The organism is Mesorhizobium sp. P171375, from assembly GCF_057786075.1.
The window spans coordinates 3343215-3399403 of record NZ_JBYNWF010000001.1 but is presented as its reverse complement, the minus strand read 5'-3'; the positions used below and the strand labels follow the sequence as shown (position 1 = coordinate 3399403).

Annotated in this window: 55 protein-coding genes and 1 pseudogene (2 of these 56 cut by a window edge); 25 read left to right on the top strand and 31 right to left on the bottom strand. The window is 63.4% G+C overall.

The features are described from left to right. Positions 1–284 carry the 3' portion of an AMP nucleosidase gene (locus ACYHH6_RS16220; RefSeq protein ID WP_352584917.1) on the top strand. The gene continues 1177 nt to the left of window position 1, outside the view, so only the last 284 of its 1461 coding nucleotides appear in the window; the start codon falls outside the window, past its left edge; the stop codon is at positions 282–284. A gap of 118 nt (positions 285–402) precedes the next feature. Beyond that, entirely contained in the window at positions 403–1434 is a 1032-nt protein-coding gene (locus ACYHH6_RS16215; protein WP_352584915.1) for an endonuclease/exonuclease/phosphatase family protein, read from the top strand. Positions 1435–1459: 25 nt separating this feature from the next. Here the strand turns inward: ACYHH6_RS16215 and ACYHH6_RS16210 are convergent, their stop codons facing one another. Continuing rightward, positions 1460–2059, bottom strand: coding sequence for a DUF922 domain-containing protein (locus tag ACYHH6_RS16210; protein ID WP_352584914.1), 600 nt, complete (start codon positions 2057–2059; stop codon positions 1460–1462). 77 nt (positions 2060–2136) lie between these two features. Further along, positions 2137–3816: an electron transfer flavoprotein-ubiquinone oxidoreductase gene (locus ACYHH6_RS16205; RefSeq protein WP_352584912.1), complete on the bottom strand. Its 1680-nt coding sequence runs from the start codon at positions 3814–3816 to the stop codon at positions 2137–2139. A 219-nt stretch (positions 3817–4035) separates the two neighbouring features. On the opposite strand from ACYHH6_RS16205, the gene ACYHH6_RS16200 reads away from it, so the two are divergent. From ACYHH6_RS16200 to ACYHH6_RS16190, 3 genes are all read left to right on the top strand, one after another. Further along, positions 4036–4674 carry a hypothetical protein gene (locus ACYHH6_RS16200; RefSeq protein WP_352584910.1) on the top strand — a complete coding sequence of 213 codons (639 nt, stop codon included), beginning with the start codon at positions 4036–4038 and terminating at the stop codon, positions 4672–4674. A gap of 207 nt (positions 4675–4881) precedes the next feature. Continuing rightward, positions 4882–5760 carry a uracil-DNA glycosylase gene (locus ACYHH6_RS16195; protein WP_488500444.1) on the top strand — a complete coding sequence of 293 codons (879 nt, stop codon included), beginning with the start codon at positions 4882–4884 and terminating at the stop codon, positions 5758–5760. A gap of 253 nt (positions 5761–6013) precedes the next feature. Continuing rightward, entirely contained in the window at positions 6014–6826 is an 813-nt protein-coding gene (locus tag ACYHH6_RS16190; RefSeq protein WP_352584906.1) for a helix-turn-helix domain-containing protein, read from the top strand. A 30-nt stretch (positions 6827–6856) separates the two neighbouring features. Here the strand turns inward: ACYHH6_RS16190 and ACYHH6_RS16185 are convergent, their stop codons facing one another. Beyond that, positions 6857–7831, bottom strand: a complete 975-nt coding sequence (locus ACYHH6_RS16185; RefSeq protein WP_435053261.1) for a DMT family transporter — start codon at positions 7829–7831, stop codon at positions 6857–6859. Positions 7832–8073: 242 nt separating this feature from the next. On the opposite strand from ACYHH6_RS16185, the gene pepN reads away from it, so the two are divergent. Together pepN and ACYHH6_RS16175 are read left to right on the top strand one after the other, a co-directional pair. Continuing rightward, a complete protein-coding gene (gene pepN / locus ACYHH6_RS16180; protein WP_352584904.1) occupies positions 8074–10713 on the top strand; it encodes an aminopeptidase N in 2640 nt (879 codons plus the stop codon). A 178-nt stretch (positions 10714–10891) separates the two neighbouring features. Next, entirely contained in the window at positions 10892–13213 is a 2322-nt protein-coding gene (locus tag ACYHH6_RS16175; RefSeq protein WP_352584902.1) for a PAS domain-containing sensor histidine kinase, read from the top strand. A 254-nt stretch (positions 13214–13467) separates the two neighbouring features. On the opposite strand, the gene ACYHH6_RS16170 is transcribed toward ACYHH6_RS16175, so the two are convergent. The 13 genes from ACYHH6_RS16170 to ACYHH6_RS16110 form a co-directional block, all read right to left on the bottom strand. Next, positions 13468–13941, bottom strand: coding sequence for an EF-hand domain-containing protein (locus tag ACYHH6_RS16170; RefSeq protein WP_352584900.1), 474 nt, complete (start codon positions 13939–13941; stop codon positions 13468–13470). Positions 13942–14005: 64 nt separating this feature from the next. After that, positions 14006–16972, bottom strand: coding sequence for a bifunctional [glutamine synthetase] adenylyltransferase/[glutamine synthetase]-adenylyl-L-tyrosine phosphorylase (locus ACYHH6_RS16165; protein ID WP_352584899.1), 2967 nt, complete (start codon positions 16970–16972; stop codon positions 14006–14008). After that, positions 16972–18447: a sensor histidine kinase gene (locus ACYHH6_RS16160; RefSeq protein WP_352584897.1), complete on the bottom strand. Its 1476-nt coding sequence runs from the start codon at positions 18445–18447 to the stop codon at positions 16972–16974. The genes ACYHH6_RS16165 and ACYHH6_RS16160 overlap by 1 nt, the downstream gene beginning before the upstream one ends. Before the next feature lie 107 nt (positions 18448–18554). Then, the gene (locus ACYHH6_RS16155) at positions 18555–19226 is read right to left on the bottom strand and encodes a response regulator transcription factor (RefSeq protein ID WP_112564197.1); all 672 of its coding nucleotides are present in this window, start codon (positions 19224–19226) and stop codon (positions 18555–18557) included. 256 nt (positions 19227–19482) lie between these two features. Then, positions 19483–21033 (bottom strand): Do family serine endopeptidase, encoded by a 1551-nt coding sequence (locus ACYHH6_RS16150; RefSeq protein WP_352584895.1) that lies wholly within the window; start codon positions 21031–21033, stop codon positions 19483–19485. Between the two features lie 123 nt (positions 21034–21156). Then, positions 21157–21624 carry a cytochrome c-type biogenesis protein gene (locus ACYHH6_RS16145; RefSeq protein ID WP_352584893.1) on the bottom strand — a complete coding sequence of 156 codons (468 nt, stop codon included), beginning with the start codon at positions 21622–21624 and terminating at the stop codon, positions 21157–21159. Further along, positions 21621–23612 carry a heme lyase CcmF/NrfE family subunit gene (locus ACYHH6_RS16140; RefSeq protein ID WP_352584891.1) on the bottom strand — a complete coding sequence of 664 codons (1992 nt, stop codon included), beginning with the start codon at positions 23610–23612 and terminating at the stop codon, positions 21621–21623. The genes ACYHH6_RS16145 and ACYHH6_RS16140 overlap by 4 nt, the downstream gene beginning before the upstream one ends. Beyond that, a complete protein-coding gene (gene ccmE / locus ACYHH6_RS16135; protein ID WP_352584889.1) occupies positions 23612–24055 on the bottom strand; it encodes a cytochrome c maturation protein CcmE in 444 nt (147 codons plus the stop codon). The genes ACYHH6_RS16140 and ccmE overlap by 1 nt, the downstream gene beginning before the upstream one ends. Before the next feature lie 3 nt (positions 24056–24058). Beyond that, positions 24059–25198 (bottom strand): c-type cytochrome biogenesis protein CcmI, encoded by a 1140-nt coding sequence (gene ccmI / locus ACYHH6_RS16130; RefSeq protein ID WP_352584887.1) that lies wholly within the window; start codon positions 25196–25198, stop codon positions 24059–24061. A gap of 94 nt (positions 25199–25292) precedes the next feature. Further along, positions 25293–25736 (bottom strand): RT0821/Lpp0805 family surface protein, encoded by a 444-nt coding sequence (locus ACYHH6_RS16125; protein WP_352584885.1) that lies wholly within the window; start codon positions 25734–25736, stop codon positions 25293–25295. 175 nt (positions 25737–25911) lie between these two features. Beyond that, on the bottom strand, positions 25912–27333 hold the full coding sequence (locus ACYHH6_RS16120; RefSeq protein ID WP_352584883.1) for an ATP-binding protein: 1422 nt from the start codon (positions 27331–27333) through the stop codon (positions 25912–25914). Then, positions 27317–27982 carry a response regulator transcription factor gene (locus ACYHH6_RS16115; RefSeq protein WP_352584881.1) on the bottom strand — a complete coding sequence of 222 codons (666 nt, stop codon included), beginning with the start codon at positions 27980–27982 and terminating at the stop codon, positions 27317–27319. Before ACYHH6_RS16115 ends, ACYHH6_RS16120 begins: the two co-directional genes overlap by 17 nt. A gap of 65 nt (positions 27983–28047) precedes the next feature. After that, entirely contained in the window at positions 28048–28308 is a 261-nt protein-coding gene (locus ACYHH6_RS16110; RefSeq protein WP_352584879.1) for a hypothetical protein, read from the bottom strand. A gap of 281 nt (positions 28309–28589) precedes the next feature. Here ACYHH6_RS16110 and ACYHH6_RS16105 point away from each other — a divergent pair. Beyond that, positions 28590–28975: pseudogene (locus ACYHH6_RS16105) on the top strand (ester cyclase). Here ACYHH6_RS16105 and ACYHH6_RS16100 read toward each other — a convergent pair. After that, positions 28972–29379: a DUF3168 domain-containing protein gene (locus ACYHH6_RS16100; protein WP_352584878.1), complete on the bottom strand. Its 408-nt coding sequence runs from the start codon at positions 29377–29379 to the stop codon at positions 28972–28974. The pseudogene ACYHH6_RS16105 and the gene ACYHH6_RS16100 sit on opposite strands and share 4 nt — an antisense overlap. Before the next feature lie 281 nt (positions 29380–29660). On the opposite strand from ACYHH6_RS16100, the gene ACYHH6_RS16095 reads away from it, so the two are divergent. Continuing rightward, the gene (locus ACYHH6_RS16095) at positions 29661–29876 is read left to right on the top strand and encodes a hypothetical protein (RefSeq protein ID WP_352584876.1); all 216 of its coding nucleotides are present in this window, start codon (positions 29661–29663) and stop codon (positions 29874–29876) included. Between the two features lie 7 nt (positions 29877–29883). After that, the gene (locus ACYHH6_RS16090; protein WP_352584875.1) at positions 29884–30075 is read left to right on the top strand and encodes a hypothetical protein; all 192 of its coding nucleotides are present in this window, start codon (positions 29884–29886) and stop codon (positions 30073–30075) included. 23 nt (positions 30076–30098) lie between these two features. On the opposite strand, the gene ACYHH6_RS16085 is transcribed toward ACYHH6_RS16090, so the two are convergent. Together ACYHH6_RS16085 and ACYHH6_RS16080 are read right to left on the bottom strand one after the other, a co-directional pair. Next, positions 30099–30365, bottom strand: a complete 267-nt coding sequence (locus ACYHH6_RS16085; RefSeq protein WP_352584873.1) for a DUF1488 family protein — start codon at positions 30363–30365, stop codon at positions 30099–30101. After that, a complete protein-coding gene (locus tag ACYHH6_RS16080; protein WP_112564162.1) occupies positions 30362–30625 on the bottom strand; it encodes a hypothetical protein in 264 nt (87 codons plus the stop codon). The genes ACYHH6_RS16085 and ACYHH6_RS16080 overlap by 4 nt, the downstream gene beginning before the upstream one ends. Before the next feature lie 248 nt (positions 30626–30873). On the opposite strand from ACYHH6_RS16080, the gene groES reads away from it, so the two are divergent. The 5 genes from groES (at position 30874) to ACYHH6_RS16055 (ending at position 34398) form a co-directional block, all read left to right on the top strand. Beyond that, a complete protein-coding gene (groES, locus tag ACYHH6_RS16075; protein ID WP_352584871.1) occupies positions 30874–31188 on the top strand; it encodes a co-chaperone GroES in 315 nt (104 codons plus the stop codon). Positions 31189–31248: 60 nt separating this feature from the next. Beyond that, complete coding sequence (gene groL, locus ACYHH6_RS16070; RefSeq protein ID WP_352584869.1) at positions 31249–32880, top strand: chaperonin GroEL; 1632 nt, start codon at positions 31249–31251, stop codon at positions 32878–32880. Between the two features lie 131 nt (positions 32881–33011). Beyond that, positions 33012–33176 (top strand): hypothetical protein, encoded by a 165-nt coding sequence (locus tag ACYHH6_RS16065; RefSeq protein ID WP_352584868.1) that lies wholly within the window; start codon positions 33012–33014, stop codon positions 33174–33176. A 57-nt stretch (positions 33177–33233) separates the two neighbouring features. Next, the gene (locus tag ACYHH6_RS16060) at positions 33234–33866 is read left to right on the top strand and encodes an NAD(P)-dependent oxidoreductase (RefSeq protein WP_352584867.1); all 633 of its coding nucleotides are present in this window, start codon (positions 33234–33236) and stop codon (positions 33864–33866) included. Between the two features lie 172 nt (positions 33867–34038). Further along, positions 34039–34398 (top strand): SPW repeat protein, encoded by a 360-nt coding sequence (locus tag ACYHH6_RS16055; RefSeq protein ID WP_112564283.1) that lies wholly within the window; start codon positions 34039–34041, stop codon positions 34396–34398. 169 nt (positions 34399–34567) lie between these two features. Here the strand turns inward: ACYHH6_RS16055 and ACYHH6_RS16050 are convergent, their stop codons facing one another. Then, positions 34568–36121 carry a trimethylamine methyltransferase family protein gene (locus tag ACYHH6_RS16050; protein ID WP_352584865.1) on the bottom strand — a complete coding sequence of 518 codons (1554 nt, stop codon included), beginning with the start codon at positions 36119–36121 and terminating at the stop codon, positions 34568–34570. A 12-nt stretch (positions 36122–36133) separates the two neighbouring features. Beyond that, positions 36134–38545: a GcvT family protein gene (locus tag ACYHH6_RS16045; protein ID WP_352584864.1), complete on the bottom strand. Its 2412-nt coding sequence runs from the start codon at positions 38543–38545 to the stop codon at positions 36134–36136. A gap of 111 nt (positions 38546–38656) precedes the next feature. Between ACYHH6_RS16045 and ACYHH6_RS16040 the strand changes: the two genes are divergently transcribed. From ACYHH6_RS16040 to ACYHH6_RS16025, 4 genes are all read left to right on the top strand, one after another. Further along, positions 38657–39295 (top strand): TetR/AcrR family transcriptional regulator, encoded by a 639-nt coding sequence (locus ACYHH6_RS16040; RefSeq protein WP_352584862.1) that lies wholly within the window; start codon positions 38657–38659, stop codon positions 39293–39295. A gap of 152 nt (positions 39296–39447) precedes the next feature. Then, positions 39448–41607, top strand: coding sequence for a transglycosylase domain-containing protein (locus ACYHH6_RS16035; protein ID WP_352584860.1), 2160 nt, complete (start codon positions 39448–39450; stop codon positions 41605–41607). Between the two features lie 80 nt (positions 41608–41687). After that, positions 41688–42272, top strand: coding sequence for a DUF1214 domain-containing protein (locus tag ACYHH6_RS16030; RefSeq protein WP_352584859.1), 585 nt, complete (start codon positions 41688–41690; stop codon positions 42270–42272). Next, positions 42265–42813 carry a DUF1254 domain-containing protein gene (locus tag ACYHH6_RS16025; RefSeq protein WP_352584857.1) on the top strand — a complete coding sequence of 183 codons (549 nt, stop codon included), beginning with the start codon at positions 42265–42267 and terminating at the stop codon, positions 42811–42813. Before ACYHH6_RS16030 ends, ACYHH6_RS16025 begins: the two co-directional genes overlap by 8 nt. A 25-nt stretch (positions 42814–42838) precedes the next feature. Here the strand turns inward: ACYHH6_RS16025 and ACYHH6_RS16020 are convergent, their stop codons facing one another. Next, positions 42839–43027: a hypothetical protein gene (locus ACYHH6_RS16020; RefSeq protein WP_352584855.1), complete on the bottom strand. Its 189-nt coding sequence runs from the start codon at positions 43025–43027 to the stop codon at positions 42839–42841. A 190-nt stretch (positions 43028–43217) separates the two neighbouring features. On the opposite strand from ACYHH6_RS16020, the gene ACYHH6_RS16015 reads away from it, so the two are divergent. Continuing rightward, complete coding sequence (locus ACYHH6_RS16015; RefSeq protein ID WP_352584853.1) at positions 43218–44216, top strand: hypothetical protein; 999 nt, start codon at positions 43218–43220, stop codon at positions 44214–44216. Here the strand turns inward: ACYHH6_RS16015 and ACYHH6_RS16010 are convergent. From ACYHH6_RS16010 to ACYHH6_RS16000, 3 genes are all read right to left on the bottom strand, one after another. Further along, the gene (locus ACYHH6_RS16010) at positions 44203–44550 is read right to left on the bottom strand and encodes a DUF1491 family protein (RefSeq protein ID WP_488500443.1); all 348 of its coding nucleotides are present in this window, start codon (positions 44548–44550) and stop codon (positions 44203–44205) included. The two genes, ACYHH6_RS16015 and ACYHH6_RS16010, sit on opposite strands and share 14 nt — an antisense overlap. A gap of 73 nt (positions 44551–44623) precedes the next feature. Continuing rightward, on the bottom strand, positions 44624–45412 hold the full coding sequence (locus ACYHH6_RS16005) for a peptidoglycan-binding domain-containing protein (protein WP_352584851.1): 789 nt from the start codon (positions 45410–45412) through the stop codon (positions 44624–44626). Further along, a complete protein-coding gene (locus ACYHH6_RS16000; protein WP_352585235.1) occupies positions 45387–47129 on the bottom strand; it encodes a sensor histidine kinase in 1743 nt (580 codons plus the stop codon). The genes ACYHH6_RS16005 and ACYHH6_RS16000 overlap by 26 nt, the downstream gene beginning before the upstream one ends. A gap of 537 nt (positions 47130–47666) precedes the next feature. On the opposite strand from ACYHH6_RS16000, the gene ACYHH6_RS15995 reads away from it, so the two are divergent. Both ACYHH6_RS15995 and ACYHH6_RS15990 read left to right on the top strand, forming a co-directional pair. Further along, positions 47667–48041 (top strand): DUF5330 domain-containing protein, encoded by a 375-nt coding sequence (locus tag ACYHH6_RS15995; RefSeq protein WP_142866640.1) that lies wholly within the window; start codon positions 47667–47669, stop codon positions 48039–48041. A gap of 115 nt (positions 48042–48156) precedes the next feature. Beyond that, the gene (locus ACYHH6_RS15990; RefSeq protein ID WP_352585234.1) at positions 48157–48585 is read left to right on the top strand and encodes a SufE family protein; all 429 of its coding nucleotides are present in this window, start codon (positions 48157–48159) and stop codon (positions 48583–48585) included. 60 nt (positions 48586–48645) lie between these two features. Here the strand turns inward: ACYHH6_RS15990 and ACYHH6_RS15985 are convergent, their stop codons facing one another. Continuing rightward, the gene (locus ACYHH6_RS15985; protein ID WP_352584849.1) at positions 48646–49071 is read right to left on the bottom strand and encodes a Ros/MucR family transcriptional regulator; all 426 of its coding nucleotides are present in this window, start codon (positions 49069–49071) and stop codon (positions 48646–48648) included. 414 nt (positions 49072–49485) lie between these two features. After that, complete coding sequence (locus ACYHH6_RS15980) at positions 49486–49857, bottom strand: SH3 domain-containing protein (protein WP_352584847.1); 372 nt, start codon at positions 49855–49857, stop codon at positions 49486–49488. Between the two features lie 128 nt (positions 49858–49985). Between ACYHH6_RS15980 and ACYHH6_RS15975 the strand changes: the two genes are divergently transcribed. The 3 genes from ACYHH6_RS15975 to ACYHH6_RS15965 all read left to right on the top strand — a co-directional run bounded on the left by ACYHH6_RS15975 (position 49986) and on the right by ACYHH6_RS15965 (position 53265). After that, on the top strand, positions 49986–52106 hold the full coding sequence (locus tag ACYHH6_RS15975) for a S9 family peptidase (RefSeq protein ID WP_352584846.1): 2121 nt from the start codon (positions 49986–49988) through the stop codon (positions 52104–52106). Beyond that, positions 52103–52729: a LysE family translocator gene (locus ACYHH6_RS15970; protein WP_352584844.1), complete on the top strand. Its 627-nt coding sequence runs from the start codon at positions 52103–52105 to the stop codon at positions 52727–52729. Before ACYHH6_RS15975 ends, ACYHH6_RS15970 begins: the two co-directional genes overlap by 4 nt. A 146-nt stretch (positions 52730–52875) precedes the next feature. Continuing rightward, positions 52876–53265, top strand: coding sequence for an SET domain-containing protein (locus tag ACYHH6_RS15965; RefSeq protein WP_352584843.1), 390 nt, complete (start codon positions 52876–52878; stop codon positions 53263–53265). Between the two features lie 5 nt (positions 53266–53270). Here ACYHH6_RS15965 and ACYHH6_RS15960 read toward each other — a convergent pair whose 3' ends face one another. The 4 genes from ACYHH6_RS15960 to ACYHH6_RS15945 form a co-directional block, all read right to left on the bottom strand. Then, on the bottom strand, positions 53271–54215 hold the full coding sequence (locus ACYHH6_RS15960) for a cytochrome c (protein WP_352584841.1): 945 nt from the start codon (positions 54213–54215) through the stop codon (positions 53271–53273). Between the two features lie 9 nt (positions 54216–54224). Then, positions 54225–54662, bottom strand: coding sequence for a c-type cytochrome (locus ACYHH6_RS15955; protein ID WP_352584840.1), 438 nt, complete (start codon positions 54660–54662; stop codon positions 54225–54227). A gap of 161 nt (positions 54663–54823) precedes the next feature. After that, complete coding sequence (locus tag ACYHH6_RS15950) at positions 54824–55426, bottom strand: superoxide dismutase (RefSeq protein ID WP_142866647.1); 603 nt, start codon at positions 55424–55426, stop codon at positions 54824–54826. Positions 55427–55611: 185 nt separating this feature from the next. Then, positions 55612–56189, bottom strand: partial view of a branched-chain amino acid aminotransferase gene (locus tag ACYHH6_RS15945; RefSeq protein ID WP_352584838.1) — the 3' portion only. It continues 301 nt past the right edge of the window; only the last 578 of its 879 coding nucleotides appear in the window; the start codon falls outside the window, past its right edge; the stop codon is at positions 55612–55614.

Genomic DNA, 56189 nt, shown 5'->3' with positions numbered 1-56189 from the left:
AACGGCTGTCGCAGTCACGCGCCATCGCGCTCGACATGGAATCGGCCACCATCGCCGCAAATGGCTTCCGCTTCCGCGTTCCCTACGGCACGCTGCTGTGTGTCTCGGACAAGCCGCTGCATGGCGAGCTGAAGCTGCCCGGCATGGCGACTGAATTCTACAAGCGGCAAGTGGCGCAGCATCTGACCATCGGCATCAAGGCGATGGAGAAGCTGGCGGAAATGCCGATGGAACGGCTGCATTCGCGCAAGCTGAGAAGCTTTTCGGAGACGGCCTTCCAGTAGACTGGCTCCCGTAAATGTTGGCCGCGAGGCGTTTCGTCATCTTGATTGGGCCGCATTTGCGCCGATAACAGGCCTGACACCCTCGGCCCGACACTTTGGGCAATGCAAACCCGGTCTGATGGCACGCGTGCGAAACATGATGGCTTCGATGGCGTTCCTGGCAATGCTCGGCCTCTCGGCCGCGCTTGTAGCCGGGTTCCTTGGCACACTGCATCCGGCCTTCGATTCCTTCGCCCATTTCCGCATCCATTTTGCCGTGCTGATGGCCCTGATTGCGCTGCCGCTGCTTGCCACGTCGTTTCGCCTGCAGGCGGGTGTGGGCCTGCTCTTGGCCATAGCCGCCTTCGCCAGCACGTTGAGCACCTTGCCGCGGCTGTGGCCGGTGCAGGCCGCCGGTGACGCCGAGCCCGGCAATGAGACGGTCTATAGGCTGCTGCAGATGAACCTGCGCTTCAACAATCCGACGCCCAAGAAGGTTCTTTCGCTGATCGGCCGGACCAACCCCGACGTGATCACGCTCGACGAAGTATCGGCGATGTGGGCAACCGAGCTCGGCTATATCAGCAGCGCCTATCCCTATCGCATCCTGTGCGCCTATCCCAACGGCGTGTTCGGCGTGGCGCTGTTGTCCAAGCGGCCGTTTGCCGTCGGTACCGAACCATACTGCGAACCGCGCGGCGCGATGGCCACCGCCACGGTCGACTTCGGCGGCATCGGCGTCGATGTCGCGGCGATCCATCTGAGCTGGCCGTGGCCGAAGGAGCAATACTGGCAGATTGGCGAGTTGACCAAGACGCTCACCTCGCTGGGCGAGACGGCGATCATGGCCGGCGACTGCAACGCCGTGCCGTGGAGCGCTGCGGTGCGGCGCGTCGCCTCGCTCGGCGGACTGACCGTGATGCCGTCGGCCGGGCCGAGCTGGATTCACCGGACGCTGCCCGACTTCCTGCGCCGCTACGCAGGTCTGCCGATCGACCAGGTATTCTCGAAGGGCAGGGTGACGATCCTGTCGTCAACCCGGCTGGAAGACACCGGCTCGGACCATCTGCCGGTGATGGTGGAATTTTCGCTGAAGCGCGACGAGAACAAGCCGGTCGACGAGAACGCCACCGCGACCGTGTCGCTGATCCGGCCCGGCGCGCGCGGCTAGATCAACACGTTACGGGCTTGAGGTTTCACAAGCCCACCAGGGCCTCGATGATGCGCTCGACATGGCCGCCTTCACTGTGCTCGCGCGCGTCGAAGGCGATCTGTTTCGCTTCATAGACCTTGGCGGTGGCTTCCAAGCGCCGCCGGGCTTCGGCGCGCGTCTTATTGCATTGCGGATCGTTGGCAAATTTCATGCCGCGAACCGACCGCTCCGCGGCCTGCATCATCTGCCCGGCGATACGGCCATGGGTTCCTTCATGAGCGAGGACGCCGGTGAAGAACCGGTTCCAGCGTTTGCGCAGCGCCGGCGTGACGGCCGAGACCACGCGCGGATAGGTGTAGGTGATGTTGAGCGTTCCATTGGCCTGGCGCAGGCGGCAGACGCCGTTGACCTGGCCGAGGTCCAGGCTCCAGTCCGCGGTGTAGCTTGTCTGCGCGATGGCGTGGGTCATGAAACCGTGCTTGGGCCCCCTGCGGTTCATGGCTACGACCAGACCGGCACCCGTGGCGCCGGTAATGTCGTAGGTTCGCGTCTTGACGGCAGTTTTCACGCCGGCAGACGCCGTCCCGACGATGCCGCAGGCCGCGCCTGTGACGGCGACGCAAAACAAGACCAACACCCGCATGCCATTCTCCCACATGGACACAGCAATGAGACCACAAGCGGATGACGGTTTCAACAATCAATGGCGCCGGGTGCGCCTTACATGCCCTGGTAGACCGGGCCTTCGCCGCCTTGTGGCGGCACCCAGTTGATGTTCTGGTTCGGATCCTTGATGTCGCAGGTTTTGCAGTGCACGCAGTTCTGCGCGTTGATGACGAAGCGCACATCCTTTGCGGCCGGATCGGCGGCGGCGTTGCCGTCCTTGTCGACCCATTCGTAGACACCGGCCGGGCAATAGCGGGTCGACGGCCCGGCAAAGACGTCGTGCTCGGAACGCTGCTGCAGCGCCATGTCGCCGACGATGAGATGCACCGGCTCGTTTTCCTCGTGATTGGTGTTGGACAGGAACACCGAGGACAGACGGTCGAAGGTCAGCACGCCATCCGGCTTGGGATAGGCTATCTTCGTGTGCTTGGCGGCCGGCTCGAGCGTGGCATAGTCGGCCTTGCCATGCTTCAGCGTGCCGAAGGGCGAGACGCCGAACAGCGTGTTCAGCCACATGTCGAGCCCGCCGAGGCCGACTCCGAGAACAGTGCCGAAGCGCGACCATAGCGGCTTGACGTTGCGCACCTTCTTCAGGTCCTTGCCGATGTCGGTCGCTCGCCAGGCCGCCTCGTAGGAGGCCAATTCGTCATTGGCGCGGCCGGCACTGATGGCTTGCGCGACATGGTCGGCCGCCAGCATGCCGGACAGCACCGCATTGTGCGAACCCTTGATGCGCGGCACGTTGACGAAGCCGGCAGCACAGCCCATCAGCACGCCGCCGGGGAAGGACAGTTTCGGCACCGACTGCCAGCCGCCCTCGGTGATGGCGCGCGCGCCATAGCCGATGCGCTTGGCGCCCGCGAAGGTGCCCGATATCGCTGGATGGGTCTTGAAGCGCTGGAATTCGTCGAACGGCGACAGCCAGGGGTTCTTGTAGTTGAGATGCAGGACGAACCCGACCGCAACCTGGTTGTCCTCCAGATGGTACAGGAAGGAGCCGCCGCCGGTCTTCAGATCGAGCGGCCAGCCGAAGGAATGCTGCACCAGGCCCGGCCGGTGGTTCTCCGGCTTGACCTGCCACAGCTCCTTGAGGCCGATGCCGTATTTGCCGGGCTCGCGACCGTCGGACAGCTTGTATTTGTCGATCAGCTGCTTGGCGAGCGAGCCGCGCGCGCCTTCGCCGATCAGCACATATTTGCCCATCAGCGCCATGCCCGGCGCAAAGCCCGGGCCGTGCGTGCCGTCCTTTTCGACGCCCATGTCGCCGGTGATGACGCCGGTGACGGCGCCGGCATCGTTGTAAACAAGGCTGGCGGCGGCAAAGCCCGGATAGATTTCGACGCCCAGCGCTTCGGCCTTGCCAGCCAGCCAGCGGCAGACATTGCCGAGCGAGACGATGTAGTTGCCATGATTGTTCATCAGCGGCGGCATCATGATGTTGGGCAGGCGGAACGAGCCGGCAGGGCCGAGCACCAGGAAATGGTCCTCGGTGACCGGCGTCTTGAAGGGATGGCCGTCTTCGTCGCGCCAGCCTGGCAACAGGCGGTCGATGCCGATGGGATCGACGACGGCGCCGGACAATATGTGGGCGCCGACCTCGCCGCCCTTTTCCAGCACGACGACGGAAAGCTCGGGATTGACCTGCTTGAGACGGATCGCTGCGGCAAGGCCCGCCGGGCCGGCCCCGACGATGACAACGTCGAATTCCATGCTCTCGCGTTCGATCTCGCTCATCAACCCCTCCGCACTGGCTAACCGTTTCCGGGCATTTTGCTGGCTCTTGCGCTGCATAGCGCATCAATCCGCGACAGGAAACCGGCGCTGACGTGACAATGCCGTTTTCGCCAAAAAGTCGCGGATAACGGTGACGCTGCACGCCTTTTGCGCTTAGCCGGACCGAGCTTCCCATATTTTAATTGTTCGACGGCTCGCTTATCGGCCATACTTCGGCCCATGCGCACGCCGTCCGGCTTTTCATTAACGCGCTTTCCCCTTCCGCCCGGCCGGACCCGCCGAGCGCTTCTTCTCGCCCTTTCGCTGCTGGCGCCGGTTGAGGCTCATGCCGATCCGGTGAAGGTGTGGGCGACCGGGGCCTACTCCTTTTCCGACGAGCTTGGCGGCTTCCACATCACCGGAGCCTCGGGCCTCGGCACCAAGGAAGACCCGCTGGTCATCTCCGAGGAGCTGAATTCGTCGACGCCGGTGACGCTCACCATCCGCACCACCAAACCGATCCAGCCGTTCAGCACCAATGGTGAATTCGCCAACGGCGTCCTGTACATGCGCATCGAGGTGCTCAACAACAGCGGCCAGGCCTGGGTCGAATTCCAGTTCGAGCTGCAGGAGATCCTCAACCAGCCGAGCGTGTTCGGCGACGGCCTGTCGTTCGACCAGCGCAACAAGACGCCCGACAATATCTTGTCGGGCGCCTATGCCGATTTCGACCGCGATTTCGAACCCTATGACCGGCTGCTGTTCAAAAACGGCAAGATCGACCCACTGAAGACGGGAAGCTTCGAATTTCTGATCACAGACTATACGCCGCGCTGGACGTTCTATCTGGTACAGGATCCGCGGATACCGACGGGCTGAGTAATCTCCCCCTTGAAGGGGAGATGTCGCCAAAGGCGACAGAGGGGGTCGGTACGTCTTGACGCGACACTCTCCCTCACAGACAGACGAGGCTAGCGCTCCACGCGTGGCGACCCCCTCTGGCCTGCCGGCCATCTCCCCTCAAGGGGGGAGATTACTAACCGCCCAACCTTGCAAATCGTCTCTCGGCGGACGAATGTGCCCGGCATGACTGCCGCCTCCCCCAACAACCGATCCGACCTTGCCGACCTTCTGGCATTCTACGCCAGCGCAGGCGTCGACGAGGCGCTGGAAGACGCGCCGGTGAACCGGTTTGCCGAGGCCGCACCAAGGCCTGCCGAGCGGGCACCCTCGCCGGCCGCGCCGCCGCGCGAAAACAAGGCAGCGGAACAACCCACCGCCAGCCCCGGGCTGGATGCGAGCCGGGTGCCGGACGCGCCGGCGCGCTCCGTGCCGGCCACCGCGACCGTGCCTGATGAGGCCCAGGCAGCCCTTGCCCGGCAAATGGCGGCAAGCGCCTCGACGCTCGACGCGTTGCGCCAGCACATGGCGTCCTTCGACGGCTGCAACCTCAAATTCACCGCCAAGAACCTGGTCTTTGCCGACGGCAATCCGCAGGCATCGCTGATGCTGGTCGGCGAGGCGCCCGGCCGCGACGAGGACATTGAGGGCCTGCCCTTCGTCGGCCGCTCCGGCAGGCTGCTCGACCGTATGCTGGCGGCGATCGGGCTTGACCGCACTTCCGCCTATATCGCCAACGTCATCCCCTGGCGGCCGCCCGGCAACCGCACACCGACGCCGCACGAGACCGAAATTTGCCGCCCCTTCATCGAGCGGCAGATCGAGCTGGTCAATCCCAAGGTGCTGGTCAATCTCGGCGGCCCATCGGCCAAGACCTTGCTCAACACGAGCGAAGGCATTTTGCGGCTGCGCGGCAACTGGCGGGTGCATACGACGGCGTCCGGCATCGCCATTCCGGCGATGCCGACACTGCATCCGGCCTACCTGCTGCGCACACCGGCGCACAAGAAGCTGGCATGGCGGGATTTTCTCGAGGTGAAGGCGAAGCTGAAGGGGTTGGGGTGACTAGCAATCTCCCCCCTCGTGGGGGAGATGTCCGGCAGGACAGAGGGGGGCGCGGAGGATCACCAGCCTCGCAATCTCGCTTATTTTCGCCCAGCAGAAGCAGCCCCAAAAAATAGCGGACAGGTCGGCGGGACAGCCCCCCTCTGCCTTGCCAGGCATCTCCCCCACAAGGGGGCAGATCAATTGTCGCCTCGGCCTCACCATGACCTCGGAAGTAATTGAAATACGCCCCTCCCCGGCCTACTCATCCCACATGACAACAGCCCAGACCTCCGCCGGCAGCCTGATCCGCGAATGGCGCACCCGCCGGCGCATGAGCCAGCTCGATCTCGCCATGGAGGCCGAGATTTCGCAGCGGCATCTCTCCTTCGTCGAAAGCGGCCGCGCGGCCCCCTCGCGCGACATGGTGCTGCATCTGGCGGAGCAGCTTGAGATCCCGCTCAGGCAGCGCAACCAGCTGCTGCTTGCCGCCGGTTTCGCACCGAGCTTCAGCGAACGGCCGCTCACCGACACGACGCTGGCGCCGGCAATGGCGGCAGTCGAGACCGTTCTCAAGGGGCATGAGCCATCTCCGGCGCTCGCCGTCGACCGGCACTGGAACCTGGTTTCGGCCAATGCCGCCATCGGCCCGTTTCTAGCCGATGTTGCCGAGCGGTCGCTGCTTCAGCCGCCGGTCAATGTGCTGCGTCTCAGCCTGCACCCGAACGGCATCGCGCCGCGCATCGTCAATCTCGGGGAGTGGCGGGCGCATCTGCTGGAGCGGCTAAAACACCAGAACGATGCCGCCGGCGATCCCGTTCTGGTCGAGCTGGAGCGTGAATTGCGAACCTATCCGTCCGGCCTCAAGGGCGCGCGGCCTGTGCCGATCGAGCCCAGCGGCATCGTCCATCCGCTGCGGCTGGCGCATGGTGATCAGGTGCTGTCCTTCATCAGCACCATCACCGTCTTCGGCACCCCGCTCGACGTGACGCTGTCGGAACTGGCGATCGAGTCTTTTTTCCCGGCCGACGAGGAGACGAGGGCGGTGTTGGTGAGGCTGGCGAAGGAGCGGGCGGAAGCGAACTGAGCCAGCCCCTGCCCTGCGCGGGCCTCTCATTCACCCTTGTGGCGGCGCCGCTTTTCGGGTGCGGGTGCGCTCAAGACCGAGCCGGCGCTCGCGCCAGATGATGAAGATGCCGGCGGCGACGACGATTACGCCGCCGACCAGCGTGTTGATGGTGGCGACGTCGCCAAAGGCGAAATAACCGACGACGACACCAAGGATCATCGAGGTGTATTCGAACGGCGCCACCACAGAGGCCTCGGCATGGCGGTAGGCGGCCGTCATCAGGATCTGCGCCAAGCCGCCGCAGAACCCGGCAGCAACCAGCAGACCGGCCTGCAGCGGCGTCAGCGCCTGCCAGCCGAAAGGCAGTGAAAACAGCGCCATGACGCTCGCCGTTGCCGAAAACCACAACACGATGGTCGCGGTCCGTTCGGTCTGGACCAGATTTCGCACCAGAAGGATGGCGTTGGCGGAGATCGCCGCGGAAACCAGCGCCGCAACCACGCCCAGCACCTCCTGGTCGCCGAGCGCGGCGCCCGAAGTGAGCAGCGTCAGTTCCGGCCACGAGATGATCAGCACACCGACCAGGCCGACGGCGACCGCGCTCCAGCGATAGACGCGAATGGCCTCGCCGAGGAAAAGTGAGGAAAACACCACCACCAGCAGCGGCTGGGCATAGTTCAGCGTGATCGCTTCCGGCAGCGGCAGCCGGGTCAGCGCGAAGAAGCCGAGTCCCATGGCGCAGACGCCGACGACGCCGCGAGCAATGTGGTTCAGCGGTCGCTTGGTCGCGAACGCCGTACTCAGTTTCCCCTTCAAGGCCAGGAAGACGATGATCGGGAAGATGGCGAAGAAGGAGCGGAAGAAGACGATCTGGCCTGCGGGCAGAGTGCCAACCGCCTTGATGCAGGTTTGCATACCGACAAAGACCGCCACCGACATGATCTTGAGCGTGATCCCGGTCAGGACACGGCCGGGGTGGTCGGACAGTTTCCCGGCCGTGTCGTTTCCCGGTCCGGCTTTCACTGCGGTGTTGCTTCCCGGATCGCCGCTGAGATGCACGTCACACGACGCAGCACAGAGGCGCGCATGCCGAACTTCGGTGTGACGATGGTCATCAAGGCCTCGCGATGGAATGAGAACGCCGTGAAATAGGCATTGGTGCAGTTTTGTCGAGTGACCGTTTCGTGTAAAGAGCGCGCAACTTCAGACTTTATGGGCCAGCGGACACATCAGCGGCCCCTATAACGACAGGGAAACCCCAGGGAATGCGAACCGATACCGGCCATGTCTTCAAGCTCGAAGATTATCGCCCCAGCGACTTTTCCATTCCGCAAACTGGCCTTACCTTTCGCCTTTCGCCAGACGCAACGGGCGTCAGCGCCGTACTGACGATCGAACGCCGCGATGGCGCCGCCGCCTCGGCGCCGCTGGTGCTCGACGGCGACGGGCTGCTGCTGAAGCGCATCGCCATCGACGGCCACGAGCTCGCGCCGGCGGATTATCTCGCCACGCCGGACCAGCTGACCATTCTGAAGCCGCCGGCCCGCTTCGAGCTGCTGCTCGAGACCGAGATCGCACCGGCCAGCAATGAGGCGTTGATGGGCCTCTACCGCTCCAGCAATGTCTATTGCACGCAATGCGAGGCCGAGGGCTTTCGCCGCATCACCTATTTCCTCGACCGCCCCGACATCCTGTCGGTCTACACTGTGCGCATCGAGGCAAGGCTGGACGAGGCGCCGCTGCTGCTCTCCAACGGCAACCCGGTGGAAAGCGGAGCGCTGGCCGATGGCTGGCACTATGCCAGATGGCACGACCCCTTCCCCAAGCCGTCCTATCTGTTTGCGCTGGTGGCCGGCAATCTCGGCCAGGTCGCCGACAGTTTCGTCACCATGTCCGGCCGCAAGGTCGAGCTCGGCATCTATGTCGAGCCGGGCAAGGAGGGGCTTGCCGGCTACGCCATGGATGCGCTCAAGCGCTCGATGCAATGGGACGAGCAGGCGTTCGGCCGCGAATACGACCTCGACGTCTTCAACATCGTCGCCGTCTCCGACTTCAACATGGGGGCCATGGAGAACAAGGGCCTCAACATCTTCAACGACAAATATGTGCTGGCCGATCGGGAGACCGCGACCGATGCCGATTTCGCCAATATCGAGGCGATCATCGCGCATGAATATTTCCACAACTGGACCGGCAACCGGATCACCTGCCGCGACTGGTTCCAGCTCTGCCTGAAGGAAGGGCTGACGGTCTTTCGCGACCACGAATTCTCCGCCGACCAGCGCTCGCGCGCGGTCAAGCGCATTGCCGAGGTGCGCACGCTGCGCGCCCACCAGTTCCCCGAGGACCAGGGACCGCTGACGCATCCTGTGCGGCCGCGCCGCTACCGCGAGATCAACAATTTCTATACGGCGACAGTCTACGAAAAGGGCTCGGAAGTCGTGCGCATGATCCGCACTATCCTCGGGGCCGAGACTTTCCGCGCCGGCATGGACCTCTATTTCGAGCGCCATGACGGCGAAGCTGCGACGATCGAGGATTTCCTGAAGGTGTTCGAGGACGTTTCCGGGCGCGACCTGTCGCAGTTCGCGCTCTGGTACCACCAGGCGGGCACGCCGAACCTGACCGTCAGTTCGACGCACAACCCGGCCACGCGCGAGTTCACGCTCGAGATCGAGCAGTCGGTGCCGCCGACACCGTCGGAAAGCCGCAAGCGGCTGATGCATATTCCGCTCGCCTTCGGCCTAGTCGGTGCCGGCGGCGAGCCGGTCGCCTATGGCGGCGTCGAGGGCGCCGCCGTCGAGGATGGCGTCATCCATATCCGCAAGCGCCGCCATATGGTGCGCTTCTCCGGCGTTGACGAGCGGCCGGCGGTGTCGCTCAACCGCGGCTTTTCGGCGCCGATCACGCTTTCTGTCGAGCAGAAGGCCGACGACCAGTTCTTCCTCGCCGGCCACGACAGCGATGCGTTCGCGCGCTGGCAGGCGTTCAACACACTGCTCACCGATGCACTGATAGCGGCCTTCCGTCAGATCCTCGGCGGCGCGAAGCCGGCCTTCAGCGCCAGGCTGACCGGGCTTGCCGGCAAGATCGCCGGCGATGAGACGCTTGAGCCCGCCTACCGCGCGCTGGCGCTATCGCTTCCCGGTGAGACCGACATTGCCCGCGACATCGGCGGGAACATCGATCCCGACGCCATCTTTGCCGCCCGCGAGGCGCTGGCGCTTGAGATCGCGCGCGCCAATCAGGACGCCTTCGCCAATCTTTACGGTCGCCTCGCCAACGACGGTTCGTTCAATCCCGACGCCGCAAGTGCTGGACGGCGGGCTTTGCGCAACATCCTGCTCGACTATCTCTCGCTGTTGCCGGCAGGCGTCGAGTTGGCCACCCGGCATTTCGAGGCCGCGACCAACATGACCGACCGCGCCGCGGCGCTCACCGTGCTTGCGCATCGCCATGACGGGTCGCCCGAGGCGGTCAAGGCGTTGGCCGGCTTCGAGGCGCGCTATGGGGCCGATCCGCTGGTCATGGACAAATGGTTCCAGATCCAGGCCAGCGTGCCGGGACCGAAGACCGTCGAGCGGGTGCGCGCTCTGACCGGCCACGCAGCCTTTTCGATGGCCAATCCGAACCGGGTGCGCTCGCTGGTCGGCACATTTTCCAGCGCCAACCAGACCGGCTTCCACCGCGCCGACGGCGAAGGCTACCGGTTTTTTGCGCAGACCGTACTCGAGGTCGAAAAGCGCAACCCGCAAGTCGCGGCAAGATTGGCGACGGCGCTGCGCTCCTGGCGTTCGTTGGAACCGGGCAGACAGGCCAAGGCACGGGAAGCGCTGCTGGCGATCGCCGGTGCCGAGAACCTCTCGGCGGATTTGCGCGATATTGTGGAGCGGACCCTGGCGTGAGTTGCGTAATCTCCCTACGAGGGGGGAGATCAGCCGCTTCGGCGTTATTTCAATCAATTTTTAATGTTTTTTGTCCGCGCCACTGGACAAGGCGAATCACCTTTGATTCTTTACAGACGATTCGGACGTGCGGTGTTGCCGGATCGTCAAGCGTACGGAAATTCGGGGAGTGCCATTTATGGCCAAGGCGGACGCGTGGGGCGCGCCCGAAGGAACGGCTTTTGAGCGGCGCAAGGCGCGAGGCGACGGCCTCGCCGGCAATACGCGGCTCATTGCTGAACCAGCCTACCGGCGGCTCCTGGCTGCCGAACCCCTTCTGCGTCGCTCGATACCGGCGCTCATCATCATCTTCCTGATCGTCATCGCCGCACTGCGCGTCCTGTCGCTGATGAACGAACGCGACGAGGTCGAGCGCGACGTCAAGGCAGTGCTGGGACTGGCTGCCGGCCAGATGGCGAACGCAATCTCGGCCGATCCGAACGCGGCCGCCGGCGGCGCCATCGATCTTCTGGAAAGCACGAGCCGCCAAGGCGCCATGGGCAGAAGCCATGTGCTCGTCATCACCGACAGCGCCTTCAAGATCATCGCCGTGTCGCCGCTGTCGACCGGCTGGCAAGGGCGATCGCTCGACAGCCTGGTGCTGGACGGCCAGCCCCTGTTCATGTTCGGCGACCGCGCTGGCGTCATGGATGTCAGCATCGGCGGACAGGACTGGTACGCGGCGGTGAGCCTGACCCGCGACAGGAAGAACGCCGCCGCCGTGCTGGTGCCGCAGGAAGCGGTGTTCGACAGCTGGCGCAAAACCGTGTCGCTCAATGTCACGCTGTTCGTGCTGACGGCGGGTGTGCTGATCATCATCCTCTACGCCTATTTCGGCCAGGCATCGCGCGCCCAGACGGCCGACCGCATCTACCTCGAAGCCCACCAGCGCATCGACATGGCCCTGGTGCGCGGCCGCTGCGGCCTATGGGACTGGGACATGGTGCGCGGCAAGATGTACTGGTCGCGCTCGATGTACGACATGCTGGGCTACGAGCCCTGCAACTCGATGCTGTCCTTCGGCGAGGTCGACGACATCATCCACCCCGAGGACGGCGACCTGTTCGAGCTGGCCAACAAAATCGTCGAGCGCGAGATCGACCATATCGACCAGGTGTTCCGCATGCGCCACGCCGACGGCCAGTGGGTGTGGATGCGCGCCAGGGCCCAGGTGATCGACCCGGAAGCGCCTGAGATCCAGCTGATCGGCATTGCCGTCGATGTCACCGAACAGCGGCATCTGGCGTTGCGCTCGGAGGCGGCCGACCTGCGGCTCAGGACCGCGATCGAGAACATCAACGAATCCTTCGTACTGTGGGACGCCGCCCAGCGCCTGATCATGTGCAATTCCAAATTCCAGAAGGACAACGGACTGTCGGACCGCGACGTCATGCCGGGCGCGGCGCGCGCCGTGCTGGAGGAGCGCATGCTGGCCTTCGCCTCGGAACGGCGGCTGGCCAACACCAACGGACCGCAAGGCGGCGCGACCTTCGAGCGGCAGCTCTCCGACGGGCGCTGGCTTCAGGTCAACGAATTGAGGACCAGGGATGGCGGCACCGTCTCGGTCGGCTCCGACATCACCCAGATCAAACTGCACCAGGAAAAGCTGGTCGACAGCGAGCGTCGGCTGATGGCGACCATCCACGACCTCAGCCTCGCCCGTCGGGCCGAGGAGGAACGCGCCAGCGAACTGGTCGAGCTCAACCGCAAATACATGAGGGAAACCGAGCGCGCCGAAGCGGCCAACCGGGCCAAGTCCGAGTTTCTGGCCAACATGTCGCACGAACTGCGCACACCGCTCAATGCTATCATCGGCTTCTCCGAACTGATGGAACAGGGCCTGTTCGGGCCGCTCGGTTCGCCACGCTACGAGGAATATGCCAACGACATCAACGGCAGCGGCAAATATCTGCTCGGCGTCATCAACGACATACTCGACATGTCGAAGATCGAGGCCGGCCAGTTCTCGATGGACCGCGAGGAAATCGATCTCTGTCCGCTGATCCGCGAGACGGTGCGCGTGATCTCGCTGCAGGCGGCGGAAAAATCGATCACGGTGGAAACCCGCATCGCCGATACGATGACCCTGTTCGCCGACCGCCGGGCCATCAAGCAGATTGCCATCAACCTTCTGTCGAATGCAGTGAAGTTCACCGGCCAGGGCGGCCATATCTCGGTGCGCGCCCGCAACACTTCGGGCGCGCTGGTGCTGACCATCGAAGACAATGGCTGCGGCATTCCGAAGGAGGCGCTGAGCAAGCTTGGGCGGCCATTCGAACAGGTGCAGAACCAGTTCTCCAAGAACCACGCTGGCTCCGGCCTTGGGCTCGCCATCTCACGCTCACTGGCCGAGTTGCAGGGCGGCGCGCTGAAAATCCGCTCGACCGAAGGCGTCGGCACCATCGTGTCGGTGCGCATCCCGGTGAAGAAGGCAGCGCCGTCGGTGAAGGCAGCAGCTTAGATCTTTGCGCAATCTTTGAAGGCTTGGCGGGACAGCGCCCCCCTCTGTCCTGCCGGACATCTCCCCCACTTGGGGGGAGATCAGCAGTTTTGACGCTCCGCTCATTTCTGCAACGCTGGCGATTTGGCGAAGGCGGTTGCGACAGCCAATCTCCCCCCTCGTGGGGGAGATGTCCGGCAGGACAGAGGGGGGCGCGAAGGAACGAGACCTTCCAGAATCCGGCGGCTCTGCCGCCGGACCCAGATCATTCAACATCACTGCATGCTGTCGTCGTCGCCGTCCCATTGGCGATGGCGGCCCATGCGGCCGTTCTTCGGCAGCTCGTTGCGCTCGATCTTGCCGTCATTGTTGCGGTCGAGCATGGCAAACACCTTCTTATCGCGCCCGGTGATGTCTTCCGTGGTCAGCGTGCCGTCCCCTTTGGTATCGTAGCGGGCGACGATGCGCTTGGCCATTTCCTCGAACCGCGCCTTCTCCAGCGCGTCGGCGAGTTGGGCGACGGTGAGCTTGCCGCCATTGTCGGCGACCAGCTTCTTCAGCCGCGCGTTCATGACGTCGGAAAACTGGTCGAAGCTGATGGTGCCGTTGGAATCCTTCATCGCCTTGTCGAGGCGCATCATCATGCCCTCGCGCATTCTGGCACTGGCATTGTTCTCGGCATAGGCGGTGGTGCCGACGGCGCCAGCGAGCGCGACGAAGGCAAGGGCAAGTCCGGTTGTCTTTCTCATTGATATCTCCTGTTGCATCGTCACCCCCGATGCGATCCGAAACAGCCGTCAGCGCTTTACGCCCTCACGACTGTTTCGTACGAAGCAAAAGGTCGAAATCCTTTCTGACCTTTTGCGACGTTTCCTTGAGATGTGCTTCCAGCACACCGAAATCCGGCAGGTCAGTCACCGCCAGAAGCAGATCCGACAATCCCGGCGGAACGTCGTCACGTTCGAATGCGCCGGTAAGGCAAAGCCGCGTCATCTGGGTCAGCGCCAGATAGAGTTGATAGGCTTCGCAAAGCTGCTGCCTGACATCGGCGTCGGCGAAATCCGGGGCCAGATGCGACAGGATTTCGCCGGTGGCGGTCAGCCTTCCGCCGGCTTCGACCTGGCCGGTGATGACCGCCACCTGCGCGATGAATTCGAGGTCGATGAGGCCGCCGGGGATCAGCTTGATGTCCCAGAGGTCGCGCGGCGATTTTTCCTTCTCGATCAGCGCGCGCATCTCGGATGCCTCGGCCCTCACCTTGGCGGCGTCGCGCGGCAAGGCCAGAAGTGCCGCCACCTCGGTTTCGACCTCGGCGCACAGTGCCGCGTCGCCGCCAATGGCGCGGGCCCGGGCCAGCGCCATGTGCTCCCAGGTCCAGGCTTCCTGGCGCTGGTACTTCTTGAAGGCGTCGATGTGGGTCGCCACGGGCCCCTTGTTGCCGGATGGCCGCAAGCGCAGGTCGAGCTCATAGAGAACGCCCTCGGCGGTCGGCGCCGAGACAGCCGCGATCAACCGCTGCGTCACCCTGGTGTAGTAGTGCGACGGCGCCAGCGGCTTTTCGCCGTCGGATTCTTCCGCATCGGCGTCGTGGTCGTAAAGGAGGATGAGGTCGACATCCGAGCCGGCGGTAAGCTCACGGCTGCCGAGCTTGCCCATGCCGAGCAGCGACACCGTGCCGCCGGCGATGCGGCCGTGGCGGAGTGCGAATTCGGCCGTCACTGCCTGCAGTGCGGCGTCAATGGTGAGGTCGGCGAGGTCGGAAAAGGCACGGCCAGCACGGCTCGGGGTGATCGAGCCGGCGAGCAGGCGCACACCGATCAGGAACTTCTGCTCGGAGGCAAAGATGCGCAGACGGTCGAGCACGTCCTCATAGGCCCTGTCGCCTTCGGTGAAAGCCGCCAACCGCGCCGACAGATAGGCGCGGTTGGGCAGTTCGGTCAGCAGCGCCGGATCGAGCAGACCGTCGAAGACATGCGGGCGCTTGGTGATGATCGCAGCCAGCCGGGGCGCGGCACCCATGATGGTCGCCATCAGCTTCAACAAAGCGGGATTGGACTGCAGCAGCGAAAACAGCTGGATGCCGGCGGGCAGACCGGCGAGGAATTCGTCGAAGCGCACCAAAGCCTTGTCGGCCCGGCGCGTCTGGCCGAAGGCTTTGAGCAGCGCCGGTGTCAGTTCGGTCAGCCGCTCACGCGCTTCAGCCGACTGGGTGACGCGGTAGCGACCGAAATGCCAGCCGCGAATGACGCGGCAGATGTCGCTCGGCCGCTTGAAGCCGAGCCCGTGCAAGGTCCGCAGCGTGTCAGGATCGTCGACATCGCCGGTAAAGACGAGATTGCCGACGCCTGCCGACAGTTCCGGAGCTGTCTCGAACAGCGCAGCGTAATGGCGCTCGACTTCCTGCAAGGCCGCGCGAAAAGTTTCGGAAAATTTGGCGGCATCGGCAAAGCCCAGCATATGGGCGACGCGTTCCAGCCCTTCATCATCGTCGGGCAGGATGTGCGTCTGCTCGTCGGCGACCATCTGGATGGCGTGCTCGACGCGGCGCAGGAACCAGTATTGGCGGGTGAGCGTGTCGCGGGCATCGGCGGTGATCCAGCCGCGCGCCGCCAGCGCACCCAGCATCGGCACGGTCTCGCGGCCGCGCAGCTCGGGAAAACGGCCGCCGGCAATCAGCTGCTGGGTCTGGACGAAGAACTCTATCTCGCGAATGCCGCCACGGCCGAGCTTGACGTTGTGGCCCTTCACCGCGATTTCGCCATGGCCTTTGTGGGCATGGATCTGTCGCTTGATCGAATGGACGTCGGCGATCGCCGCATAGTCCATGTATTTGCGCCAGACATAGGGCTGCAACTCCCGCAGGAACGCTTCGCCGGTGGCAAGATCGCCGGCCACGGGGCGCGCCTTGATCATGGCGGCGCGCTCCCAGTTCTGGCCGCGCGCCTCATAGTAGCGGAGTGCTGCCTCGACCGGGATTGCCAGCGGCGTCGAGCCGGGATCGGGGCGCAGCCTGAGGTCGGTGCGGAAGACATAGCCGTGCTCGGTGCGGTCCTGCAGGATGCGGACCAGCCTGCGGGTGAGGCGCGCAAACAGCTCGGTGGCGTCGAGCGGATCGACGATCGCCTTCGCATCCGGATCGAAGAAGACGACAAGGTCGATGTCGGAGGAAAAATTCAGTTCATGGGCACCGAGTTTGCCCATGCCGAGCAGAATCCAGCCGGACTGCTCCGCCGGATTGTTGGGGTCCGGCAATTTGAGCTTGCCCTGGCTGTGCGCCTCGCGCAGCAGGAAGTCGACCGCCGCGCGGGTGCAGGTGTCGGCTAGGTTGCTGAGACGCCTGACCGTCAGCGCGGCATCGGCCTCGCCGGAGAGATCTGCAAGCGCGATCAGGAAGTGAGCTTCCGCCTTCCACTGCCTGAGCTCCATCATCAGGCTGGATTCCGAAACGGTCTCGGCAAAGGCAGCATTGCCGATCGCTTCGGCAATGCTGAGCAGCCTGGCCTCGACACCGTCATCGAACAGCGCGTCGAGGATCTGCGGCCGGCGGCGCGCGACATCGCGGAGGAAAGGCGAGAGATCGACAACCGCAGCGAGAAAATCCTGGGCCGCACCCTTGCCGCCTAAGAATTTCGCCAGCCGCGGCAGACCTTCGTCCTCGGCGTCGCCAGCGATCTCCGACAGTTCACGGCGGGCGCGGCTCCAGTCCAGCGGCGCGAGTTTTGCCGCCAGTTGCAGCTGCCATTCGGTCTCGATCGGTTTCGCAGCCATTGTCACCGCCATCAGTGATCCTCCCGCACCGGGAAACTCATGATAACGGACAATCCGGGATTGGCGGACAGAAGTTCGAGCTTGCCATTGTGGAACGTCATGATCGCCTTGGCGAGGCTGAGGCCGAGGCCGGACCCCGGCTGCGAGCGGCTCTTTTCCAGCCGCACGAAGCGCTCGGTCGCCCTCGCGCGATCAGCGTCATCGGGAATGCCATGGCCGTTGTCGGCGACGGAAAGCCGGATGTCATGGCCGACACGCTGCAGCGCAACGCGCACGGCCGGCTTCTCAGTTGCGTCGGTTGAATATTTGATGGCGTTGTCGACGATGTTCGACAGCGCCTGGCCGATCAGCTCGCGATTGCCGTTGACTGCGAAATCCCCTTCCACGGAGGTCTCGAGTTCCACGCCCGCCTCCTCCGCCACCGGCTCGTAGAGCTCGACGACGTCGCGCACGGCGGCGGGGAGATCGACCTTGCTGGTGCTTTCCGAGGAATAACCGGCCTCCAGTCTGGAGATCATCAGGATAGCGTTGAAGGTTTTTATCAGCTGGTCGGACTCGGCGATGGTGCCTTCCAGCGCCTGCCGGTAGTCGGTGGTCTTGTGCTTGCCCGAAAGCGTGGCCTCGGCGCGGTTGCGCAGCCTGGTCAGCGGCGTCTTCAAATCATGGGCGATGTTGTCGGAGACCTGCTTCAGGCCTTCGTTCAGCGTCGCAATCCTGGCCAGCATTGTGTTCAGGTTTTCCGACAGGCGGTCGAATTCGTCGCCGGCGCCGGTCACCGGCAGCCTGCCGGTGAGGTCGCCGCCCATGATGCGACGGCTCGCCTCCGAGACGCTGTCGATGCGCTTCAGCGCCGCGCGGCCGACAAAGAACCAGATCAGCAGCCCGCCCAGGCCCATCATGCCCAGCGCCAGCATCAAGGCACGGCGAATGACGGCACGGAAGCGCTCGGGCTCGCCGAGATCGCGGCCTACAAGCATGATCATCTGGTTGGGTAGCCTGAGCACCAGCGCGATGGCATTGTGGCCCTTCTCGCCCTCGGACTGAATTTCGGTCTCGCCGGGCTGCGCCCCGTCAGGGTCGGCAGCCTGATTGCGCTGCCGCTCAAGTTCGCCTTCGCCGAAGCGGCGGTAGGAGAATGGCTCGGTCGTCCACCCGTCGGTCTCGAGCACGCCCGGCTCCAGGCTCTGCACGTTGCCGGTCAGGATCTGGCCGTTGGCGTCGGCGATCAGATAGAGGTTGGCGCCGGGCTGGCGCGAGCGCTGCTCGACCACGCGCACCAGCACCGGCAGGCCGCCGCGCTGATAGGCGCGGGCAAGGCCCAGCACCTCGTCATTGATGGTTTGCTGGGTCTGGCCGGTAAGCATCCGCGCCGATAGCGACGTCATGTAGAAGACGAGCAGCACGGCGCAGAGCGCAAAAAGCAGGAAATAAAGCGCCGAAAGCCGCGCCGCCGTCGTCCTCATGATGGCCGGCAGGGAAAGGGCCATGGATGTCTAGATCATGATGAGATTTGGTTGAAATCTCATCATGATCTACCCCTTTGTTGGAGCATGATCTTTTCCAAAAACCGGTACCCACTTTTTGGGATCATGCTCTAGCTCTTCAGCATATAGCCGGCGCCGCGGACGGTGTGCAGGATCGGCTTGTCGAAACCCTTCTCGATCTTGCCGCGCAGCCGCGAGACATGCACGTCGATGACGTTGGTCTGCGGATCGAAATGATAGTCCCAGACATTTTCGAGCAGCATGGTGCGCGTCACCACCTGGCCGGCGTGGCGCATCAGATATTCGAGCAGGCGGAATTCGCGCGGCTGCAGCGTGATCTCGCGCGCGGCGCGCTTCACGGAATGGGAGAGACGGTCGAGTTCGAGATCGCCGACCCGGTAGACGGTTTCGGCTTCCCTGGCGCTGGCGCGGCGGTTCAGCACCTCGACGCGGGCGAGCAATTCGGAAAAGGCATAAGGCTTGGTCAGATAGTCGTCGCCGCCAGCGCGCAGACCGGTGACGCGGTCATCGACCTCGCCCAGCGCCGACAGGATCAGCACCGGCGTGGTGTTGCCGCGCGAGCGCAGGCCGGCAATGACGGAGAGCCCGTCGCGGCGCGGCATCATACGATCGACCACCATCACGTCATAGTCGCCGGCATCGGCAAGCGCGAAGCCGGTTTCGCCGTCGCCGGCGACATGGGCGGTGTGTCCGGCCTCGGTAAAGGCCTTCTGCATGTAGTCGGCCGCCTCGCGATCGTCTTCTATGACGAGAATCTTCATAGAGCCGTTATACGCGATTTCGCTGGAAGATTGAGGGGCCGCCATGAGCGTGAAAAGCTTTCGTTCAAGCATGTCGTTATCCCAAAACCGCCGTGCACTTTTGGGCGACATGCTTTGCTGTTAGAGCGGCAGCGGGCGATGGGGCCCGCTGCCGCCGGGGGCAGAACACGATGACTGACTAACGCGTTCGGCCCCTTGCTTTCCCGTGCGGCGGCTCGGGGGTGTTGAAACCGCCGCACTGGAAAAGTGTTCGATGTCAGCCCTTGGCGACCGGAAGCGCGACGAAGCGGTTCGAGTCATCGCGGGTGATCTGCATCAGCACCGCCTTGCGGCCGGACTTGACCGCATCGGCCATCGCCTTGGCAACGTCCTCGGTGCCGTTCACCTCCGTCGAATTGACCGAGGTTATGACATCGCCGGGCTGGATGCCGCGGTCGGCGGCATCGCTGTCGGGGTCGACGTCGGTCACCACCAGACCCTTGCCGTTCTCCGACTTGGTGACGGTGAGGCCGAGATCGGCCAGCGCGGCCGGCTTTGCCGGTGCTGCAGGCTGCTGCGGGTCGGCCGAGGCCTGCTTGTCGGTGGACGGCAGCGTGCCGAGGTCGACCTTGATCGTATCGCTCTTGCCGTCGCGCCACACGGTGACGTCGACCGACTTGCCGGGCGAATAGGCACCGATCAGGCGAGCCAGTTCCTTCGGCGATGCAACGTCCTTGCCTTCGACCTGGGTGATCACGTCACCGGCGGTGATGCCGGCCTTCTTGCCGGGACCGCCGTCCTGGGCGCTGGAGACCAGAGCCCCGTTCTGAGACTTCAAGCCCAGCGATTCGGCGATATCCGACGTGACCGGCTGGATTTCGACGCCGAGCCAACCACGCTGCACCGAGCCGCTCTTCATCAGATCCTGCACAACCTGCTTGGCGGTCGAGGCCGGAATGTCGAAGGCGATGCCGACGCTGCCGCCCGAGGGCGAGAAGATCGCGGTGTTGATGCCGACGACCTGGCCGTTGAGGTTGAAGGTCGGTCCGCCAGAATTGCCGCGGTTGACCGAGGCGTCGATCTGGATGAAGTCGTCATAAGGGCCGGCCCCGATGTCGCGGCCACGGGCCGAGACGATGCCGGCGGTCACGGTGCCGCCAAGGCCGAATGGATTGCCGACAGCCACCACCCAGTCGCCGACGCGAACCTTGGAATCGTCGGCGAAGTCGACATAGGTGAACTTGCCGACGCCGTCGACCTTGAGCACGGCCAGATCGGTGCGCGGATCGGTGCCGATCAGCTTGGCGTCGAGTTCCTTGCCGTCATTCATCACCACGGTGAAGGCAGAGCCTTCCTCGACGACATGGTTGTTGGTGACGAGATAGCCGTCATCGGAGATGAAGAAGCCCGAACCCTGCGCCACCGGGCGGGGCTGGTCGTTGTTGTGGTCGCGACGGTTGAAGCGGCGATTGCCGAACTGGCCGTTCTGGTCGCCGAAGCCGCGGAATTGCTTGAAGAACTGGCGCAGCTGCGGATTGTCGGGCAGGTTGTTCATGCCGTCCGGATCATCGGACTGGTCGGAACCGTCATCGGCGGCAGGTTCGATCTTGGCCTTGACCTTGACGCTAACCACGGCGGGCGAAACGCGCTCGACGACATCGGCAAAGCCCGGCACCTGCGGCGCTTCGACCCGGACAGCGTCAGCCAGAACTGGGGCCGTGCCGGTGGCAACCGCACCGAAGCCGATGGCGCCGGCAATGGCGAGCGAAGCGGCGGCGGCCAACAGGCGCTTGCGGGTGCGGGAATATGAATTTGGGGCAATAGACATGGATCTTGTATCCTCTTTTCACTGGATGCGGCTCAGGCAGAGCATCCTCGGAAAAGAGGAATAGAGAGGCGCACATTACGGCGCCATTTCCGAAGCATGAAAGTTTTGTAATGTTGGGGCGGTTCAGTCTCGCCGCAGGATGGTGTCCAGCGCCGCCTGCTCCTCGGCGCTCAGCGCCTTGGTTGCCAGCGAGCGGCGGGAGCGTGTGGTCAGCACGATGAAGATGCCGCCGACCAGAAGCAGCAACACCGGCGTGCCCCATAGCAAGGCGTTGCGCGGGCTGAAGCGTGGCTTCAACAGCACGAACTCGCCGTAGCGCGACACGATATAGTCCATCACCTGCTGGTCGGTATCGCCGGCAACAAGGCGCTGGCGCACCAGGATGCGCAGGTCGCGGGCAAGGTCGGCGTCGGATTCGTCGATGGACTGGTTCTGGCAGACCATGCAGCGCAGGCCTTCGGACAGGAGCCGCGCCCTCGCCTCGAGCGCGGGATCGGCGAGAACCTCGTCCGGTTTCACCGCTTGCGCTGCGCCGGCAAACAGCAGTGCCAGCAACAGGATCAACGAAGCCAGCGAGAACCTGGTGCTCACGGCACGCCTGCCGACGGTATGGCGGTTGCCTGCTTGCGGCGGCGCGAGGGCGCGCCGACGCGCAGACGGCGGTCGAGCAGCGACATTGCCGCCCCCGCCATCATCACAAGAGCACCGCCCCAGATCAGCGTCACCAGCGGCTTCCACCACAGTCGCACCACGACCGAACCGTCGGTGCCTTCGTCGCCCAGCGACAGATAAAGCTGGCTGAACCCGATCGTCTCTATGCCGGATTCGGTCGTCGTCGTCTGCCGCACCGGAAAGAAGCGCTTGGCCGAGGTGATTTCAGCCGCAATGCCACCATCGGCGCCAATCAGGGAAAAGCGGCCGCGGTCCTCGCTGTAGTTCGGGCCTTGCGCGGGGTAGAGCCCCTCGAAACGTAGCGTGTGGCCGGACAGCTCGACGCTCTCGCCGGCATGCATCGACAGGATTTTTTCGGTACCGAAGCACAGCGTGCCGACAATGCCGAGCGTCGTCAGCCCAAGTCCGAGATGGGCAAGGGCAGTGCCGAACACCGAACGCGGGAGGCCGGCGAACCGGCGCAGCATGATGGCCGGCGCCACCGAGCCAAAGCCGGATTTGACGGCAAGGTCGGTGAGCGCGCCGCAGACCAGCCAGCAGGCAAGGCCGACGCCAAGGGCGGCGAACACCGACGCGCCGTCGATGAACAGGCCGGTGACCAGCATCGCCAGAAGGGCGGCGGCGAAAGCGGCCATCAGACGCTGAGCGACGGCATAGAGGTCACCGCGCTTCCAGGCCAGCAGCGGTCCGAAGGGGACCAGGACCAGCAGCGGTACCATCAGCGGGCCGAATGTCAGGTTGAAGAAGGGCGCGCCGACCGAGATCTTGCCGGCCGAAAGCGCCTCGACCGCGAGCGGATAGAGCGTGCCGACCAGCACGGTGGCGGTGGCCGTGGTCAGGAACAGATTGTTGAGGACAAGCGCGCCTTCGCGCGAGATCGGGTGGAACAGGCCGCCAGCCGTCAGCCTGGAGGCACGCAGCGCAAACAGCGCCAGCGAACCGCCGATGAACAGCGTCAATATACACATGATGAAGATGCCGCGTGTCGGATCGGTGGCGAAGGCATGCACCGAGGTCAGCACGCCGGAGCGCACCAGGAAGGTGCCGAGCAGCGACAGCGAGAAGGTCAAGATGGCGAGCAGCAGCGTCCAGATCTTGAGCGCCGAGCGCTTTTCCATGACGATCGCCGAATGCAACAGCGCGGTGCCCGCAAGCCATGGCATGAAGGAGGCGTTCTCGACCGGATCCCAGAACCAGAAGCCGCCCCAGCCGAGCTCGTAATAGGCCCAGTAGGAGCCCATGGCGATGCCGCCGGTGAGGAACATCCAGGCGACCAGGGTCCACGGCCGCACCCAGCGCGCCCAGGAGGCATCGATGCGGCCTTCGATGAGAGCCGCGACCGAGAAGGAAAAGCATATGGAGAAGCCGACATAGCCGAGATAGAGCAGCGGCGGATGGATGGCGAGGCCGAGATCCTGCAGGACCGGGTTGAGATCGCGGCCTTCGATCGGCGCCGGATTGAGCCGGATGAACGGATTGGACGTCGCCAGGATGAACAGGAAGAAGGTGGCGCCGATCGCCCCTTGCACGGCCAGCACATTGGCGCGCAGCGTTGCCGGCAAATTTGAGCCGAAGACGGCGACCAGCGCGCCGAAGAAGGTCAGGATCAGCACCCAGAGCAGCATCGACCCTTCGTGATTGCCCCAGGTTCCGGTGATCTTGTAGATCAGCGGTTGCAGCGAATGCGAGTTTTCCCAAACGCTGGCCACCGAGAAATCGGAACTGGCATAGGCGCCGGCGAGGGCTGCGAACGAGAGCGCGGTCAGCGCGAAGCCGGTGACTGTGACCGGGCCGCCTACAGCCATCAGCCGCTGATTGCCGGTGCGGGCGCCGATGAGCGGCACCAGCGTCTGCACCAGCGACAGGGCGAAGGCGAGGACGAGCGCGAAATGTCCGGTCTCAACCATTACTCACTCTTGCTCTCTTGCCAGACGCCCTTGGCCTTCAGCCCGTCGGCCACTTCCTTGGGCATATAACGCTCATCATGCTTGGCCAGCACGCTGTCGGCGACGAAGACGCCATCCGAGCCGAAAGCGCCCTCGGTGATGACTCCCTGTTCCTCGCGGAACAGGTCGGGCAGGATGCCAGTATAGGTGACCTTGACCGATTTGTGGGTGTCGGTCACCGAGAAGGCAACCGTCGCGCCCTGCCCGCGCACGACCGTGCCCTTTTCGACGAGGCCACCGAGCCGGATCCGCTGACCCGGCTGCAGGCTTGCGGTGGTCAGGTCGGCAGGCATGTAGAAATAGGAGGCCTTCTGGCCGAGCGCATAGAAGGTCAGCCCGGTGGCGGCGCCGAGGAAGGCGAGGCCTCCTATGATCACGGACAATCGCTTCTGCTTACGCGTCATGCCCTACTCCGTCGCCGTCAGGCCGAGCGAGGCGGCAAAGGCGGTGAATTTCTTCGCTTCCTCACTGTCGGCGCCGAAAACGGCAATACCGCGATGCAGCGCTTCGCGCGCCTGGTCGGCCTTGCCCAGCACCACATAGGAACGAATGAGCCGCATCCATCCTTCCGTGTCGCGCGGATTTTGCCGCAGTTTTTCGTCGAGGCCGGCGACCATTGTGTCGATCATGGCCTGCCTGTCCTGCGGCGCCATCGACGAGGCAGCATCGACGGCTGCGGCATCGGGGCCTTTCGCGGGCTCTCCTGACGCGACGCTGCGGTTGGCAGCCTCGGCCAGCGCCTGTTGGACAGCGCCACGCCACGGCGACTCTTGCGGCAAGAGGTCGAGCATTTTCTGCCAGGCCGCTGTGGCTTCCGGTATACGGCCTTCCTGCGCCAGCGCCATCGCCAGGTAGAAGGACGCTTTCGGGTTTGCCGGATCGAGCTTCAACGCCTGCTCGAAAGCCGATTGCGCATCGGCCGAGACAATGCCGCCGGCCGCATTGGCGATCGCTTCACCGAGACCGGCCTCGCGGGCAGCGGTGACGCCGTCGAGGCGGATGGCATTGCGATAGGCGGTCACCGCATCGGAAAAGCGCTGCAGGCGCAGATAGATCGGGGCGAGCACGTCCCATCCCCTGCCATCGGACGGATTGGCGGCAAGATGGGCCTCGGCGCGCGCCACCAATTCATCGACCGAACTATCGGCCGGGTTCTTGGCCAGCCGTTCGGCAAGCGGCTGCGACGGCAAATCGGGCGAGCCAAGCTGACTGTACAGGCCCCAACTCAGCAGCGGGACCACCAGCACCGCTGATGTCGCCACCAGCCTGACCGCCCTCGACGGCTGCCGCGTGCCAGGCGCATCGGCTTGACTGGTATTGCCCAGGCGAAGGATGCGGCGGGCGATTTCGGCACGCGCCTCCTCGGCTTCCGCCCCCTGGATCAGGCCGCGCGCAGCGTCACGCTCGAGCTCGGCCAGCTGGTCACGATAGACTTCAAGGTCATGGTCGCTGCTGGTCGAAGCGCCCTTGCCGCCGCTGGTCAGCGGCAGCAGCACCGCCAGGCTTGCGCCCAGCGTGAGGATTGCGGCTATGACCCAGAACAGCATGGTTCTTCCAATAGAGCGAGAGCCCGGCTCTCACAACATGAGGGTACTGCGACGCTTTGACGGGAGGCCGATCCCGATCAGCCGGCCCGAACGGTCAGGTCAGCGGCGTCCAGCTGCCGTCAGCGTTGCGGCAGGCGGTGCCACGCGCGGTCTGGCCGGCCGTGCCGGTGAACACCGTATGGGTGTATTGGCGGCAATCCTGTGAGCCGACGCGATAGGGCTGGGCCGCGACGACTTCGCCGGAATGGGCCGAACTGTCGCTCTTCCACGTCACCTTCTGGCCGCTCGCCGTGTATTCGAGCGCCTTGTATTCCGCCTCGAGCGCCTTGCGCTTCTCGCTGTCACTCAGGCCGCTGCCGATCGATCCGCCGACGAGCCCGCCAGCCATGGCCGAAATGATTGTGGTTGCGACCTTGGCGCCGGACGGAGGCGATGCCGGGGGATTGGTGATGGATATATCCGGGCCGCCGCCCTTGCCCAGCGTTCCGCAGCCGGAGAGAGCGAGCAGTGCGGAAACGAGCGCAACGCGAATCTTCATGCCAACAACCGGTTTTCTTGAACGGGATGCGCTGGGGGCCGCGTCATCGGGGATGTCTGCTGGCCATAGTATTGATATTTGTCGGAAATTTGGCCGTTTGCCGACCATCCGAGGAGCAATCGACAGGTCGCCTTAACACAGGCGCCCAGCCATGTCGATTGGCCCTGGAAATGCGTCATTGCAGGCTCCGCAAGCGCACCACCGCCTTCAGCCCGCCCATGGCGGAGCGGTCCAGCGCCAGAGCGCCGCCATACTCGTTGACGAGGTCGGCGACAATAGCAAGTCCGAGCCCGGTGCCTGGCTTGGTCTCGTCGAGGCGCCGGCCGCGTTTCAGCGCATCGCGCGCCTTGTCCTCGGGAATGCCTGGACCGTCATCCTCGATCGCGATCTCGAACAAGCCGGCGGCGCCGGCGGGCGTGACGGACACGGCGACAGTGCTCTTTGCCCATTTCATGGCATTGTCGAGCAGATTGCCGAGCAGTTCCTCCAGATCCTCGCGCTCGCCGGCAAAGACGATGTCGGCCGCCGGCAGCGCAAGCGACAAGCTGACATCAGGCTTGAGTTTTTGCAGCACGCGCACCATGCGCTGGACCAGCGGCGTCACCGGCGTACGGTAGACAACGCTATCGCGCTGCGCCGCGACCCGGGCGCGCTGCAGATAATGATCGACCTGCTTCTGCATCGAGGCGGCCTGGTCGGCGATGAGCTGGCCCTTGGCGCCGCCGAGCGCCCGCCCCTCATTGATCAGCACGGCGAGCGGCGTCTTCAGCGAATGGGCGAGATTGCCGACCTGCGTGCGTGAACGCTCGACGATGCGCTTGTTGTTTTCGATCAGCGCATTGGTCTCGTTGGCGAGCGGCTCGATCTCGGCGGGGAACTGGCCGTCGAGCCGCTGCGCCGTGCCTTCGCGCACCATGGCGAGCGCATTGCGGACCCGGCGCAAGGGCTGCAGGCCGAGCAGGATGGCGATGGCGTTGATGGCGATCATGCCGACGCCGAACAGGCTGAGATAGGTTAGCAGGCGGCCCTGGAAGGTGGCGATCTCCTGCTCGAGTTCGGTCTTGTTGCCCATGACGCGGAAGCGCGCGGCGCGGTTCTTGGCGTCGAGGACGAATTCGCTTTCGAACACTTGCAGTTCCTCGTCGCCGATGCCGTCGGTGGAATAGCTGCGCTGGAAACTGGAATTGAAAGGCACCTCGGCGACGGTCGGCGACGGGATCGTCGTGGTCATCGAGGACGAATGAAGGTTGCCATGCACGCCTTCGGAAGCCGGCTCCACTGACCAGTACCAGCCTGAATTCGGCTCCGAGAAGCGCAGGTCGCCGAGGTCGGGAGCGCCGGTGAGCTGGCCGGACTCAGAAACGCCGACGGAGCCGATCAGGTTGAACAGATGCGCCGACAAAAGGCTGTCGAAGCCACGCTCGCTGGCCTGGCGGTAGAGCGTGGTGATCAGGGTGAAGATGACGATCAAAGTGAGGATCGCCCAGATCGTGGAAAAGCCGATGACGCGGAAGGCCAGCGAGCGCGGCCAGAGCCGTGCCGAGAAAGGCTTCCTTGCTGGTATGGGGAGCGGTTCCGCCTTACGCCTCCGGCTCACGCATGCGATAGCCCATGCCGCGCACGGTTTCGATCATGTCGATGCCCATCTTCTTACGCAGCCGGCCGACGAAGACCTCGATGGTGTTGGAATCGCGGTCGAAATCCTGGTCGTAGAGATGCTCGACCAGTTCGGTGCGCGACACCACCTCGCCCATATGGTGCATCAGATAGGCAAGCAGACGGAACTCGTGCGAGGTCAGCTTCAGCGGCTGACCGTCGACATCGGCCTTGGAGGCCTTGGTGTCGAGGCGCAGCGGCCCGCAGGTAAGCTCGGACGAGGCATGGCCGGCGGCTCGCCGGATCAGCGCCCTCACCCGCGCCAGAACTTCCTCGATGTGAAACGGCTTGGTGACGTAGTCGTCGGCGCCGGCATCGATGCCGGACACCTTGTCGCTCCAGCGGTCGCGTGCGGTGAGGATCAGCACCGGCATCTTGCGGCCGTTGCGGCGCCAGCGCTCGACGACGCTGATGCCGTCCATCTGCGGCAGACCGATGTCGAGCACGACGGCGTCGTAAGGCTCGGTGTCGCCGAGGAAATGGCCCTCCTCGCCGTCATAGGCGCGGTCGACGACATAGCCGGCATCGACCAAAGCATCGGCTATCTGCCGGTTCAGATCCTTGTCATCTTCGACAACGAGTACGCGCATGATCGGTCAGGCCTGTTGAGGTCTCAGATATAGGCCGATTCCGGCGGACTGGGAAACGGTGGGGGTCAGTTCGCCGGGACGACGATCTCGGAGCGGCGCGGACGCTGACCGTCCTTGCCAGGAACGAGCACGACGATAACGCAGACCTCCTGGCCGCCACGCGTCGACTGCGAGGCCTTGGCCAGCGTTCCGCCATTCTGCTCTGCAACCTGCTGGCCGATCGCGTAGCAGTCGGCGGCGGCGGCCGGCGTCGCCTGCGAAGCCAACACGCCGGCGATACCAAGCGCCAGTGTCGCGGTTCTGAAATGGGAGCGAAGCGTTTTCATGGTCGGCGTTGTAACGCAACTGTGCTGAACGTGAAATGAACGGTGAGCGGTTGAAAATCCATCCCCGCAATACCCCCTGCGCGCGAAACGAATGAATGCAATCATGCCGCCCAGATCCCCTCAGACCGGGCGTGCGATTCATAGCCGGAAAACCGGCAGCGCGGCTATGTTTTTTGCCAGCTGGTTCTCAAGTCGTAGGTGGATCGGGAACAGGTCAAGGCGCGACCATTCTCAGAGGCGCCCTAATTAGCGTAGGGAACGCCAAACCATCGGAGTGCGCCATGACGGATAATGACCTTGCCGACCTTTACCGGGGCTACATCGCCTGCCTGAATGCCCAGGACTGGGCCAATCTCGGAAGGTTTGTCGGCAATGAAGTTCAGCACAATGCCGAAATGCTCGGCCTGTCAGGCTATCGCCGCATGCTCGAAGGCGATTTCGCGGCCATTCCCGATCTCAGTTTCAACATCGAACTGCTGGTCTGCCAGCCACCGCGCGTGGCGAGCGCCTGCATTTCGACTGTCATCCCAAGGGAATGCTGTTCGGCCTGCCGGTGAACGGCAAGCGCGTGTCGTTCGCCGAGAATGTTTTCTACGAATTCGCAGAGGGTCGCATTCGCGAAGTGTGGTCGGTCATCGACAAGGCCGAGATCCAGGCGCAGATTTAGGTGGCGCTTTGCGTGATGGCGCGTATCCGCAGCACCCCGTGATGGAGCGCCAAGTCCTCGTCGTAGCGCGCCTCGGCGAATTCCAGGGACAGCCGGGTCTGGTCGCGCGAGCCGGTGGCGAATGCAGCGCCGTCGAGGCGCGCCCGGATGCTGTCCATGATCAGCCGCGTCTCGGCCTCGCCTTGCGCTTTCGACCAGACATGCAGCGTGATCAGTTGGTCGTCATCATTGTCGGCGCCGGTGTCGAGATCGAAAGCGCTGGTCCTGCCATAGGTGACATAGGGGAAGGCGGCACCGTCGGCCGCCTGCTCGCGCAACCCGGCGCCGCCGAGCAGCGCCGTCAGCGAGGCGTCACTTTTCAATCTCATGAACAAGGCCTGCAGCAAATCGCCGGGCGCCGTCATCGTCGTCTCCGTTCGCCTGTCATGCCTAAGAGCACGATGTCATCCGAAAACCGCTTCACACTTTTCGGCATCATGCTCTGGAACAAACCTCATGCTCGCCGGCAGTTTCGCGCGCAACCTAACTGCGTTGCGCCGATTTCGCCAGATGACAACCAGCGCCACGCACGTTGCGAATCGGGCGGCATGGCCGGTTCACGGACCGGTTTTTATTTGGCATGCAGGGAGTTTCAAGAAGGGTGTTATGAGGAGGCCTGTTTTCTCCGACAATTCGAGGTCATTTCATGCGAACGCCATCGCTGCTGCCGGCTTTTGGAAAGCTCGGCGTCAAGCCGCCGGACGTGATTGCGGCAGCACCCACGCTGTCCAAGAGCATGAACAGCGCAGCTTTGCGCATGCGGAAGGTTCTTTCCGCGCATGGCGGCCTGATCTTGAAGCTGTCGGTGCTGGTCTGGACGATCCTGATCCTGGCGGCGGCATTTTTCATGTCACGGGCCTGACGCCGCGATGGCAAACCGCTACGCCTTGCTGATGGACCAGCCGGAGAGCTGGACTATCTTCGACATCTTCACCGGCCAGCCTGTCGAGATCAAGCATCAGGTCATGGTCGGCATGAATGTGCGCGATGCGGAAGCGTTGGCCGACCGCCTGAACAGCCGGGACGTCAAGCGGCGGGCAAAAGCCGACCGCAAATCCTGATCCAGGTCGATCGCAGCCGGGAGCTAACTGAAATCCGCGGCGGTGAGCACATATATGCTCTTGCGGGTGCGGGCATAAGCCTTGCTTGCAATGTCATGGATGGACCTGGACGCCGTGTCGAAAGCCGCCAGATAGGTGGCTTCCGCGGTCGCCGTCCCCGATGGCGCCTTCGAGATGGCATCGGCGGCGACAGAGAAGGAAATCTGGAACATGCCGTCATGGCCGACAAAGCGGATGCGCTTGCCGGCCTCGTCATAGCTGCGGCTTGGATTGGGGAATGTCAGGCTCATGACTTGGCTCCCTTCGGTGCGGCGGCAGCCTTCTTGACTGTCGCCCGCTTCTTCTTCGGTGTCGGGTTTAAGGCTTCCTCAACGCGGTCGGCCTCTTCCTTGGCCAGGCGCAATCCTCTGAGCCTTGCGGTCTTGATCTCCCTGGCTCTGGCCTCGGATACGTAATCGGAGGTTGCCTTGTTGCGCTCGGCCGTCTTCTTCTGCTTGTCCATGAAGCGGGCCTCAGCTTTTTCCATGATACTCTGATTGCCGTCGGCCATCGCTTAAATCTCCCTTGTGCCTGAAACCGTTGAAATGAAACTTTCCATATAAATAGTCGCTTTGGCGCAGAAATTCAATTTTTTGAATTATTTAGACGGAGCGCGATATCTGGAAATCCACAGGCCACATAATACTTTTTAATATTTTGAGTTGCCCGCGAATAATTTTTGGCACTCCTATCTATCGAGTGCCAACGCGCCTATAAGAGCGGTGTGGCCGCCTGTGCAGGCCCCAGAAAGAAGTTCTCATGAAGTTTCGGCCACTCCACGACCGCGTCGTCATCCGGCGCGCCGAAGGCGATACCAAATCCAAGGGCGGCATCATCATTCCCGACAATGCCAAGGAAAAGCCGCAGGAAGGCGAAGTCATCGCCGTCGGCCCCGGCGCACGCGACGAAAACGGCGCGCTTGTTCCGCTCGACGTCAAGGCTGGCGATACCATCCTGTTCGGCAAATGGTCGGGCACCGAGGTCAAGATCGATGGCGAGGACCTTCTGATCATGAAGGAAGCCGACATCATGGGCGTTATCGAAAAGGCTGTCGAAGCCAAGAAGGCCGCCTGACTGAAGCGCCGCGCATCTGCGCGGTGACGGTCCACTCCAAATGCGAACTGGATAAAAAAAATGTCTGCCAAGGAAATCAAATTCTCCACCGACGCGCGCGACCGCATGCTGCGCGGCGTCGAGACCCTCAACAACGCGGTGAAGGTCACGCTCGGCCCCAAGGGCCGCAACGTCATCATCGACAAGGCCTATGGCGCGCCGCGCATCACCAAGGACGGCGTCACCGTCGCCAAGGAAATCGAGCTTGCCGACAAGTTCGAGAACATGGGCGCGCAGATGGTGCGCGAAGTGGCTTCGAAGACCAACGACCTCGCCGGTGACGGCACCACCACCGCCACGGTGCTGGCCGCCTCGATTCTGCGCGAAGGCGCCAAGCTCGTTGCCGCCGGCATGAACCCGATGGATCTCAAGCGCGGCATCGACCAGGCTGTCGCCGCCGTGGTCAAGGACATCAAGGCGAAGGCCAAGAAGGTCAAGTCTTCGGCCGAGATCGCCCAGGTCGGCACCATCGCCGCCAATGGCGACGCCACCGTCGGCGCCATGATCGCCAAGGCGATGGACAAGGTCGGCAATGACGGCGTCATCACCGTCGAGGAAGCCAAGACCGCCGACACCGAACTCGACGTCGTCGAAGGCATGCAGTTCGACCGCGGCTATCTCTCGCCCTATTTCGTCACCAATGCCGACAAGATGCGCGTCGAATTGGAAGAGCCTTACGTCCTCATCCACGAGAAGAAGCTCGGCAATCTGCAGGCGATGCTGCCGATCCTCGAGGCGGTGGTGCAGAGCGGCCGGCCGCTGCTGATCATCTCCGAAGACGTGGAGGGCGAAGCGCTGGCGACGTTGGTCGTCAACAAACTGCGCGGCGGCCTCAAGGTCGCGGCCGTCAAGGCGCCAGGCTTCGGCGACCGCCGCAAGGCGATGCTGGAAGACATCGCCGTGCTGACGTCGGGGCAGATGATTTCCGAGGATCTCGGCATCAAGCTCGAAAACGTCACCATCGAGATGCTCGGCCGCGCCAAGCGCGTGCTGATCGAGAAGGACACCACCACGATCATCGACGGCGCCGGCACCAAGGCCACCATCCAGGCGCGCATCGCCCAGATCAAGGGCCAGATCGAGGAGACGACGTCCGACTATGACAAGGAGAAGCTGCAGGAGCGGCTGGCAAAGCTTGCCGGCGGCGTTGCCGTCATCCGTGTTGGCGGCGTCACCGAGTCGGAAGTGAAGGAAAAGAAGGACCGCATCGACGACGCGCTGAACGCGACGCGCGCGGCGGTGGAAGAAGGCATCGTGCCTGGCGGCGGCGTGGCGCTTCTGCGCGCCAGGTCGGCTCTGGCCGGACTGACCGGCGCCAATGAAGACGTGACGGCGGGCATTTCGATCGTGCTGCGCGCGCTCGAAGCGCCGATCCGCCAGATCGCCGAGAATTCCGGCGTCGAAGGCTCGATCGTCGTCGGCAAGCTCTCCGACAGCAAGGATCATAATCAGGGCTTTGACGCCCAGAACGAGGTCTATGTCGACATGATCAAGGCCGGCATCGTCGATCCGGCGAAAGTGGTGCGCACCGCACTGCAGGACGCCGGCTCGATCGCAGCGCTTCTGATCACCGCCGAAGCGATGATCACCGACGTTCCGCCGAAGGATGCGGCACCGGCAGGTGGCGGCGGCGGCGGCATGGGCGGCTACTGACCACCGCCTGAAATTGCCCGCCCGGGAAAGCCGGACGGGCATACACAGAACAACGGCCGCCGGGAGCATTTCCCCCGGCGCGCCAAGGATTTCCGCCAGTCAGCAGTCAGCAACGACAGGGAGATCGACAGATGATTACCTTCGTACCAAAGCCAAATCGCGTTCCGGCGACCAAGCCGGCCGAGGAAAGCCGCTTCGACCGCATCCGCAGGATTGCCGCCGACAAGCACAGACAGACCGATACCGGCACAACACGCCGCGATCCGCAAAAGGCCGGCGACAAGCGCCCGATGTGAGCCGGTGGCGCGTTCCTCAGGGGCGCGGCAGGCTGATCAGTTCCAGGGGAGCGGATGATGAAACTGCTCATCTTTGGCGCCTCAGGTGCCACTGGGCGCGTCCTCGTCTCGGCGGCGCTGGCAAAAGGCCATGCGGTTACCGCCTTCGCTCGCACCCCGAGCAAGCTTGCCGTCAGCCATGAAAACCTGAGGGTGATCGTCGGAGATGTCGCCGATCACCAGGCGGTGACGCACGCCGTCAGCGGGCATGAGGCAGTTTTCAGCTGTCTCGGGGTCGGCGTGCCGCTGAAACACGACCCGGCTGTGGTTGCCGGCATCGGCTTCATCATCGATACCATGCAGCGGACCGGCCCTGCCCGGCTCATCTATCTTTCGTTCCTTGGCGTCCGCGACAGCCGGCGGCAATTGGGGCCGCTGCTCGGCGGTGTCGTAGTGCCGCTTGTGCTGCGTAACGAAGTGGCCGATCACGAGGCGAAGGAAAAGCTTATCGTCCAATCCAGCCTCGACTGGACCATCGTGCGGCCGCCCAAGCTCACAAACGGTGCGGCAACCGGTGAATTCCGCCACGGCAATGGTATTCGGGCAGCATCCCTGCTGCCGACATTGACGCGTGCCGATGTGGCGGCCTTCATGCTCGGCCAACTCGACGACACCACCTATTCGCGCCGGGCGGTTGCCATCCTGCGTTGACCCTCTAGAGGCCGCCCCGACCCTGTTCGGTGCGCTACGCTATGAATTCGCAGCCATCGGCCGCCCTGGGGCAGGTCCTTGAAGGTCATTTGAAGCGTAATTATATCAACAACTAAGCGTGCGGTGCACGCGAAACGTAGTGCTTTGGTCAAGCTTCTCTATGGAGGTTGTCATGGCCAATAAACTCATGGAAGGAAAACGTGGCCAGGATCTGATTAATCTGATCCTTGCCGTTTGCCTGTTCGTCTCACCCTGGATAGTCGGCTTCGCCGCTGAAACCACTGCCGCTTACAACGCCTGGATTGTTGGCGTTGTGCTCGGTGCGCTGGCTTTCGCGACGCTTTCCGTATTCGCCGAGTGGGAAGAGTGGGTGAATCTTGTTCTCGGGCTCTGGCTGATCGTCTCGCCCTGGCTGCTTGGTTTTATGGCGAACGCAAACGCAATGGGAACCCATGTGGTTCTTGGCGTGTTGGTGGTTCTCGCATCGGCCTGGGCAGTCTGGGACGTTCATCACCCGCACGCGCATGCGTGATCGGTGACGACAGAGGAGGGGGCCCGGCGCGTGAGCGGCGGGCTCCGCTGATCGCTGAGAGCGATACGCCGGCCCGTGATCCGGGCCGCGTGCATATAGCGTGAAAAACAGGACCGCCCGGTCAATATCCCGGCGGCCCAGTAGATTATCATTGCCGGTTGCGTTCCTTTCACGAGACCGGTGCTGCCCCGCCCTGTTCGGTGCGCCGCGCTATGAATTCATCGAGAATACCTGATGTAGCAGCCGCCGAAGCCGGTGGCTGGAAGTCGGCAAGCACCCGCTTCCAGATGCCGGTGGCGCGTTCGGTGGCCGACTTCGAACCGGACTGCGTCCAGTTGCCGAAATTCGACCAGTCGGCGACCAGCGGCTCGTAGAAGGCGGTGCGGTAGCGCGCCATGGTGTGGCCGGCCGAGAAGAAATGCCCACCCGGCTGGACTTCGGCGATGGCCTCGAAACCGATCGCGTCGTCGTCGCCAGGAGTTGCCGCGCAAAGCTCGGCAATCGACTGCACTGCCTCGATGTCGGTGATCAGTTTCTCGAAAGAGACACTCAGGCCACCCTCTAGCCAGCCCGCGGCGTGGATGCAGACGGTGGCGCCGGCAAGCACCGAACCCCAAAGGGCGAATTGCGACTCATGAGCTGCCTGCGCATCGGAAATGTTGGCGGCACTGCCGGCACCCGAACGCCAGGGAAGGCCGATGAAGCGCGCCAGTTGGCCGGCCCCAAGTGTCGCCTTGACGTGTTCGGGCGTGCCGAATGCCGGCGCGCCCGACTTCATGTCGACATTGGAGGAGAAGGAACCGTAAAGCACGGGTGCGCCCGGGCGCACGATCTGCGCCAGTGCCAGACCGGCGAGCGCCTCGGCATGCTGCAGCGTCAGCGCGCCGGCGACCGTGATCGGCGCCATGGCCCCGGCGAGGCAGAACGGCGTGATGACCAGGACCTGCCCGGCGCGGGCGAAGTCGATGATGCCTTGCGCCATCGGAATGTCGAGCTGGCGCGGTGAATTGGTGTTGATGATGGTGTAGCAATGGGCGCCAGCGCGGAATTCATCCTCTGACAGCCCGCGCGCCAGCCGGATCATCTCAAACCCATCCTCGACCTGCGGCGTTCCACGAGCGAAGACAAAGGGGAACTTGTCGGACAGCGTCAACTGCGCGCGGTTGACGGCATAGTGGCGTAAACGGTTGTCGACATCCTGCGGCTCGATGCAGGGGCAAAGCATATGCAGTACGTCGAAATGCTGGATGAGCTTGGTCAATTCCTCGAAGGCGGCGAGCGTGCCTGGCCGGCGGCCGCGTTCGAGATCGGTGACGTTAGGTGCGCCAGCGCCGGCGAGGAAGGTCATGGAGCCGAGTTCGAGCGTGAGGTCTCGGCTGCGATCGCCGGCCAGCGCCGGGATCGACTTTGGCGCCGAGGCCAGTGCGGCCGCGACGATGTCTCGACCGATGCGCACCATCTGGCTGTCCTCATCGACCAGCGCACCGGCTTTCGCGTAAATCGCGCGCGCCTCGGGCAGCAGCACCTTGATGCCGAGCTCTTCCAGTACGCGCAGCGCCGTGTCGTGGATGGCGACGACGCGATCGTCCGAAAACACCGGCTGCGGCAGGAACGGGTTTTTGAGCGAACGATAATTCGGGTGGCGGCTCGACCCGCTGCCGGCCTCGCCGGTGTGTCCGCGCCGGCGCTCGCGCCTGGTCTCCCTTATGACATCATCGACCATGGCCACCACTCCTCATTGCCTCATTGCCTTGCCGTCAGGGTCGTAGGGTGAGGCCGCGATGACACGTGCAGGCCGCTCGACGCCGACAATGTGCACCGAAAGGTCGGTTCCCTCCCCGGCGAAATCGTCGTCGACCAACGCCAGCGCGACGCTTTTACGAACCGTGTAGCCATAGCCGCCCGAGGTGACGAAGCCGACGCGCCGGCCCTTGTGCCAGACCGGCTCGAAGCCGCTGGCGTCGGCATCGACGGCGTCGACTTCCAGCGTCACGATCCGTCGTGTGACGCCGGCATCACGCTCCTTCAGCGCCGCCTCGCGGCCGATGAAATCGCTTTTGTCGAAGGCGATGAAACGGTCGAGCCCGGTCTCGCCCGGCGTATAGCCTTGCGTGAACTCGCGCGACCAGATGCCAAAACTCTTTTCCAGCCGCAATGCGTTGAGCGCGTAGTAGCCGATTTCGGCCAAGCCAAGATCCGCGCCGGCGGCAAGCAGGGTTTCGCGCAGGGTCGCATGCATGACGGCCGGACAATTGATCTCGAAGCCAAGCTCACCGGCGATCGACAGCCGCGCCACGCGTGCCGAAACCATGCCGATGTCGAATTGGCCGCAAGCCATGAACGGCAGGGCTTGCGCCGAGACATCCTGATGCGTGGTCCGCGCCACGATGTCCCGCGCGTTCGGCCCGGTGACGAGGAATCCGCTGATCGTGTCGGAGATATCCGCAATTGAGACGCCTTGCACCATTTGCGCCTCGAACCAGCGCATGTGAAATTCCCGGAGATAGTAGGAACCCATGAGCCAGTATTCGCCGCCGCCCCAGTTGAGCACGGTAAGATCGCCCTTGAGCCGCCCGTCAGACCCAAGCATCGGCGCCAGCTTCGCACGCCCCGCCTTCGGCAGCCTGCAGGCCAGCAGCCGGTCGAGCCAGGCCTCCGCGCCCGGCCCGGATACGGCATAGCGCGAGAAGGCCGACGTATCGACCAGACCGGCGGCGCGGCGCAGCTGCAGCGCCTCGTCGCCGACGATATCGAAGGCGTTGGAACGCTTCAGCGTCGTCTCCTCGCGAAAGCCGATCGGCGCGAAATAGGCGGGAATTTCCAGCCCCCAGGAGGACGTCCATTCGCAACCCGCCGCGCTCATGCCGTCATAGGCGCCGGGGCGCTTCAACGGCCGGCCGGCGGGCAGCCGTTCATTGGGGAAGGTCATGACGAAGCGGCGGGCATAGAACTGGCGCGTCGTCTGCTTCAGATATTCGCGGTTGGCGGCAAAAGCGCCGTAACGGGCGATGTCCATGCCGAATATGTCGGCTTGCGGTTCGCCATGGATCATCCATTCGGCCAGCGATTTGCCGACGCCGCCGCCTTGGCTGAAGCCGGCCATGACGCCACACGCAACCCAGTAATTCTTCAGACCGCGAACCGGGCCGACGAGGGGGTTGCCGTCGGGGGTGAAGGTGAAGGCGCCGTTGACCCATTTGCGGATGCCGGCCGTGGCCAGGCACGGAAAGCGCTCATAGGCTTTGGTGAGTTCGGGGCTGATGCGATCGATATCCTCCGGGATCAGCTCGATACCGTAATCCCACGGCGCGCCGTCCATGTTCCAATGTTTTGGGTTTTGCTCATAGACGCCGAGCAGGACACCTTTGCGCTCCTGGCGCAGATAGGAAAAGCCGTCGAGGTCGACGGCGAGGCCGAGTTCCTCGTCGAGCGCGGCGACCTCCGGAATGTCCTCGGTGACGAAGTAATGATGCTCCATCGGCGTCACCGGCAGCTCGACGCCGGCCATGCGGCCGACCTGCTTGGCCCATAGACCAGCGGCATTGACGACATGCTCGGCAACGATCGTGCCCTGTTCGGTCAGCACATCCCAGCCGCCATCGGCGCGCGCCTTCAGATCGAGCACCCGGTTGCGCAGGATGACATCGGCACCACGCTTTTTCGCAGCGCCGGCATAGGCATGCGTCGTGCCGTACGGATCGAGGTGACCTTCGTTGGAATCATAGAGGCCGCCCAACACACCGTTGACGTCGACGATCGGGCACATTGCCTTGATCTCTTCGGGCGTCACCAGCCGCGCGGTCTCGATGCCGACCGACTGGAACACCGCCCAGGCCGATTTCAGCCACTCCCAGCGCTGCGGATCGCTCGCCATGTTGACGCCGCCGGTCATGTGCAGGCCGGCATTCTGACCGGACTCGGCCTCGATCTCGCGATAGAGCTTGATCGTATAGTCCTGCAGTGCCGCGACATTGGGATCGGCGTTGAGGGCATGGAAGCCGGCCGCGGCATGCCAAGTCGAGCCGGCGGTCAACTCGGCGCGCTCGATCAGCGCCACCTCGCTCCAGCCGAAGCGCGCCAAATGATACAGCACCGAGGCGCCGACCACGCCTCCGCCAATAACGACCGCCCGATAATGCGACTTCACGAGCCTCTCCCTCTCGTTGGATGCCTACACGATACATATGCTGGACACATGTGTCTAGACACTTATGTCCAGAGCTTGCACGATGGCGCGCGCCATGCCACTTGTGGGTCCATGATCATGATCCCACCGCAGGACGAACCGGCGTCCGGCAACATCAAGGCGACGCGCGCGGACTGGATCAATCTGGCGCTGCAGACGCTGATCTCGGATGGCATTGAGAGCGTACGGGTGCTGACGCTCGGCCAGAAACTCGGCGTCTCGCGCTCAAGCTTCTACTGGTATTTCCAGAGCCGCCAGGACCTGCTCGACCAGTTGCTCACCCACTGGCATGACACCAACACCAAGGCGATCGTCGAGCGGGCAAAGCGGCCTGCCGAGACGATCATCGTGGCCGTCTTGAATGTCTTCGAATGCTGGGCCGACGAGCGCCTGTTCGATCCGCGGCTCGATTTTGCCGTCCGCGAATGGGCACGGCGCTCAGACGATGTTCGCGCCGCCATCGACCAGGCCGACAACGACCGTCTTGGCGCCATCCGCGAGATGTATCGCCGCCACGGCTATGACGACGAAGACGCCTTCATCCGGGCGCGCGTGCTCTACTACATGCAGATCGGCTATTACGTGCTCGACCTCAAGGAGCCGGTCGAGGCGCGGGTCAGCCATCTCGCCGCCTATCTGCGCGCCTTCACCGGCCAGGAGCCGAGCGATGCGGATGTAGCGCATTTTATGCACTTCATCGCTGCGCGCTGATAGAATAGCGGTTGGCGGTCAACAAACCGTGCGGCGTGGCCCGGCTACCCTTGTGAGCGGGGCTGAAATGGACGAATAGTCTTCGCCGGGTACCCCTGCCCTGAAATTGCCCGCTTGCGGTTCTCAGGTCTTGGGTGGGGTGAGTTTCGGGAATGGCCAGTCCTTTAGAACGACGTCCAAGGAGAAGAGGTCCGATCGCCGCCGCATTGCTGGCGGTGGATGCGTGGATCGATTCCTCGCTCTACGAGATCCGCTTCAAGGCCGGCCAGTTCTGGGAATCGGCAACCATTTTTTCGCGACGCTTCCGCGTCACCGGCTGGCGGCGCGGCATCATCGAGGTGCTGAGCGAAGGTTTCACCATGGGCGCCGGCGGCTTTGTGGTGCTCCTGGCGCTGGCCATGCCGGCCTTCCAGATCACCACCGGCGACTGGCGCAGCCAGGGCGATTTCGCCGTCACCTTCCTCGACCGCTACGGCAACGAGATCGGCCAGCGCGGCATCATCCAGCGCGATTCGGTGCCGGTCGACGAGATGCCGGACCATGTCATCAAGGCAGTGCTGGCGACCGAGGACCGGCGTTTCTTCGAGCATTACGGCATCGACGTGCTCGGCCTGTCGCGCGCCATCTTCGAGAATGTGCGGGCCAATTCCGTCGTCCAGGGTGGCTCCAGCATCACCCAGCAACTGGCCAAGAACCTGTTCCTGTCGAATGAGCGGACCTTGCAGCGCAAGATCAAGGAAGCTTTCCTTTCGCTGTGGCTGGAGGCCAATCTGTCGAAGAAGGAGATCCTGCAGCTCTATCTCGACCGCGCCTATATGGGCGGCGGCACGTTCGGCATCGAGGCGGCGGCGGATTTCTATTTTGGCAAGAGCGTCAAGGATCTGAACCTCGCCGAGGCGGCGATGCTGGCCGGCCTGTTCAAGGCGCCGACCAAATACGCCCCGCACATCAACCTGCCGGCTGCCCGCGCCCGCGCCAATGTGGTGCTGTCCAACCTCGTCGATTCCGGCTTCATGACAGAAGGCCAGGTGTTGCAGGCACGGCTGCACCCAGCCGAGATCGTCGACCGCGGCGAGCAGAAGAGCCCGGATTATTACCTCGACTGGGCCTTTGACGAGGTCAAGAAGATCGCCAAGCCCGGCCAGCATTCGCTGGTCGCCCACACCACATTCGACGCCAACATCCAGAAGGCGGCGGAAGAATCCGTCGAATTCCACCTCCGCCAGTTCGGCAAGGAATACAACGTCACCGAAGGCGCCGTTGTGGTGATCGAGACCAATGGCGCGGTGCGCGCCATTGTTGGCGGCCGCGACTATGGCGCCAGCCAGTTCAACCGCGCCACCAAAGCGCTTCGCCAGACCGGCTCCTCGTTCAAGCCCTATGTCTACGCCACCGCGATGGAACATGGATTTACGCCAGATTCCGTTGTTTCAGGCGGGCCGATTAGTTGGGGCGGCTGGTCGCCGCACAATTACAATGGCGGCTCGGCCGGCAATGTGACGCTGATCACGGCGATCGCCAAGTCGATCAACACCGTGCCGGTGCGGCTGGCCAAGGACTATCTCGGCATCGGTCCGATCAAGGCGATGGCGGAATCATTCGGCGTGGAATCGCCGCTGGAATCGCACAAGACCATGGTGCTCGGCACATCGGGCATGACGGTGATGGACCAGGCGACGGGCTACAGCGTGTTCGCGCAGGACGGCTTCGCCGGCTCCCGCCACGGCATTACCCAGCTCGTCACCCGCACCGGCGATGTCGTCTACGACTTCGCCAAGGATGCGCCTGCGCCGCACCGGGTTTTGTCGGAACAGGCGTTGAAATACATGAACACCATGCTGGCTGCGGTGCCGGCGATCGGTACGGCGCGGCGCGCGCAGCTGCCCAACATCGTCGTTGCCGGCAAGACCGGAACGACGCAATCCTACCGCGACGCCTGGTTCGTCGGCTTCACCGGCAACTACACGGCCGCTGTCTGGCTCGGCAATGACGACTTCACCCCGACCCGCAACATGACCGGCGGCACGCTCCCGGCGATGGTGTGGCAGCGGCTGATGGTCTACGCGCACCAGAACATTGACTTGAAGCCAATCCCCGGCCTCGACAAGCCCTTTGTCGACGAAGAAATCGCCGCCAAGGCCGAGGAGGCGGAGAAGAAAAATGCCGATCAGGCGGCAGCGGATGCCGCCGCCGAGCGCCCGCCCGTGCTGTCCAGCCGCACGACGCAGACACTGCGCGAAATGACCAAGGTGTTCCAGGCCGCGCCCGTGCTGGTCGCACCATCGGCGCCGGAGACCTTGTCGGCGCTCTGATCCGTCATTCCACAGGGGCGCTTGCCCTGCGGCCTGCCCCACTATATCCCCGAACGACAATTCTCTCGTCCCGGTTCTTCATGCTCAAGACCGCCTTTTTCACGCTGCTTTCGCTTGCCATTGCCATCGGCGGCGGCGGCGGCAGCGTCTGGTATGCGCTGCAGGCGCAGAGCGGTGTCGGCGCGATCAGCATCGGCCAATGGACCGCCTTCCCCGAGATCGGCACGCAAGATGCCGACCCCTATTCGAAGGCGCGCGTGGCGCGCGAAGGCGTACTGGCGCTCGGCAAGGCAGAAGGCTTGTCCTTCATCGCCGAACGCGATGCGGCCGGCGATGAGTTTCAGCGGCAATGCGACTACAGGATCGAAGGCAGTTTCCCGACCGCCCGGTTCTGGACGCTTTATGCCGCCGACCAATCGCTCGGCGTGGTCGACACCGGCAAGCCGCGCCTGGCGGCGCTGCAATCCTACCAGGTGCTGCGCCAGCCCGACAATTCGGTGGTCATTGCCGTCGGCAATCGCCCGGCGCCCGGCAACTGGCTTCTGACCGAAGGCTTTGGCCGGATGTATTTCGTGCTCACCTTCTACGACACGCCGATCGCCTCAAGCACCGGCCTTTCCGACGTGACGCTGCCCCGTATCGTCAAGGCGGGCTGCAATGCGTAGGCTGCTGCACGCCATCCTGCTCGGCCTGCTCGGTGCCGGCATCGTCCACATCGTGGTGCTTTTGCTGGTGCCGGAGTTTACCGAGCGCGACGCCTGGTCGCGGCTGGCGATGGCTTCAGACCTCTACAAGATGACCAGGCTCGACGCCGAGGCCGGCGGCGCGCCTGTGGTCAAGTCGGTCGATCCGCTGTTTTACGCCGCCGCCTGCCGCTTCGACCTTGCCGAAGGCGTGGTGCGCATCAAGGCGCCGGGCAGCGTACCGTTCTGGTCGGTCTCGGTCTACGACCGCAACGGCCACAATTTCTATTCCTTCAACGACCACACAGCGACCGGCAACAAGCTCGACACCGTGGTGCTGACGCCGGCACAGATGATCGACGTGCGCCGGGAGCTTCCGGAAGACCTCCAAGGGGCGATATTCGTCGAAGCGCCGATCGAGGAAGGCATCTTCGTCATCCGCGCCTTCGTGCCTGACGACAGCTGGAAGCCGGTTGTGTCGCAGTTTCTGGACCAGAGTTCCTGCGAGCTGCAGGACTACTGATTTTCAGCCCTGATCAGGAGGCGGCTCAGTGGTGCGGAACAGGCATGTTTGGTGTGCCTGGCTTGTCCGAACCGGCCGGCCGCGCCCCGCCCGCCACCGGCGGATGCTCGTAGCGGACGCCGGGGAAAATGATCACCGCCGCCGGCGTGCCGGTGTCCTGAACTGCTCGATTGACTGGTGCCGGTCGCGGCACGAAAGACAGTACCATGCCCATGATTCGCGTATTCCTCTCGGTTGCCCCGGAGCACAACGCAACGCCTCCAAATGTGATTAAGGCAGGCAGAGGGTTAACGGAGCGCTAACGGATCGCCGCTAATTTGATGTTTGTCCCAGGCCTTACGCGAAACCGACACAGTTGCGGTTGAGCATGGTCCGGGTCGTGTCGAGTATCGGGCGTATCTTCCGTGTCAGTTTCGGATTTCAGGCAAATCGCTATACGGACGGAATCGGGAAAAGCCGAAAGGCTATTTCGCGCCGCCGTGTCGGCGTTCTGCTCGCTGACCCGCCCGTCACGCCGCGAGATCGCCCAGCTCGAGGATCTGACGCTGCCGCTTTTCGAGACTGTGTCGGTCGAATCGCGCCGCTATGTCGCCGCTGCCCTCTCCGAATGCGAATATGCGCCGGCTGCCCTGGTGCGGCGGCTTTGCGAGGAGCCGGTTGATGTCTGCGCGCCCTTGCTGGTCCGTTCCCGCGCCCTGAGCGATATCGACCTGATTGCGCTGATCGGCCGTCACGGCCTGCCGCACGCGCGCGCCATTGCCCGCCGCAAGGATTTGAACCCGACCATCGCGCAGCTGATCAAGGCGCTGGAGAAACCAACCCTGGTGCGGGTGCGGCAGCCCGAGCCTATCGCCGAAGTGGCGGGCGACAGCGCCGAATCCGCTCCCGCCGCTCCCAGCCCACCAAAACTGCCCGGCAGCACTGCCGAAAACGCCAGGCGCCGGCTACGCTCGATGATGCTCGCCGAGGGCGAGGCGACATCGGTCAATCCCTTCGTCGGCTCAGCAACCTACGGCAAGCTGCGCGAGACGGCGCTGACCGGCAACGCCGCCTTCTTCCAGACCGCGCTTGCTGATGCGCTCGACATCGACTTTTCGACGGCGCGCGCGCTGACCGAGCAGTCGAGCTACCTCTCGCTGCTTGCCGCCTTGCGGGCGCTCGACCTCAGCGAGGACAGGGCGTTCCTGATCACGGTCGCCGTTTACCCCCGGGAATTCCCGCACCCGCAGGCGATCCGCATCTTCCTCGACCGCTACCGGCTGCTGCACCACGAGGCGGCTCTCGAAAAGCTCCGCGGCTGGAAGGCCGAAACAGTGTCGCGAGCGGTGCGCGGCAACGCACCAGTAGCCGCAAACGCCGACCAGGTGCCGGATGGCGACAAGGCCAGCCTCAAGGCATCTTGACGGAGAGAAGCTCCTCGACGGGAACCGAACCGGCCTCGATCTCGACCACCCAGATATCGGGATCGAATTTTTTCTCCCGCTCCAGCCTGGCGTCGAGCACGCTGGCGTCTTCACCAGAGCCGAGCAGCGTGAAAAACCGGTCATCCGGTTTGGCCGAATTGTAGCTCGTCTGCGGCGCCGGGCCGAACAGGGAAACCTCGCCCAGCCGGCCGCGCGACAGCACGAAGACAGTGCCGGCCTCGGTCGCGCCGCGCTTGACGACGGCCGCAAAGCCGCCGGCGCCGAACACACGGCGCAACAGGGCCGACACCCAAAGATCGGTGGTTACGCGCATGGCAGGGTTCCGGACGACATGCGCAGGGTCTTAGCCGGATTTTTGCCCATCGGCGAGCGGTCGTCCGGCCTGCTCAGTTGGTCAGGCCGATTTCGCGCATCTTGACGTAGACGACCTCGTCCGGCTCGCCGGTCTGCGGCAGGCCGAACAGCGACTGGAATTCCTTGATCGCGGCCTTGGTGCGGGCGCCGACGACGCCGTCGAGCTGCATGTCGTCATTGCCGAATGCCTTCAACCCGGCCTGGATCTTGACGATGCGAGGATCGGGCGCCTGGGCGGATGCCGGTGCTGAGACCGGAATTGGCGCGGGGGTAGCCTCGGGCGCGGCAGCGGGAGCAGCGGCCATATCCACGGGCCGTGGCGCCGGATGGGGAATACCGGCCGTCGTCTGCTTGGCGCCGAGCTGGTCGAGCAGGACGGCGTCGATCTCGCCGGATGCCGGCAGACCGACCTTCTGCTGGTAGGCCTGGATGGCCTTCTGGGTATTCGGCCCGGAAATGCCGTCGACGGTGCCGGTGTAGAAATCGAGGTCCTTGAGGATGCCTTGCACCTGCTCGACCGTCGGGTCGCTCTTGGCCGGCGCCGGGCCAGGCCGCAGTATGTTGATGGTGGTTTCGGGTTCGTCCGTGCCGGGGTGCGGAAAACCCTCGATGCTGCGAGTGGCGAAGAAGGCACCGGCATGCGGAAACGGCTGGTACCACAGCGCGTTGGCGGAAACGTAGAACAGCGTCACCAGAAAGGCTGTCGAGCCGCCGACCAGGACCGGATTGCGCGAGATCGCTCCGCCGAGCGCAACCGCGCCGGCCTCGAAAGCGCCGCTGCGGCGCTTGACCGCCTTAGGCTGTTTTGCGGAGCGAGCCATTCCTGTCCCCTTTCGCGTCGCCCTTCGTCCTGGTCGCGGGCATCGGCAGCACGCCGTTCCTGTCGGTCGCGCGCTTCTTCGGCCCGTTCACCGGCAGGCTGATCGTGACCGTGGTCCCCTCGCCCGGCATGCTCTCGATCGACATCGTGCCGTCGTGCAAGGCCACCAGGCCCTTGACCAGCGACAGGCCGAGCCCGGTGCCCTCAAAGCGGCGCGTATAGTCGTTCTGGATCTGCATGAACGGCTTGCCGAGATTGGCGAAATCCTCTTCGGCGATACCGATGCCGGTGTCCCTGACCCAGAAATGCAGCCGCGTGCCGATCCGCTTGGCGCCGACGACGACATCGCCGCCATCTGGCGTAAATTTGATCGCATTGGAGACGAGGTTGATCAGGATCTGCTGCACGGCGCGACGGTCGGCATTGATCTCGCCGGCGTCCGGCGCAATCTGCGCCTGGAGGTCGATATTCTTGGCGTTGGCCTGCAACTGCATCATCGACTGGCACATCTCGACCGCCTCGATGAAGCGGAACGGTTCGGGCTCGGTTGCGTAGGCGCCGGCCTCGATCCTCGAGACGTCCAGGATCGAGGTGACGACGGCAAGCAGATGCTGGCCCGAATCCCTGACCAGGCCGACATATTCCTTCTGGCGCGGGTCCTTGAAGCCGCCGAACATCTCGTGCAGCAGCATATCGGAAAAACCGATGATGGCGTTGAGCGGCGTGCGAAGCTCGTGGCTGACCACGGCCAGGAAGCGGCCTTTCGCCACCTCGGCCGACGCTGCCGCCTCATTGGCGGCGGCAAGCTCGTCGCGCAGTTCGGCGATCTCGTCGTTTTCGCGCAGCAGCAGGGTGAAGGTTTCCTGCTGCCCTTCGGCCCGAACCAGTTCGAGCTGGAATGGCCGGTAATTGTCGGCCATCGGAGCATTGCCGTCCTGGGGCAGCCGTACCCGAAGATCGAGCCGCCGCGCCAGGGCGCCATCGCGCAGGTCGGCAAGCGCGCTCAGATAAGCAACGCGATCGGACAGATGGATGCGGTCAAACAGGCCGGCGCCGAAAAGCAGTTCCGGCGGCAGCTTCAGGATGGTGCGCGCCTTGGCCGAGGCATCCAGGACCTCGCCATGCCGGGCAACATGCAGGACAACGGCGTCGATCATGTCCTCGAGGCGGTCGCTTGGAAGGAGCGCGGGCGCGCGGGCGGCATCGCCAAGGGCTGCAAGCCGGGGAACCAGCGTCAGCCCCCAGGCCAACGGCAGAAGCCAGTGCCACACCGCGACTTGCACCGCGCCGAGCGGGACGACAGAGCCGACAAAGGGCTGCAGCAGCACTGCAGCAAGGGCGGAAATGCCGCCCCAAAGTGCCGCGCGCTTTGAACCGGCGATCCACCATGCTTCGAATGGCAGCGCCAGAGCCAGCAGCGCAACCGGCGACGCCAGGCCGCCCGCTGCCGCAATGGCGCCGGCAAGGGCAAGACCGCCGGCGGCAAGCGCGACCTGGGCGGCCAGCGCCATCTTGCCCGACGCCGCCACCAGCAAGGCGGCGAACCAGCAAAGACCGAAGGCTGCGAAGATTGTTGCAACAGTGACGGCGGCACCCATGCCCGAGGTGACCAGTGTCACCGCGGCACCCGCGGCAAAGAACGGAGCGGCAAGCATGATGCCGATGAACCGGCGCTGGCGCAGGCGGTCGTCCCGGCCAACGATGGCCGGATGGACCATGCGTTCGCAACCGGCCGCCAGCGCGCCAGGCAGTTCAAGATATCTGGCCTTTATCAAACTCAACTCAACGCACTCGCACCCGGTCGTGACTGCCCCTGCTTTGCAGGTCGTTTTTGTTTGTTTGAAACTCGCATCGAGCGTTTAAGGAATGAATAAGGCTGACCGGAACAACGTCCTCCCTGCGGCAAAAATTGCGGCGCAGGCGCCAGAATGCACCGTCATTTGCGGCCATAGTAAACGGAGCGTTATGGGCAAAAGGCATGCCCGCGGCGGCAAAATCCTGAGCCGGCATGCCAGCACTCTCGGATATATCCATGCATAACAATCGCTTAGATGGTTAGTGCATGATTAAGGGAATCGCCGGCATTTGAAGCCAATGTATTGCAAAATGCTTCGTTTCGAATTTGCCTAAAATTTGTGGAAAATTTTCACTGGGCAAGCAAGCCGTCCTTTGCGCCTCATGTGTCATTGTCGCTGAGATAAAAGAGGTCATGGCGCATGGACGCATGATCCGGTCATGGACGAGAGGGCAATTCGATGGGCTTTCTGATAAGAATGGCGTTCTGGTTTTCGCTGGTGCTGCTGGCGCTGCCACTGAGCGTCGGCTCCGACGAAGAGGGCCACGAGAGCGTCGGGCCGATCCAGGCACTGTTTGCGGCGCGCGAGGCGGTCGGCGACATCGCCGGCATTTGCGAGCGCAAGCCCGATGTCTGCGAGACCGGCAAGTCGGCGATGCATACGATCACCGCCCGGGCCAAGGAAACCGCCAAGATCGCCGCCGCCATGCTGGACGACAAGGGCACCGAGCCCGAGACGTCGCCCGATACCTCACTGGCCACCGGCAGCGTCGCCGAGGACATCGTGCTGCCGGCGACCGTCAACATCCCTGCCAAGCTGGTGGCGAAGAACTAACACCGTTTCCGCTGTCTCTACAGCGACACCGCAGGCCGGTCGGACCTCTCGGCGCCTGCGGTGCTTTTCTTCTTTTTCCGTGACGCCGCGGCCGCGGATGACTATATCCCAAGCAATGGCCACGACGATCCAGACGATCCGCGACGACTTTTCCCTGCTCGACGAGTGGGAAGACCGCTATCGCTATGTGATCGAGCTCGGCGAAGCGCTGCCGCCATTTCCCGACGCCGAACGCAATGCCGTGAACAAGGTGCCTGGCTGCGTCAGCCAGGTCTGGCTGACCACTGAACAAGCCCCGGGCGCCGATCCCGTCATCACCTTCACTGGCGATTCGGACGCCCATATCGTGCGCGGCCTGGTCGCCATCATGCTGGCGTTGTTTTCGGGACGGTCCGCCAGCCAGATCCTGGAAACCGACGCCGAGGCGACGCTGAAGTCGCTCGGCCTCGACGAACATCTGTCGCCGCAGCGCGCCAACGGTCTGCGCTCGATGGTCAAGCGCATCAAGCGCGACGCGGAGATGGCGCTCAAGCAAACTGCTTGACCCCGGAAACAAAAACGGCGCCTCGAAGGCGCCGTTGATCTTGTCGAACTGGAGCCGGTGTTACCGGCCCTTGCGCTTGCGACCGAGGCCCATCTTCTTGGCCAGCTGCGAACGGGCAGCGGCATAATTGGGGGCGACCATCGGGTAGCTGGCGTCCAGATTCCACTTCTCGCGGTATTCATCGGGCGTCAGACCGTAGTGGGTCATCAAATGACGCTTCAGTGACTTGAACTTCTTGCCGTCTTCAAGGCAGACGATGTAGTCGTCATGAACAGAGCGCTTCGGGTTTACCGCAGGCTTCTGCTTGTCGGCAGGAGGCTGTTCGCCTGCTCCGCCCACACGCCCGAGAGCAGCATGGACGTCGGCGATAAGATTCGGCAGTTCGCCGACTGGCACGGGATTGTTGCTGACGTAGGCGGCCACCACATCGGCGGTCAACTCGATCAGCGCATCGCTATTTCTGGAAGGTGTTTCGACGATATCCATGGTGTTCAGGCCCCAACGAAAGATGTTTCTGTTTGCGCCCTTTTTGAGAGATCGGGCATGGCGCGAATTTCACGCGGGAAGAGCTTCATGGATTCGCGTCCGGGCATCTTAATGAGCCTACGGACCAAGTAAGTCAATTCGCATCTTGTGCTATATTCAACGATATTCATCGAATAGTCGCTCTTCAGCTTCAATCTTTCGTGCACTCTGTAACTTCGCGATATTTTCTGGTCGGACCAGGACTGGCATGACGTAGGGTCACGCATCACTAAATCAGCAAGGACTCATAAAATGGATTGCGATGCTTAGCCTATGCTTTGTAGGCTCGAATAGCTGAATTGCTGGATTCGTACAAAATCAGAAGTTGCAAGGTGTTTGCGAAACCCGCCGCAGGAAGACCTGCTTAGACCGGATTCAATAGGGAACGAGATATTTTCCGTAGACCCAGCCAGCAACAAAACCGCCATTTTGCGCCGGGTCGTGCCAAACTTGACACCATTGGTAGCGAATTGCCTGTTTCTGTTTCCAGTCCGGCTTGCCGGCGATCTCCAGAAGGTTCAGCCCCTCGGTGCACTTGCCGGTCATTTGCAGGATGGTCCCGTTGGGATAGGCCGCCTGCTTCTGGGATTCGTTGGACGGATACTTGCGAACGTTGAGCGTATCGCCGAACGGCACGCCAGCCACTTGCCAAGCGGCGAACGCGGTTGCATGAGACTGGCCGGTGAAAGCCAGAACGGTCGAAGCGACGGCGAGAGCCGCAGCGGTGCTGACATAGAAATTCGTCATCCTCTCCTCCTTTACATCTTCCGCAGCTCATCTTCCCGAGCCCGCCGCCACCAATGCCTGCCTGCCCTTGAACCCGCGCTGATCGGCGTGTTCATTTGCCATTCAAGTAACTTCTTCAGTGAGACGCAATGACCAAGACCCCAGCCTTTCCGACCGCTCGCCCGCCGAGCCCTGAGAAACACCCAGTCTTCGACACGCATCACGGCTTCACCCGCACCGGCGATTATGCCTGGCTGAGGGCGGATAACTGGCAGGCGATGTTCCGAGATCCTTCCCTGCTCGATAGCCGCATCCGCGCCCATCTCGAAGCCGAGAACGCCTATCAGACAGTGCTGATGGCCGATACCGCACAGCTTCAGAAGCAACTGTTCGGCGAGATGAAGGGGCGCATCAAGGAAGACGATTCGACGGTGCCGATGAAGGATGGCCCCTATGCCTATGGCTCATCCTTCAAGCTTGGCGGCGAACAACCACGCTATTTCCGCATGCCGCGCGATGGCGGCGATGAGCAGATCCTCCTCGACGGCGACGCGGAAGCCGAGGGCAAGCCGTATTTCCGCCTCGGCGGCGTCGACCATTCGGCCGATCACCGCAAGCTCTTGTGGGCGTTCGACGATAAGGGCTCCGAATTCTTCACGCTGCGCGTGCGCGATCTCACCAGCGGCAAGGAATTGCCTGACCAGATAGACGCCACCAGTGGTGGTGGCACCTGGAATGCCGCCGATGACGGTTTCTTCTACACCAGGCTCGACGACAATCATCGCCCGTCCAAGGTGCTGTTTCATGCGCTCGGCGACAGCCCTCAAAATGACCGGCTGATCTATGAGGAAACCGATCCCGGCTTCTTCATGGATGTCGGCGGCACGCGCTCCAATAAATGGATCATGATCGGCATCAACGATCACGAAACCTCGGAATACCGCCTGATGCGCGCCGATGAGCCGTTCGCGGAACCCAAGCTGGTGGCGGTGCGCGAGATCGGCCTGCAATATGATCTGGAGGAAGGCGGCGACATCTTCTTCATCCTCACCAATGCCGACGGCGCCAAGGACTTCAAGATCATGACGGCGCCGGCTGATGACCCGGTGCGCGCCAACTGGGAAGAGCTGGTGGTGCACGAACCGGGCCGGCTGATCCTGTCGGTGGTCGGCTTCAAGGACCATATGGTCAGGCTCGAGCGCAAGGAAGGCCTGCCGCGCATCGTCGTGCGCGACCGCCGCAACGGCGAGGAGCACCTGATCTCGTTCGACGAGGAAGCCTTCTCGCTCGGCCTGTCGGGATCCTATGAGTATGACACCGAGATCATGCGCTTTACCTATTCGTCGATGACGACGCCGGCGCAGGTCTTCGACTACAACATGCGCAGCCGCGAGCGCGTGCTGCTGAAGACCCAGGAAGTGCCGTCCGGCCACGATCCGGACCGCTATGTCACGCGCCGGCTGATGGCGCCCGCCGCCGATGGCGAGTTGGTGCCGGTCTCGCTGCTGCATCATCGCGACACGCCGCTCGATGGCTCGGCACCTTGCCTGCTCTACGGCTACGGCTCCTACGGCATCGCCATTCCGGCGGCCTTCAACACCAACTGGTTCTCGCTGGTCGACCGCGGCTTTGTCTTTGCCATCGCCCATGTCCGCGGCGGCAAGGACAAGGGCTATGGCTGGTATGATGACGGCAAGCGGGCGCACAAGATGAACACGTTCACCGATTTCATCGCCGTCGCGCAGCACCTCGTCGCCGAGCGTTACACACAACATGATCGCATCGTCGCGCAAGGCGGCTCGGCCGGCGGCATGCTGATGGGCGCGATCGCCAACATGGCGCCGCACAGTTTCGGCGCCATCGTTGCCGAGGTTCCTTTTGTCGACGTGATGACCACCATGCTCGACGCAAGCTTGCCGCTGACGCCGCCGGAATGGCCGGAATGGGGCAATCCGATCGCATCAGCGGAGGACTATCGGATCATCGCCTCCTACTCGCCCTATGACAATGTCGCGGATCACGACTACCCGCCGATCCTGGCGCTGGCCGGCCTCACCGATCCGCGCGTCACCTATTGGGAACCGGCCAAGTGGGTGGCGCGGCTGCGCGAGCGCAAGAGCGGGACCAATCCGGTGCTGTTCAAGATCAACATGGATTCCGGCCATGCCGGCGCGTCGGGCCGGTTTTCCAGGCTGGAGGAGATCGCCTATACCTATTCCTTTGCGCTGAAGGTGATGGGCAAGGCCGAGATTGCAAAGGGGGCGTCATGATCGATCTATCCACCTTGATGGCCTACGTGGCGGTGGTGCTTGGCTTTGTGTTCATTCCAGGCCCAGCCACACTTTTGACGGTGGCGCGAGCGACGAGTTCCGGGACCCGGGTTGGCAACGCGACGGGCGCCGGCGTCGCGGCTGGCGATGTGTTCCATACCGTCATGGCGATGGTAGGCATTTCGGCGATCATCGCCACGTCGGCAACGCTGTTCAGCATCGTAAAATACATTGGCGCGGCGTATCTGGTTTACCTCGGCATTCGCGCGATCATCGAGAGAACACCGGCCAACCCTACTGCCGGCGTGCTTGCGATCTCCGCCGGCAAGGCGTTTCGACAGGCTGTCCTGACCGAGGTGCTCAATCCAAAGACCGCGCTTTTCTTCCTCGCCTTCCTGCCCCAGTTCGTGCGGCCTGAAAACGGATCGGTAATGCTCCAGCTGATGACGTTGGGCATAATCTTTGTTCTGCTCGGCCTTTTCAGCACAGTCGTCTTTGCCGTAAGCGCGGGCCGGCTCGGTACGTTCCTGCGCCGCAATCCATTAGTGGTGAAATGGCAAGGCAAGGTGGTCGGCGGTATCTACTGCGCGTTGGGCGTTCGTCTGGCCTTGCAGCAGCGCTGATGTCGAGCGAAAGGCGCGCCCCGTCGAGGCGTGCCGATCATCACTTTTTGAATTCCGCGCTGCTCATTTTCACTCGCAATTGTAAGGGCTGCACGCTACCCAATGCGCGCCACCTGCCAGACAATGACATACGCAAAGGGGCCACTATGTTGCTCGTCGACACCTATCTCGAGAAATCGCCGATCCAGGGCATCGGTGTTTTCGCCAAGACCCACATTGCCAAGGGCACGCTGGTCTGGAAGCTCGACCCGCGCTTTGACCGGCTGATCGACGTTGAAACCTATGAGGGCGAGAGCGGGCCGGTGAAGAGCTACCTCGACCGCTATTCCTATCCCGACCGCCGCGATCCGAACTACATCGTCTTCGAAGCCGACGATGCCCGCTACATGAACCATGACGAGGAACCGAATTGCGATGTTTCCTCGCCCGAGGAGACCTATGCCTTGCGCGACATCGCGCCCGGCGAGGAACTGACCTGCAATTACAGTCACTTCTTCGAAACGGGCTTCGACTTCCTCGGTGACCGCCACCTTTAGTCGGATCACTTAGCCGGCTTGCTTCGCGCCGGATAGCCATTGGGATGCGGCGGCACTGCCTTGAGATAGGCGGCTATTGCCGTGCGATCTTCCGGCGTCAGCTGGGCCATGTTGCGCTGGACGTCGACCATGGCGCCGCCGACCGAATCGAAATCGGGCGTAAAACCGGTTTCGAGATAATTGGTGATGTCGGCTTCCGACCAGTCGCCGATGCCGCCCTCGCCCGAGGTGATGTTCGGCACGATGCCGCTGCCTTCGGCGGCGGTGGCACCCGCCAGCCACTGGCTTTTCCTGGTGCCGCCGCTGAGGTCGCGCGGCGTGTGGCATTCGCCGCAATGGCCGGGTCCCTCGACCAGATAGCGGCCGGCCAGCACCGGGTCAGGCGTGCCGTCGGCCAAGGCGATCACCGGTTGGTTGCTGAGATAGAGCCGCTTCCACAAGCCGAGACCGCGGCGGATGTTGAAGGGGAAACTGAGCGAGTTGTCCGGCGCCTTGCCGGCGACCGCCGGCAGCGTCTTGAGGAACGCATAGAGATCGGCAATGTCAGCGGGCTTCATGCGGGCGTAGGACGCGTAGGGAAAGGCCGGATAGAAATGCTCGCCGGAAGGCGACACGCCTTTCAGCATGGCATTGGCGAGATCCTCGACCGTCCAGGCGCCGATGCCGTCCTTGGGATCCTGCGAGATGTTGGGCGGCACGAAGGTGCCGAACGGCGTCTTGAGTTCAAGGCCACCGACAAGTTGGAGACGGGCCTCGCCTTGCGAGCCCGGCTTGGCGTGACAGGAGGTACAGCCGCCAGCATGGAAAATGCGTTTGCCCCTGGCGGCGTCGCCGGGGGCGAGTTGCGCCAGGGTTTCAGCGTCGAGTTTCACTGGCGCCGACAACAACCAGCCGGCGCCGACGACGCCCAGGACAAGGGCGGCGCCGACGAGTTTTTTCAACAGGGCCATTGCCCGGGATCAGCCCTTCTTCACCCGATAGGTCTGGTGGCAGGTGCCGCAATCGCTGCCGAGGGTACCGATCTGCGCCTTGAGCGCATCGACATCGGCAGGTGCGGCGGCGACAGCGGCCTTGACGTCGGCGACATATTTCTCGTTCGTGGTCTTGAAGCCCGCCATGTCTTGCCAGATTTTCGGCGAAGCGGTGGTGTCACCGCTGTCGCTGCCAGCCGGGAACAGCGCATCGACATCGACCTTCTCGGCATTGACCTGCAGCGCCTGCAGCGCCGTCAACACGGCCGCGGCATCGAAGTCTGCTTCCCCCTTGGCGATTTTCGACAGGCCGCCGACGAGTTTTCCGCGCTCCTTCATCAGTCCCTGTCGGTCGAGGATCGGGTCGGCAAAAGCGGCCGAGGCGGCGAGGCTGAGCATAGAGATGGCGATGACAAGCTTTCTCATTCAATTGGCTCCAGGATGATGAGGGGTCGCGACCTGACGTTAACGGATGGCGGGCTGAGATTATTCCCTGCTCGCCGCACGGAAACTGCCGCTTTGCAGTGTGCCTCCGCTTCGATCTGAAAAAAGAAAAGCCCCGGGGATGCCGGGGCTTTCTGGATCGATCAGGCTTTCGCTTTTTCGTACATTTCGAGGACGTGGTCCCAGTTGATCAGGCTGTCGACGAAGGCCTCGAGATATTTCGGCCGCGCGTTGCGGTAGTCGATGTAATAGGAGTGCTCCCAGACATCGACGCCGAGGATCGGCGAGGCGCCATGGACCAGAGGGTTCTCGCCGTTCGGCGTCTTGGAGATTGCCAACTTGCCGTCCTTGACCGAGACCCAGGCCCAGCCCGAACCGAACTGGGTGGTGCCGGCGGCTATGAAGTCGGCCTTGAACTTGTCGTAGCCGCCGAGGTCGGCATCGACCGCCTTCTGCAGGGCGCCGGGAAGCTTGTTGCCGCCGCCGCCCTTCTTCATCCACTTCCAGAAATGGATGTGGTTGTAGTGCTGGGCGGCGTTGTTGAAGAGGCCGGCATTCTTGCCGAACGACTGCTTGACCACCTCTTCGACCGACAGGTCGCCAAGACCGGCTTCAGCGGCCAGCTTGTTGCCGTTGTCGACATAGGCCTTGTGGTGCTTGTCGTGGTGATACTCCAGCGTCTCTTTCGACATGTAGGGCTGCAGGGCCTCGTAGTCATAGGGCAAGGCGGGCAATTCAAAAGCCATCGGTCATACTCCTCATGGAAAAATCCGGTGCGTATACCGGATTAAGATAGGGCTGGATTGTTCTGGAACAACTCCGGAATGAAGCGCCGGTTCCTTTCTAAGCGGGTTCCGGAAAAGTGTCACACGGTTTTGCGGACAGGACGCTGCGTCGAAAAAGAACGCCCAGCAAACGAAGCGGCGGCGGCTCAGCCGGCAGGCGTCGAATGCGCCCATTCCCAATAGAGTTCGCGCGCCTTCTTGGCCACCGGCCCGGGCTGGAGGTTGCGGTCCTCGATGCGGGTGATCGGCACGACCTTGGAATGGTTTCCGGTCGAAAAGATCTCGTCGGCCTCGAGAAAGTCGCGCACCGACAGCATCTTTTCGGTGATCTTGAAGCCATAGTCGCCAAGCAGCGTCATGGTGCGCGAGCGGGTGATGCCGGACAGGAAAGTGCCGTTCGGCGCCGGCGTCAGCACATGGCTGTCCTTGACCAGGAAGATGTTGGAGGTTCCGGTCTCGGCGACATTGCCCAGCATGTCGAGCACAAGTGCATTGTCGAAGCCGCGCATCTTGGCTTCGAGAATGGCGCGGCCATTGTTGGGGTAGAGGCAGCCTGCCTTGGCATTGGTCGGCATGGTTTCGATCGTCGGCCGCCGGAACGGTGAGACGGTGATCGAAAAGCCGGCCGGCGAGATCATCGGCGATTCGTAGAGGCAAAGGCAGAAGCGGGTCGATGCCGGATCGGCCGGCACGCCCATATAGCCGCCATGCTCGGCCCAGTACA

Bases quoted from the DNA above. Each gene is read 5' to 3' on its own strand.
- ACYHH6_RS16215 (WP_352584915.1), top strand. From the start codon at position 403: ATGGCACGCGTGCGAAACATGATGGCTTCGATGGCGTTCCTGGCAATG.
- ACYHH6_RS16210 (WP_352584914.1), bottom strand. From the start codon at position 2,059: ATGCGGGTGTTGGTCTTGTTTTGCGTCGCCGTCACAGGCGCGGCCTGC.
- ACYHH6_RS16205 (WP_352584912.1), bottom strand. From the start codon at position 3,816: ATGAGCGAGATCGAACGCGAGAGCATGGAATTCGACGTTGTCATCGTC.
- ACYHH6_RS16200 (WP_352584910.1), top strand. From the start codon at position 4,036: ATGCGCACGCCGTCCGGCTTTTCATTAACGCGCTTTCCCCTTCCGCCC.
- ACYHH6_RS16195 (WP_488500444.1), top strand. From the start codon at position 4,882: ATGACTGCCGCCTCCCCCAACAACCGATCCGACCTTGCCGACCTTCTG.
- ACYHH6_RS16190 (WP_352584906.1), top strand. From the start codon at position 6,014: ATGACAACAGCCCAGACCTCCGCCGGCAGCCTGATCCGCGAATGGCGC.
- pepN (WP_352584904.1), top strand. From the start codon at position 8,074: ATGCGAACCGATACCGGCCATGTCTTCAAGCTCGAAGATTATCGCCCC.
- ACYHH6_RS16175 (WP_352584902.1), top strand. From the start codon at position 10,892: ATGGCCAAGGCGGACGCGTGGGGCGCGCCCGAAGGAACGGCTTTTGAG.
- ACYHH6_RS16170 (WP_352584900.1), bottom strand. From the start codon at position 13,941: ATGAGAAAGACAACCGGACTTGCCCTTGCCTTCGTCGCGCTCGCTGGC.
- ACYHH6_RS16165 (WP_352584899.1), bottom strand. From the start codon at position 16,972: ATGGCGGTGACAATGGCTGCGAAACCGATCGAGACCGAATGGCAGCTG.
- ACYHH6_RS16160 (WP_352584897.1), bottom strand. From the start codon at position 18,447: ATGGCCCTTTCCCTGCCGGCCATCATGAGGACGACGGCGGCGCGGCTT.
- ACYHH6_RS16155 (WP_112564197.1), bottom strand. From the start codon at position 19,226: ATGAAGATTCTCGTCATAGAAGACGATCGCGAGGCGGCCGACTACATG.
- ACYHH6_RS16150 (WP_352584895.1), bottom strand. From the start codon at position 21,033: ATGTCTATTGCCCCAAATTCATATTCCCGCACCCGCAAGCGCCTGTTG.
- ACYHH6_RS16140 (WP_352584891.1), bottom strand. From the start codon at position 23,612: ATGGTTGAGACCGGACATTTCGCGCTCGTCCTCGCCTTCGCCCTGTCG.
- ccmE (WP_352584889.1), bottom strand. From the start codon at position 24,055: ATGACGCGTAAGCAGAAGCGATTGTCCGTGATCATAGGAGGCCTCGCC.
- ccmI (WP_352584887.1), bottom strand. From the start codon at position 25,198: ATGCTGTTCTGGGTCATAGCCGCAATCCTCACGCTGGGCGCAAGCCTG.
- ACYHH6_RS16125 (WP_352584885.1), bottom strand. From the start codon at position 25,736: ATGAAGATTCGCGTTGCGCTCGTTTCCGCACTGCTCGCTCTCTCCGGC.
- ACYHH6_RS16115 (WP_352584881.1), bottom strand. From the start codon at position 27,982: ATGCGCGTACTCGTTGTCGAAGATGACAAGGATCTGAACCGGCAGATA.
- ACYHH6_RS16110 (WP_352584879.1), bottom strand. From the start codon at position 28,308: ATGAAAACGCTTCGCTCCCATTTCAGAACCGCGACACTGGCGCTTGGT.
- ACYHH6_RS16100 (WP_352584878.1), bottom strand. From the start codon at position 29,379: ATGACGGCGCCCGGCGATTTGCTGCAGGCCTTGTTCATGAGATTGAAA.
- ACYHH6_RS16095 (WP_352584876.1), top strand. From the start codon at position 29,661: ATGCGAACGCCATCGCTGCTGCCGGCTTTTGGAAAGCTCGGCGTCAAG.
- ACYHH6_RS16090 (WP_352584875.1), top strand. From the start codon at position 29,884: ATGGCAAACCGCTACGCCTTGCTGATGGACCAGCCGGAGAGCTGGACT.
- ACYHH6_RS16085 (WP_352584873.1), bottom strand. From the start codon at position 30,365: ATGAGCCTGACATTCCCCAATCCAAGCCGCAGCTATGACGAGGCCGGC.
- ACYHH6_RS16080 (WP_112564162.1), bottom strand. From the start codon at position 30,625: ATGGCCGACGGCAATCAGAGTATCATGGAAAAAGCTGAGGCCCGCTTC.
- groES (WP_352584871.1), top strand. From the start codon at position 30,874: ATGAAGTTTCGGCCACTCCACGACCGCGTCGTCATCCGGCGCGCCGAA.
- groL (WP_352584869.1), top strand. From the start codon at position 31,249: ATGTCTGCCAAGGAAATCAAATTCTCCACCGACGCGCGCGACCGCATG.
- ACYHH6_RS16065 (WP_352584868.1), top strand. From the start codon at position 33,012: ATGATTACCTTCGTACCAAAGCCAAATCGCGTTCCGGCGACCAAGCCG.
- ACYHH6_RS16060 (WP_352584867.1), top strand. From the start codon at position 33,234: ATGAAACTGCTCATCTTTGGCGCCTCAGGTGCCACTGGGCGCGTCCTC.
- ACYHH6_RS16055 (WP_112564283.1), top strand. From the start codon at position 34,039: ATGGCCAATAAACTCATGGAAGGAAAACGTGGCCAGGATCTGATTAAT.
- ACYHH6_RS16050 (WP_352584865.1), bottom strand. From the start codon at position 36,121: ATGGTCGATGATGTCATAAGGGAGACCAGGCGCGAGCGCCGGCGCGGA.
- ACYHH6_RS16040 (WP_352584862.1), top strand. From the start codon at position 38,657: ATGATCATGATCCCACCGCAGGACGAACCGGCGTCCGGCAACATCAAG.
- ACYHH6_RS16035 (WP_352584860.1), top strand. From the start codon at position 39,448: ATGGCCAGTCCTTTAGAACGACGTCCAAGGAGAAGAGGTCCGATCGCC.
- ACYHH6_RS16030 (WP_352584859.1), top strand. From the start codon at position 41,688: ATGCTCAAGACCGCCTTTTTCACGCTGCTTTCGCTTGCCATTGCCATC.
- ACYHH6_RS16025 (WP_352584857.1), top strand. From the start codon at position 42,265: ATGCGTAGGCTGCTGCACGCCATCCTGCTCGGCCTGCTCGGTGCCGGC.
- ACYHH6_RS16020 (WP_352584855.1), bottom strand. From the start codon at position 43,027: ATGGGCATGGTACTGTCTTTCGTGCCGCGACCGGCACCAGTCAATCGA.
- ACYHH6_RS16010 (WP_488500443.1), bottom strand. From the start codon at position 44,550: ATGCGCGTAACCACCGATCTTTGGGTGTCGGCCCTGTTGCGCCGTGTG.
- ACYHH6_RS16005 (WP_352584851.1), bottom strand. From the start codon at position 45,412: ATGGCTCGCTCCGCAAAACAGCCTAAGGCGGTCAAGCGCCGCAGCGGC.
- ACYHH6_RS16000 (WP_352585235.1), bottom strand. From the start codon at position 47,129: ATGGTCCATCCGGCCATCGTTGGCCGGGACGACCGCCTGCGCCAGCGC.
- ACYHH6_RS15995 (WP_142866640.1), top strand. From the start codon at position 47,667: ATGGGCTTTCTGATAAGAATGGCGTTCTGGTTTTCGCTGGTGCTGCTG.
- ACYHH6_RS15990 (WP_352585234.1), top strand. From the start codon at position 48,157: ATGGCCACGACGATCCAGACGATCCGCGACGACTTTTCCCTGCTCGAC.
- ACYHH6_RS15985 (WP_352584849.1), bottom strand. From the start codon at position 49,071: ATGGATATCGTCGAAACACCTTCCAGAAATAGCGATGCGCTGATCGAG.
- ACYHH6_RS15980 (WP_352584847.1), bottom strand. From the start codon at position 49,857: ATGACGAATTTCTATGTCAGCACCGCTGCGGCTCTCGCCGTCGCTTCG.
- ACYHH6_RS15975 (WP_352584846.1), top strand. From the start codon at position 49,986: ATGACCAAGACCCCAGCCTTTCCGACCGCTCGCCCGCCGAGCCCTGAG.
- ACYHH6_RS15970 (WP_352584844.1), top strand. From the start codon at position 52,103: ATGATCGATCTATCCACCTTGATGGCCTACGTGGCGGTGGTGCTTGGC.
- ACYHH6_RS15965 (WP_352584843.1), top strand. From the start codon at position 52,876: ATGTTGCTCGTCGACACCTATCTCGAGAAATCGCCGATCCAGGGCATC.
- ACYHH6_RS15960 (WP_352584841.1), bottom strand. From the start codon at position 54,215: ATGGCCCTGTTGAAAAAACTCGTCGGCGCCGCCCTTGTCCTGGGCGTC.
- ACYHH6_RS15955 (WP_352584840.1), bottom strand. From the start codon at position 54,662: ATGAGAAAGCTTGTCATCGCCATCTCTATGCTCAGCCTCGCCGCCTCG.
- ACYHH6_RS15950 (WP_142866647.1), bottom strand. From the start codon at position 55,426: ATGGCTTTTGAATTGCCCGCCTTGCCCTATGACTACGAGGCCCTGCAG.